This window comes from Amycolatopsis azurea DSM 43854 (genome assembly GCF_001995215.1).
Taxonomy (GTDB): domain Bacteria; phylum Actinomycetota; class Actinomycetes; order Mycobacteriales; family Pseudonocardiaceae; genus Amycolatopsis; species Amycolatopsis azurea.
Genome location: NZ_MUXN01000016.1, coordinates 190171 through 247415 on the forward strand (window position 1 = coordinate 190171; position 57245 = coordinate 247415).

The 57245-nt window shown below is 69.5% G+C and carries 54 protein-coding genes (1 of these 54 running past the window's edge); 36 read left to right on the forward strand and 18 right to left on the reverse strand.

Annotated features, from left to right (window positions below):
• The 4 genes from B0293_RS43955 to B0293_RS22005 all read right to left on the reverse strand — a co-directional run.
• The coding region (locus tag B0293_RS43955) for a hypothetical protein (RefSeq protein ID WP_211284418.1) at nt 1-270 on the reverse strand (270 nt) is incomplete at its 3' end.
• A 56-nt stretch (nt 271-326) separates the two neighbouring features.
• Nucleotides 327-752: an Asp23/Gls24 family envelope stress response protein gene (locus B0293_RS21995; RefSeq protein WP_005157094.1), complete on the reverse strand. Its 426-nt coding sequence runs from the start codon at nt 750-752 to the stop codon at nt 327-329.
• Nucleotides 752-1309, reverse strand: a complete 558-nt coding sequence (locus B0293_RS22000; protein ID WP_005157096.1) for an RNA polymerase sigma factor — start codon at nt 1307-1309, stop codon at nt 752-754. Before B0293_RS22000 ends, B0293_RS21995 begins: the two co-directional genes overlap by 1 nt.
• Entirely contained in the window at nt 1306-2061 is a 756-nt protein-coding gene (locus tag B0293_RS22005; RefSeq protein WP_005157099.1) for a pyrimidine reductase family protein, read from the reverse strand. The genes B0293_RS22000 and B0293_RS22005 overlap by 4 nt, the downstream gene beginning before the upstream one ends.
• A gap of 98 nt (nt 2062-2159) precedes the next feature.
• Here B0293_RS22005 and zapE point away from each other — a divergent pair, with 98 nt between their 5' ends.
• Nucleotides 2160-3194 carry a cell division protein ZapE gene (gene zapE, locus B0293_RS22010; protein ID WP_005157102.1) on the forward strand — a complete coding sequence of 345 codons (1035 nt, stop codon included), beginning with the start codon at nt 2160-2162 and terminating at the stop codon, nt 3192-3194.
• Here the strand turns inward: zapE and B0293_RS22015 are convergent.
• Nucleotides 3148-3756, reverse strand: coding sequence for a phosphatase PAP2 family protein (locus B0293_RS22015; RefSeq protein WP_005157105.1), 609 nt, complete (start codon nt 3754-3756; stop codon nt 3148-3150). The genes zapE and B0293_RS22015 overlap by 47 nt on opposite strands.
• 64 nt (nt 3757-3820) lie before the next feature.
• On the opposite strand from B0293_RS22015, the gene B0293_RS22020 reads away from it, so the two are divergent.
• The gene (locus B0293_RS22020; RefSeq protein WP_005157108.1) at nt 3821-4696 is read left to right on the forward strand and encodes an FAD-dependent oxidoreductase; all 876 of its coding nucleotides are present in this window, start codon (nt 3821-3823) and stop codon (nt 4694-4696) included.
• Between the two features lie 325 nt (nt 4697-5021).
• Here the strand turns inward: B0293_RS22020 and B0293_RS22025 are convergent, their stop codons facing one another.
• Nucleotides 5022-6386, reverse strand: coding sequence for a DUF2252 domain-containing protein (locus tag B0293_RS22025; RefSeq protein WP_039917844.1), 1365 nt, complete (start codon nt 6384-6386; stop codon nt 5022-5024).
• Between the two features lie 31 nt (nt 6387-6417).
• Nucleotides 6418-7620: an ornithine--oxo-acid transaminase gene (gene rocD / locus B0293_RS22030; protein ID WP_005157111.1), complete on the reverse strand. Its 1203-nt coding sequence runs from the start codon at nt 7618-7620 to the stop codon at nt 6418-6420.
• 156 nt (nt 7621-7776) lie between these two features.
• Here rocD and B0293_RS22035 point away from each other — a divergent pair, with 156 nt between their 5' ends.
• The 3 genes from B0293_RS22035 to B0293_RS22045 are packed head-to-tail and all read left to right on the forward strand — an operon-like array spanning nt 7777 to nt 11726.
• Complete coding sequence (locus B0293_RS22035) at nt 7777-8631, forward strand: PPK2 family polyphosphate kinase (RefSeq protein WP_005157112.1); 855 nt, start codon at nt 7777-7779, stop codon at nt 8629-8631.
• A 33-nt stretch (nt 8632-8664) separates the two neighbouring features.
• Nucleotides 8665-10779, forward strand: a complete 2115-nt coding sequence (locus B0293_RS22040) for a S9 family peptidase (protein WP_005157113.1) — start codon at nt 8665-8667, stop codon at nt 10777-10779.
• Nucleotides 10776-11726, forward strand: coding sequence for an LLM class F420-dependent oxidoreductase (locus tag B0293_RS22045; protein WP_005157115.1), 951 nt, complete (start codon nt 10776-10778; stop codon nt 11724-11726). Before B0293_RS22040 ends, B0293_RS22045 begins: the two co-directional genes overlap by 4 nt.
• A gap of 110 nt (nt 11727-11836) precedes the next feature.
• On the opposite strand, the gene B0293_RS22050 is transcribed toward B0293_RS22045, so the two are convergent.
• Nucleotides 11837-12913 carry an NAD(P)/FAD-dependent oxidoreductase gene (locus tag B0293_RS22050; protein ID WP_005157120.1) on the reverse strand — a complete coding sequence of 359 codons (1077 nt, stop codon included), beginning with the start codon at nt 12911-12913 and terminating at the stop codon, nt 11837-11839.
• A gap of 86 nt (nt 12914-12999) precedes the next feature.
• Here B0293_RS22050 and B0293_RS22055 point away from each other — a divergent pair, with 86 nt between their 5' ends.
• Nucleotides 13000-13425 carry a MarR family winged helix-turn-helix transcriptional regulator gene (locus B0293_RS22055; RefSeq protein ID WP_005157124.1) on the forward strand — a complete coding sequence of 142 codons (426 nt, stop codon included), beginning with the start codon at nt 13000-13002 and terminating at the stop codon, nt 13423-13425.
• A gap of 1 nt (nt 13426) precedes the next feature.
• Here the strand turns inward: B0293_RS22055 and crcB (B0293_RS22060) are convergent, their stop codons facing one another.
• Together crcB (B0293_RS22060) and crcB (B0293_RS22065) are read right to left on the reverse strand one after the other, a co-directional pair.
• Nucleotides 13427-13801 (reverse strand): fluoride efflux transporter CrcB, encoded by a 375-nt coding sequence (crcB, locus tag B0293_RS22060; protein WP_005157127.1) that lies wholly within the window; start codon nt 13799-13801, stop codon nt 13427-13429.
• A complete protein-coding gene (crcB, locus tag B0293_RS22065; RefSeq protein WP_005157131.1) occupies nt 13798-14208 on the reverse strand; it encodes a fluoride efflux transporter CrcB in 411 nt (136 codons plus the stop codon). The genes crcB (B0293_RS22060) and crcB (B0293_RS22065) overlap by 4 nt, the downstream gene beginning before the upstream one ends.
• A 171-nt stretch (nt 14209-14379) precedes the next feature.
• Here crcB (B0293_RS22065) and B0293_RS44690 point away from each other — a divergent pair, with 171 nt between their 5' ends.
• The 11 genes from B0293_RS44690 (at nt 14380) to B0293_RS22115 (ending at nt 27401) form a co-directional block, all read left to right on the forward strand.
• The gene (locus B0293_RS44690; RefSeq protein ID WP_005157133.1) at nt 14380-14511 is read left to right on the forward strand and encodes a hypothetical protein; all 132 of its coding nucleotides are present in this window, start codon (nt 14380-14382) and stop codon (nt 14509-14511) included.
• Nucleotides 14512-15693 (forward strand): cupin domain-containing protein, encoded by a 1182-nt coding sequence (locus tag B0293_RS22070; RefSeq protein ID WP_005157135.1) that lies wholly within the window; start codon nt 14512-14514, stop codon nt 15691-15693.
• 85 nt (nt 15694-15778) lie between these two features.
• On the forward strand, nt 15779-16741 hold the full coding sequence (locus tag B0293_RS22075) for a sucrase ferredoxin (protein WP_005157137.1): 963 nt from the start codon (nt 15779-15781) through the stop codon (nt 16739-16741).
• 89 nt (nt 16742-16830) lie between these two features.
• Nucleotides 16831-18735: an intein-containing Rv2578c family radical SAM protein gene (locus tag B0293_RS22080; RefSeq protein WP_005157139.1), complete on the forward strand. Its 1905-nt coding sequence runs from the start codon at nt 16831-16833 to the stop codon at nt 18733-18735.
• A gap of 357 nt (nt 18736-19092) precedes the next feature.
• A complete protein-coding gene (gene merB / locus B0293_RS22085) occupies nt 19093-19671 on the forward strand; it encodes an organomercurial lyase (protein ID WP_005157141.1) in 579 nt (192 codons plus the stop codon).
• A 117-nt stretch (nt 19672-19788) separates the two neighbouring features.
• The gene (aspS, locus tag B0293_RS22090; protein WP_005157148.1) at nt 19789-21561 is read left to right on the forward strand and encodes an aspartate--tRNA ligase; all 1773 of its coding nucleotides are present in this window, start codon (nt 19789-19791) and stop codon (nt 21559-21561) included.
• Nucleotides 21561-22502, forward strand: coding sequence for a DUF389 domain-containing protein (locus tag B0293_RS22095; RefSeq protein WP_039917848.1), 942 nt, complete (start codon nt 21561-21563; stop codon nt 22500-22502). The genes aspS and B0293_RS22095 overlap by 1 nt, the downstream gene beginning before the upstream one ends.
• 78 nt (nt 22503-22580) lie before the next feature.
• The gene (locus B0293_RS22100) at nt 22581-23768 is read left to right on the forward strand and encodes a hypothetical protein (RefSeq protein WP_039917852.1); all 1188 of its coding nucleotides are present in this window, start codon (nt 22581-22583) and stop codon (nt 23766-23768) included.
• 75 nt (nt 23769-23843) lie between these two features.
• On the forward strand, nt 23844-24692 hold the full coding sequence (locus tag B0293_RS22105) for an SGNH/GDSL hydrolase family protein (protein WP_039917854.1): 849 nt from the start codon (nt 23844-23846) through the stop codon (nt 24690-24692).
• Nucleotides 24693-24735: 43 nt separating this feature from the next.
• The gene (locus tag B0293_RS22110; RefSeq protein ID WP_039917857.1) at nt 24736-26145 is read left to right on the forward strand and encodes a replication-associated recombination protein A; all 1410 of its coding nucleotides are present in this window, start codon (nt 24736-24738) and stop codon (nt 26143-26145) included.
• Nucleotides 26146-26336: 191 nt separating this feature from the next.
• Nucleotides 26337-27401, forward strand: coding sequence for an ALF repeat-containing protein (locus tag B0293_RS22115; protein WP_005157161.1), 1065 nt, complete (start codon nt 26337-26339; stop codon nt 27399-27401).
• Between the two features lie 301 nt (nt 27402-27702).
• On the opposite strand, the gene B0293_RS22120 is transcribed toward B0293_RS22115, so the two are convergent.
• Nucleotides 27703-28956 carry an HNH endonuclease signature motif containing protein gene (locus B0293_RS22120; protein WP_077241361.1) on the reverse strand — a complete coding sequence of 418 codons (1254 nt, stop codon included), beginning with the start codon at nt 28954-28956 and terminating at the stop codon, nt 27703-27705.
• Between the two features lie 262 nt (nt 28957-29218).
• Here B0293_RS22120 and B0293_RS22125 point away from each other — a divergent pair, with 262 nt between their 5' ends.
• From B0293_RS22125 to B0293_RS22175, 11 genes are all read left to right on the forward strand, one after another.
• Nucleotides 29219-30802, forward strand: coding sequence for a purple acid phosphatase family protein (locus B0293_RS22125; RefSeq protein ID WP_005157166.1), 1584 nt, complete (start codon nt 29219-29221; stop codon nt 30800-30802).
• Nucleotides 30803-30870: 68 nt separating this feature from the next.
• The gene (locus B0293_RS22130; RefSeq protein ID WP_052014439.1) at nt 30871-31908 is read left to right on the forward strand and encodes a BMP family ABC transporter substrate-binding protein; all 1038 of its coding nucleotides are present in this window, start codon (nt 30871-30873) and stop codon (nt 31906-31908) included.
• Entirely contained in the window at nt 31889-33406 is a 1518-nt protein-coding gene (locus B0293_RS22135) for an ABC transporter ATP-binding protein (RefSeq protein WP_005157171.1), read from the forward strand. The genes B0293_RS22130 and B0293_RS22135 overlap by 20 nt, the downstream gene beginning before the upstream one ends.
• Complete coding sequence (locus tag B0293_RS22140) at nt 33403-34407, forward strand: ABC transporter permease (protein ID WP_005157174.1); 1005 nt, start codon at nt 33403-33405, stop codon at nt 34405-34407. The genes B0293_RS22135 and B0293_RS22140 overlap by 4 nt, the downstream gene beginning before the upstream one ends.
• A complete protein-coding gene (locus B0293_RS22145) occupies nt 34404-35261 on the forward strand; it encodes an ABC transporter permease (RefSeq protein ID WP_005157176.1) in 858 nt (285 codons plus the stop codon). The genes B0293_RS22140 and B0293_RS22145 overlap by 4 nt, the downstream gene beginning before the upstream one ends.
• Nucleotides 35258-35986 carry a nucleoside phosphorylase gene (locus tag B0293_RS22150; protein WP_005157178.1) on the forward strand — a complete coding sequence of 243 codons (729 nt, stop codon included), beginning with the start codon at nt 35258-35260 and terminating at the stop codon, nt 35984-35986. The genes B0293_RS22145 and B0293_RS22150 overlap by 4 nt, the downstream gene beginning before the upstream one ends.
• Nucleotides 35983-37113 carry an acyl-CoA dehydrogenase family protein gene (locus B0293_RS22155; RefSeq protein ID WP_005157180.1) on the forward strand — a complete coding sequence of 377 codons (1131 nt, stop codon included), beginning with the start codon at nt 35983-35985 and terminating at the stop codon, nt 37111-37113. The genes B0293_RS22150 and B0293_RS22155 overlap by 4 nt, the downstream gene beginning before the upstream one ends.
• Nucleotides 37113-38123, forward strand: a complete 1011-nt coding sequence (locus B0293_RS22160) for a s-methyl-5-thioribose-1-phosphate isomerase (RefSeq protein ID WP_005157182.1) — start codon at nt 37113-37115, stop codon at nt 38121-38123. Before B0293_RS22155 ends, B0293_RS22160 begins: the two co-directional genes overlap by 1 nt.
• The gene (mtnC, locus tag B0293_RS22165; RefSeq protein ID WP_005157184.1) at nt 38120-38836 is read left to right on the forward strand and encodes an acireductone synthase; all 717 of its coding nucleotides are present in this window, start codon (nt 38120-38122) and stop codon (nt 38834-38836) included. The genes B0293_RS22160 and mtnC overlap by 4 nt, the downstream gene beginning before the upstream one ends.
• Nucleotides 38833-39465: a methylthioribulose 1-phosphate dehydratase gene (gene mtnB, locus B0293_RS22170; protein ID WP_005157185.1), complete on the forward strand. Its 633-nt coding sequence runs from the start codon at nt 38833-38835 to the stop codon at nt 39463-39465. Before mtnC ends, mtnB begins: the two co-directional genes overlap by 4 nt.
• Nucleotides 39462-40040: a 1,2-dihydroxy-3-keto-5-methylthiopentene dioxygenase gene (locus B0293_RS22175; protein WP_005157187.1), complete on the forward strand. Its 579-nt coding sequence runs from the start codon at nt 39462-39464 to the stop codon at nt 40038-40040. Before mtnB ends, B0293_RS22175 begins: the two co-directional genes overlap by 4 nt.
• 106 nt (nt 40041-40146) lie before the next feature.
• Here B0293_RS22175 and B0293_RS22180 read toward each other — a convergent pair whose 3' ends face one another.
• From B0293_RS22180 to B0293_RS22195, 4 genes are all read right to left on the reverse strand, one after another.
• Complete coding sequence (locus B0293_RS22180; RefSeq protein ID WP_005157189.1) at nt 40147-42540, reverse strand: chitinase C-terminal domain-containing protein; 2394 nt, start codon at nt 42538-42540, stop codon at nt 40147-40149.
• A 125-nt stretch (nt 42541-42665) separates the two neighbouring features.
• Nucleotides 42666-43742, reverse strand: coding sequence for a hypothetical protein (locus B0293_RS22185; protein ID WP_245191940.1), 1077 nt, complete (start codon nt 43740-43742; stop codon nt 42666-42668).
• A 10-nt stretch (nt 43743-43752) separates the two neighbouring features.
• Entirely contained in the window at nt 43753-43971 is a 219-nt protein-coding gene (locus tag B0293_RS22190; RefSeq protein ID WP_280620264.1) for a VOC family protein, read from the reverse strand.
• 235 nt (nt 43972-44206) lie between these two features.
• Nucleotides 44207-46285 carry a phosphocholine-specific phospholipase C gene (locus B0293_RS22195; protein ID WP_005157206.1) on the reverse strand — a complete coding sequence of 693 codons (2079 nt, stop codon included), beginning with the start codon at nt 46283-46285 and terminating at the stop codon, nt 44207-44209.
• Nucleotides 46286-46477: 192 nt separating this feature from the next.
• Between B0293_RS22195 and B0293_RS22200 the strand changes: the two genes are divergently transcribed.
• The 7 genes from B0293_RS22200 to B0293_RS22230 all read left to right on the forward strand — a co-directional run bounded on the left by B0293_RS22200 (nt 46478) and on the right by B0293_RS22230 (nt 54478).
• The gene (locus tag B0293_RS22200; RefSeq protein ID WP_005157207.1) at nt 46478-46876 is read left to right on the forward strand and encodes a DUF948 domain-containing protein; all 399 of its coding nucleotides are present in this window, start codon (nt 46478-46480) and stop codon (nt 46874-46876) included.
• Nucleotides 46873-47184, forward strand: a complete 312-nt coding sequence (locus tag B0293_RS22205; RefSeq protein WP_005157208.1) for a hypothetical protein — start codon at nt 46873-46875, stop codon at nt 47182-47184. The genes B0293_RS22200 and B0293_RS22205 overlap by 4 nt, the downstream gene beginning before the upstream one ends.
• Nucleotides 47185-47284: 100 nt before the next feature.
• Nucleotides 47285-49948 carry an alanine--tRNA ligase gene (gene alaS / locus B0293_RS22210; protein WP_005157209.1) on the forward strand — a complete coding sequence of 888 codons (2664 nt, stop codon included), beginning with the start codon at nt 47285-47287 and terminating at the stop codon, nt 49946-49948.
• On the forward strand, nt 49941-50444 hold the full coding sequence (gene ruvX, locus B0293_RS22215; RefSeq protein ID WP_039917890.1) for a Holliday junction resolvase RuvX: 504 nt from the start codon (nt 49941-49943) through the stop codon (nt 50442-50444). The genes alaS and ruvX overlap by 8 nt, the downstream gene beginning before the upstream one ends.
• Before the next feature lie 302 nt (nt 50445-50746).
• Complete coding sequence (gene mltG, locus B0293_RS43960; protein ID WP_005157211.1) at nt 50747-52291, forward strand: endolytic transglycosylase MltG; 1545 nt, start codon at nt 50747-50749, stop codon at nt 52289-52291.
• A gap of 13 nt (nt 52292-52304) precedes the next feature.
• Nucleotides 52305-53135, forward strand: a complete 831-nt coding sequence (locus tag B0293_RS22225; RefSeq protein ID WP_039917904.1) for a shikimate dehydrogenase — start codon at nt 52305-52307, stop codon at nt 53133-53135.
• 74 nt (nt 53136-53209) lie between these two features.
• Nucleotides 53210-54478, forward strand: coding sequence for a GrpB family protein (locus B0293_RS22230; RefSeq protein WP_005157213.1), 1269 nt, complete (start codon nt 53210-53212; stop codon nt 54476-54478).
• Between the two features lie 245 nt (nt 54479-54723).
• Here B0293_RS22230 and B0293_RS22235 read toward each other — a convergent pair whose 3' ends face one another.
• Together B0293_RS22235 and B0293_RS22240 are read right to left on the reverse strand one after the other, a co-directional pair.
• On the reverse strand, nt 54724-55404 hold the full coding sequence (locus tag B0293_RS22235) for a TetR/AcrR family transcriptional regulator (RefSeq protein WP_005157214.1): 681 nt from the start codon (nt 55402-55404) through the stop codon (nt 54724-54726).
• A 17-nt stretch (nt 55405-55421) separates the two neighbouring features.
• Nucleotides 55422-55844, reverse strand: a complete 423-nt coding sequence (locus B0293_RS22240; RefSeq protein ID WP_005157215.1) for a hypothetical protein — start codon at nt 55842-55844, stop codon at nt 55422-55424.
• A gap of 139 nt (nt 55845-55983) precedes the next feature.
• On the opposite strand from B0293_RS22240, the gene B0293_RS22245 reads away from it, so the two are divergent.
• Nucleotides 55984-57183, forward strand: a complete 1200-nt coding sequence (locus B0293_RS22245) for an endonuclease/exonuclease/phosphatase family protein (protein WP_005157217.1) — start codon at nt 55984-55986, stop codon at nt 57181-57183.
• Nucleotides 57184-57186: 3 nt separating this feature from the next.
• On the opposite strand, the gene B0293_RS22250 is transcribed toward B0293_RS22245, so the two are convergent.
• Nucleotides 57187-57245, reverse strand: the end of a protein-coding gene (locus B0293_RS22250) for a maleylpyruvate isomerase family mycothiol-dependent enzyme (protein WP_005157219.1). 571 nt of this gene lie beyond the right edge of the window; only the last 59 of its 630 coding nucleotides appear in the window; the start codon falls outside the window, past its right edge; it ends in the stop codon at nt 57187-57189.

Genomic DNA, 57245 nt, shown 5'->3' on the forward strand with positions numbered 1-57245 from the left:
GAAGGAGGCCTTCATGTACTTCGGCAAGGTGTGAAGGTCGAGTTCTCTCGGCTGAGCCGCGTGAAGGGGGCCTTCACGCGGCTCAGCTGTGACTGCTGTGGCTACTGGTGCGTCTGGGACAAGCGCGACGATCACGGGATCCGTGAAGGCCCCCTTCACGGACTCTGGGTCCCTCAAGGGGGCCTTCACGGACCACCGAAGCGCCCCAGGAGCCTCAAGAACCCCACTGACCTCATACGTCACAGCGGGGCGCATGAAGGCCTCCTTCACTACCTTCAGGGTAGGCAAGGAGGCCTTCACGGAACGGCGGGGCGACCCGGCCAGGGTCAGTCGGGGTGCACGTCGACGACGTGGACGTTGATCGCGGGCGGGGCCGATCCGAGCTGTCCGGTCAGCGCCGCGCTCACCCGGTGCCGCAGCAGTTCCGCGACCGCCGCTTCCACGCCGAACCGGACCGTCACCAGCACCTGGAGCACGTCGTCCTCGAGCGCGACGGCCGAGACGTGGACGCCGCCGAGGTCGCGGCCCATCTCGGCGGCGAGCTTCCTGGTCATCAGCACCAGCGCCCGTTCCGACACCTGGGTCTTCCCGCCCGCCGAGGGCAGGTCGAGCGGAGGGGTGGTGTGCTTGCCGCGGACGCCGCCGACCGACCGGAGCACCCGCTCGACGAGTCCTGGCGGCGTCGGCACCGGACGGCTCGCGGCGGCGCGCACCTGCTCCCACCGGGGGTCGTCGCGCGGATCCTCGCTCATCACCGTTCCCCGGGTCGGAAGTTGTCGCCGAGTTTCGCCAGCAGCGCCACCCTCGCGCGGTGCAGGCGAGCGCGCAGAGCGGGCACGCTCACTTCCAGCACCTCGGCCACCTCGTCGTAGGTCAACCCTTCGAATTCTCGCAGAATCAGCGGGATCCGCTGGCCGACGTCCAGTTCGGCGATCGCCCGCAGCACCGTGCCGACCTGTTCGGCGCTCACCACATACCCTTCCGGACCAGGTACGACACCCGCGTCGCCCTCGTCGAGCGGCACGGTCGGTTTCCGGCGCCGGACCTGCCTGAGCGCGCCGTTCGTCGTCACCCGGTACAGCCAGGTGGACACCGCGGACTCGAACCGGAACCCGGGCAGCGCGCGCCACGCGGACAGCCAGGCCTCCTGGACGACGTCCTCGGCCTCCGACGCGCTGCCGGTGATCCGCAGCGCCACGCGGTACATCCTGGCCGTGTGCCGTCGCACCAAGGTGTCGAAGGCACCGTCGTCCCCGGCTGCGGCCCGGGCCGCCAGTTCCTCGTCCGGAACCGGCGCGGGCTCTCTCACCCGCCCTCCCGGCGGCGGTAGCGCAGCATGGTGAAGCCGTCTTCGAAGAGCACGGACGCGAGGTCCATCCGCCGCGGTTCCGGGGTCGGACGGCCGTCGGCGATCCGGCGTTCGCCCGCGCCCGCCAGCAGCGGGGCGACGGTCAGGCACAGCTGGTCGACGAGGTCGGCCGCGATCAGGTCGGCGAACAGCGCCGGCCCGCCCTCGCAGTCGACGCGGCACAGCCCCCGCTCGGCCAGCAGCGCGAGCGCGCGGTGGAGGTCGACGTCGTCGGTCCCGGCGACGAGGACCTCGGCGCCCGCGCGTTCCAGCGCGGTGCGCGGCGCCTTTTCGGTGGTGATGACGATCGGCGGGACCTTGGTGTCGGTGAACAACGGGCCCGCCGGGTCGAGTTCACCGGAACGGGTCACCACCGCGATCGGCGGGACTTCCGACAGCCCGAGCGAGACCCGGCGGGCGGCGCGTGCGGGAGTGATCCGCGCGCCGCGGTAGCCCTCGGCGCGGGCGGTGCCGGCGCCGACCAGGATCACGTCGGCAAGCAGCCGTCCCATCAGGAAGATCCGCTTGTCGGCGGGGTGCGAAAGGCCCTCGGACAGCTGGTCGACGGCCACCGCGCCATCGGCGGAGCTGACGAAGTTGACCTGGACCCAGGGACGGCTCATGGCGGTCATGTCTTCGGGATACCCGTAAAGCCGTTCAAGGTCGGCATCGGAGACGGGATCCGCCGGTGTCGTTGGCCACAAAAGCTGCACACGTCCATCCCAGCACGGGCCCGACGGCACCGCTGAGCGGGGGATACGCCCGGTCAGGGAGAGTGAACGGCCCACCCCGGAGCCGTTACTCTCGGCGAATGCCCGCCCGCCTGATCGATCGCCGTCCGGAGCTGTCCGCCGACGAGCTGATCACCGCGCTCGTCCCGCCGCCCCGGTTCGACGCGGTCCGGTTCTCCACCTACGTGCCCAATCCGGACGAGCCGAGCCAGGCCGAGGCGGTCGTGGCCTGCGGCGCGTTCGCGCGGCGCGTGGCGGAAGCCGCGAACCGGAAGCCGAAGTCGAAGCTGCGCGCGCTGTTCGGCGGCGGGGACGAGGCGCCGTCCGGACCGAGGGGGCTCTACCTCGACGGTGGCTTCGGCGTCGGCAAGACACACCTGCTCGCCTCGACGTGGCACGAGACGCCGTCGCCCAAGGCGTACGGCACGTTCGTGGAGCTGACCCATCTCGTCGGCGCGCTGGGGTTCGCGGAGGCGGTGCGACGGCTGTCCGAACACCGGTTCCTGGCGATCGACGAGTTCGAACTCGACGACCCCGGCGACACCATGCTCGTCACCCGGCTGCTCCAGGAGCTGATCTCGGCCGGAGTGTTCGTGGCGGCGACCTCCAACACGCTGCCGGACAAACTCGGCGAGGGCCGGTTCGCCGCCGCGGACTTCCTGCGGGAGATCCAGTCGCTGTCGGCCAAGTTCGGCGTCTGCCGGGTCGACGGCCCGGACTACCGGCACCGAGGCCTGCCGGACGCGCCGCCGCCCGCGAGCCCGGAGCAACTGGAGGCCTCCGCCGCCGCGCATCCCGAGTCCACTGTGGACGATTTCGACGCCTTGTGCGAACACCTCGGCGGGCTGCACCCTTCGCGTTACGGCAGGCTTCTCGACGGGGTGACCCGGGTGCACCTGCGCGACATCCATCCGGTTCCCGACCAGAACGTCGGACTGCGGATGGTCGCCTTCGCCGACCGGCTCTACGACCGCGCGATCCCGCTGGTGGTCTCCGGTGAGCCGGTGCCGCTGCTGTTCACCGAGGAGATGGTGAACGGCGGCTACCGCAAGAAGTACCTGCGCGCCGTCAGCCGCCTGACGGCGCTGGCTCGCGACGCCGTGCAGCCCAGCTGAGCAGGACCCAGGTCGCGCACACGGTCGCGACCGCGAACAGCGTGCCGCCCACGACGTCGGTCAGGTAGTGGTAGCCGAGGCCGATCATGCCGATCGTGACCCCGGCGAGCACCACCGCGCCCACGACCGAGATGACGGCGGTCGCGATCCCGGGGCGGGCCAGCAGGACGAGCACGGTCAGCACCGCGACCAGCGCGACGGTGTGCCCGCTGGGATAGGCGAGGTAGGTGTTCTTCCAGCGGTCGAACAGCGGTTTGAGCACCCAGCTGTTCGCGAAGATCGCGACGAGCGGGCCCACGACGGTCAGCTGTGCTTCGAGCCGCCGTCGTCCGGCCAGACAGAGGCCCACGGCGACGGCGGCGACGGGAATGAGGACGTAGGCCTCGGTCGGCAGCACGAGCAGCTGGAGCAGGTCCGCGTTACCGCCGAAGGCGCGCCCCACCCACTTGACGGCGAGCTCGTCGGGGCCGGAAAGGCCCTCACCCGACACCAGTACCCCGAGCACGACCATGATCACCGCGCAAGTCACCGCGATGAGCCCGTATGGCGCCTTTCCGCTCATCCGGCGAGATTACGTGACGGGCGATCAGTCACCATGCAGGGACGGCACGCGGAAGGGGCGTTCGATGCGGATCACGGTGGTCGGCGGCGGGATCATCGGGCTGAGCTGCGCGCACCGGCTGGCGGGCGCCGGGCACGACGTCACGGTGATCACCGCCGACCGGCCGGGCGAGACGACGTCGGCGGTGGCGGGCGGCGTGCTCTTCCCGCCGCTGTCGGTGCACTCCGACCAGGTGGATCGCTGGACCGCGACGAGCGTGGACGAGTACCGCTCGCTCGGCGCGCCCGGGGTCAGCCTGCGCCGGGGGACGTTCTTCATCCCCCGCGAGGCGCCCATGCCGTCCTGGGCGTACTCGATGCCCGACCTCGACGACGGACCCGGACGGCTCACCTTCACGACCGCGCTGATCGACACACCGGTGTACCTCGCGTGGCTCGCCGGCCAGGTCGCCGGGCTGGGCGTGCGCACCGAGTACCGCACCGTCTCGCGGCTGGACGACCTCGACGCGGACCTCGTGGTGAACGCGGCAGGGCTCGGCGCCGGACGGCTGGCGGGCGACGTCACCGTGGTGCCGGTCGGCGGTCAGGTCGTCCACCTCGCCGATCCGGGACTGACCGAATGGATCGTCGACGGGGCCACCCCGGTGCTGCGCCACGTGATCCCGCACGGACGGCACGTCGTCTGCGGCGGCACGCAGGAGCCGGGCCGCGACTCCGTCGAACCGGATCCCGGGGTGACCGCGGACATCGTGCGGCGCTGCCGGGAACTCGTGCCCGCGCTGGCCGACGCGCCGGTGCTGGGCGCGAAGGTCGGCTTGCGGCCGTTCCGCCCGCAGGTGCGGCTGGAGCGGGACGGCGACGTCGTGCACTGCTACGGGCACGGGGGAGCGGGGATCACGCTGGCCTGGGGATGCGCGGACGACGTCCTGGCCCTGGTGTGATGCCCTCCCGCGCAAGTAGGTGACTAAATGCGTGGGACGTGAGGGCTAATGAAGGTGGCTTTCACGTCCTTGTTCCCAATGTCGCATTTGAGACACTGAGCGTCTCAAATGCGACATTGGGAACCTCCGCCGCCCGGACTTACCCCGGCCCAGTGCGCTCCGGTGCCTCCAGGCTGGAGGTGCTGTGCCGAAGGTCAGGGCAGGATGTCCCGAGCGCCACGTTCGAGACGGTGTGTGTCCCGGGCGTGGCGCTCGGGACACACACGCCGACCCGACGCGGGGAATGCCGTTCACCCCGCCCGGCACGACACGTTTGCCTCACCCCTCACACGAGGGCGGCGAAGGCCTCGTGGTCCGCTTCGGTCTGGTCCGCGTACCGCACCGCGTACGCCCCGATGGCCTCGTCGAGGTCTTCGTCGTCCTCGAAGTACCCCGCCAGCATCCGCGGATGCAGCGACCGCGCGTGCGCCCGCGCCAGCAGCGCGCCCGCCAGGCGGCCGTAGTCGTCGAGGTGGTCCTTCTTCAGCTCCGCCGGATCGATGTCGCCCTTGAGGTTCCGGAACTGCCGCACGATGTACGGCACGCCGTCGATGGTCGTCCAGCCGAGCAGGATGTCGGTCTCGGCCTGCACGAGCCGCGCGCCTTCGACGATCCGGCGGCCTTCGTGCTCCGGCGAAGCCAGCCCGAGATACGGCGCCAGCGCGGACGGATTGGCCTGTTTCACTTGCAGGACAAGGTCCTCACCGCTGTTTCCGTGCAGCAGCGCGACGTAGCTGCGCAACCCGACACTGCCGGTGCCGACCACCCGGAAGGCCACATCGGACACCCGGTAGCGCGAGATCAGCGTCCGCCGAGACTCGCGCAGCGTGTCCACATAGGACACCAGGCCGGTGACGACCGCTTCCGCCGTCGCGTCGTCGACGTGGGTGAGCACCGGCGGGTCCTCGACGAACCGGTGCCGTTCGAGGCCGGTGTCGTGGTCGTCGATCCGCCGGGTCCACTTCGCGGTGACCTTGGCGCTGGTGTTCTTCCGCGCCTTCTCGGCCGCTTCCTCGAAGTCGTCGATGAGGTCGTGCGCGCGGACCTTGCTCAGCACCGACGCGTCCGGCAGCGCGTTCCACGACCGCAGGAACGGCAGTTCCGCCAGGCCCCGGATGGTGCGCCGGTACGACTTCACCGCGTCCTCGGCGGCCTCGCGGCAGCCTGACTCGCCGATACCGCCTTCGCGTCCGGCCAGCACGAGACTCGCCGCGAGCCGTTTGAGATCCCACTCCCACGGGCCCGGCACGGATTCGTCGAAATCGTTGATGTCCATGACGATCTGGCCTTCGGGCGTGCCGTACAGCCCGAAGTTCGCGGCGTGCGCGTCCCCGCACAGCTGCGCCGTCAGCCCGGACACCGGCGAGCCCGCCAGATCGGCGGCCATCAGCCCGGCCGCCCCGCGGTAGAAGGTGAACGGCGACGCGAGCATGCGCTCGCGCCGCAGTTCCACCAGTTCCGGCAGGCGGCCTTCGTTGGTCCGCGCGAAGAACTCCGCCACGCTCGGACGGCCGTCGCCCGCCGCCGCGTGATCGTGCGCCGACGACGGTGCCTTGTCCCGCAGCGCCTTGCCCTTCGCGAACCAGTCCTCCGGCGTCACCGTCTCGGTGCCGACCAGCGGCCGCTCCACCCACTCCCGCGCGTCTCCCATGGACAGCCAACGTACCGGCCGCCCGAAAGGTTCACCGCGTCTTGACGACCTCCGTGATCGCGTCGATACCCCGGTCGAGTTCCTCGCGGGTGATCACCAGCGGCGGCGCGATCCGCAGCGTGTGGTCGTGCGTCTCCTTGCACAGCACGCCGCGTTCGGCCAGCGCGGTGGACGCCTCCCGCCCGGTCGGCCCGCCGGGCGCGATGTCGATGCCCGCCCAGAGCCCGCGTCCGCGTACCTCGGCCAGCCCGTTCCCGACCAGTTCGCCGAGCCGGGAGTGCAGGTGGGCGCCCAGTTCCCGCGAGCGCTCCTGGAATTCGCCGGTCTTGAGCAGCCCGACCACGGCCCGCCCGATCGCGCAGGCGACCGGGTTCCCGCCGAAGGTGGAACCGTGCTCGCCGGGCTGGAGCACCCCGAGCACGTCCTTGCCGCCGACCACGGCCGAGACCGGCATGATCCCGCCGCCGAGCGCCTTGCCCAGGGTGTAGACGTCGGCGCGCACGCCTTCGTGGTCGAGCGCGAGGACGGTGCCGGTGCGCGCGAGGCCGGACTGGATCTCGTCGGCGATCAGCAGGACGTTGTGCTCGTCGCACAGCCGCCGCGCCTCGGCGAAGTAGCCGGCGGGCGGCACGATCACGCCCGCCTCGCCCTGCACCGGCTCCAGCAGGATCGCGGCCGTGCGCTCGGTGATGGCGTCGCGCAGCGCTTCGGCGTCGCCGTACTTGACGGTGACGAAGCCCGGCGTGAACGGCCCGAAGTCGGCGCGCGCGGTCTCGTCGGTGGAGAAGGACACGATGGTGGTCGTGCGGCCGTGGAAGTTCGAGCCCGCGACGACGATCTCGGCCGTCCCGTCGGGGACGCCCTTGACCCGGTACGCCCACTTGCGGGCGATCTTCACCGCGGACTCGACGGCCTCCGCGCCGGAGTTCATCGGCAGGGTCATCTCGGTACCGGTCAGCTCGGCGAGCTCCCGGCAGAACAGCCCGAGCTGGTCGTGGTGGAACGCGCGCGAGGTGAGCGTCACCCGGCCGAACTGCTCGACCGCGGCGGCGATCAGCCCGGGGTGGCGGTGCCCGAAGTTCAGCGCGGAGTAGCCGGAGAGGAAGTCGAGGTAGGTCTTGCCCTCCACATCGGTGACCGAAGCGCCTTCGGCGGTGGCGATCACCACGGGCAGGGGGTGGTAGTTGTGCGTGCTCCACTGCTCGTCGAGCGCGATGAAGTCGGCGGTCGTCATGCGTTCAGGTTAGATGCCGCGGTGGTGGACTTCATCCGGGAAACGTTGCTTTGACCCGTTGTTCGTTGCGTATCGACTCGTTCGAGCGAAGAAAACATGCAGAGGCGTACTTGATCACCGGAGGCGCGGGACCCGGCCCGCGGTTATCGTCGCCGGATGGCGAAAAAGGACACCGTCTCCGTCCGGGACACGCTGAGGATCGGCAAGGGGACCGAGCGACACGACCCGGGCACGTTCCCGATCGGACCCAAGAAGAAGCCCAAGGCGCTCGAAGAACTCGCCGAGGCCGGGGCCAAGCTCGCGAAGCTGCAAGAGGCGCTCTACGCGGAGGGCGTCGGCGGCGGGAAACGCAGCCTGCTGCTGGTGCTGCAAGGGATGGACACCTCCGGCAAGGGCGGCACGGTGGGACACGTCCTCGGCCTGGTCAACCCGATGGGCGTGCGGTACGCGGGGTTCAAGAAGCCGACGTCCGCCGAGGCCCGCCACCACTACCTGTGGCGGATCCGCAAGCAGCTTCCCGCGCCCGGGCAGGTCGGCGTCTTCGACCGTTCGCACTACGAGGACATCCTGGTCCCGCGCGTGCAGAAGCTGGTGCCCGCCGCGGAATGGCGCAAGCGCTACGCCGAGATCAACGCGTTCGAGAAGGAACTCACCGAGGCCGGCACGACGATCGTGAAGGTCTTCCTCGACATCTCGCCGGAGGAGCAGCTGAAACGGCTCAAGGCGAGGCTGGAGACCCCGGCGAAGTGGTGGAAGTACAACCCCGCCGACCTCGACGCGCGTGCTCAGTGGAACGACTACCAGAAGGCCTACGCCGACATCTTCGCCAAGACCTCGACGGAGACGGCGCCCTGGTACTCCGTCCCGGCCGACCACAAGTGGTACCGCAACTACCTGGTCGCGCGGCTGCTGATCGAGACGATCGAGGCGATGGACCCGAAGTTCCCGCCCGCCGACTTCGACCCCGAGACAGAGCTCAAGAAGCTGGAAGCACTTGGCGTATCCCCCTGATCGTCTGGCTGTGTTTTCTGAAAGAGTGCGGAGGTGACCGACACCAGCTTCGAAGATCTCCCGTTCCTCCGTCGACAGGCCCGTACTCAGCGCTTCACCCTCGGCGCGCCGAAAGAGTTCAAGGTCGCCCCGGACGGCTCCCGCGTCCTGTTCCTGCGGTCCGAGTCCGGCACCGACGCGCGGCACAGCCTGTGGTCGTTCGACGTCGCGTCGGGCGAGGAGACGAAGCTGGTCGACGCGGCCCAGCTGCTGCCGGGTGAAGAGGACCTGCCGCCCGAGGAGCGGGCCCGCCGCGAGCGCAGCCGGGAGACCGGCGGCGGCGTGGTCGGCTACGCGGTCGACGACGCGTTCACCGTCGCCGCGTTCTCGCTCTCGGGCAAGCTCCACACCCTCGACCTGGCCACCGGTGAGGTGTCCGTGCTGGTCGAGGGCTCGGTCGTCGACCCGCGGCCCAGCCCGGACGGCGCCCACGTCGCCTATGTCCGCGACCGGCGGCTGCGGGTGATCGACCGGGCCACCGGCGCGGACCGGCTGCTCGTCGAGGAAGACGGCGAGGACATCGCCTGGGGGCTCGCGGAGTTCATCGCGGCCGAGGAGATGGGCCGCACGCGGGGCTACTGGTGGGCCCCGGACGGGAAGAGCCTGCTGGTCGAGCGGTCCGATCGGGCGGACGTGCCGCGCTGGACGATCGCCGATCCGGCCAACCCGCAGTCGGCGGCCAATGTCGTCGCGTATCCCGCCGCGGGGACGACGAACGCGGACGTGACGCTGGCGATCCTCGGCCTCGACGGTTCGCGCGTCGACGTCACCAAGACCGGCTGGGAGTACCTGGCCGCGGTGCACTGGTCGGCGGCGGGCAAGCCGCTGCTGTCCGTGCAGTCGCGGGACCAGCGCACGCTGGAGATCCAGGCGGTCGACCCGGCGGACGGTTCCGTCGAGGTGCTGCACACCGAGACCGACGAGCACTGGGTCGAGCTCGCCGCGGGTGTCCCGGCGTGGACCGCCGACGGCCGTCTGGTGCGCGAGAGCGCCGCCGACGGCGACCACCGACTGGTCGTCGACGGGGTCGCGGTCACCCCGCCGGGTCTGCAGGTGCGGTCGATCCTGCACGTCGGCGCCGAGGTGCTGTTCAGCGCGTCCGAAGCCGACCCGACGCAGATCCACGTCTTCCGTACCGAAGGCGGCGAACTCCGTCGTCTGTCCACTGAGGACGGTGTGCACGTCGGCTCCGGGAACGCCTCGCTGGCCGTGCTTTCGTCGTGGAGCCTGGACCGCAGCGGCCCGGCGGTGAGTGTCGTCTCCGGCGACGAGACGGTGGCGCGTATCGCCTCCCACACCGTCGACCCCGACGTCGTCCCGAACCTGATCTGGCTGACGCTGGGGGAGCGGGGCCTGCGTGCCGCGCTGGTGCTGCCGACCGGGTACGAGGAGAGCGAGGGCAAGCTCCCGGTGCTGCTCGACCCGTACGGCGGCCCGCACGCCCAGCGCGTCCTCCAGACCCGCAACGCGTTCCTGACCCCGCAATGGCTGGCGGACCAGGGTTTCGCGGTGCTGGTCGCCGACGGTCGCGGGACGCCGGGCCGGGGTTCGGCCTGGGAGAAGGAGATCGCGGGCAAGCTCGCCGACGTCACCCTCGCCGACCAGGTCGACGCCCTGCACGCGGCGGCCGCGCTGCGTCCGGAACTGGACCTGGAGCGGGTCGCGATCCGCGGCTGGTCCTACGGCGGTTACCTGTCCGCGCTGGCCGTGCTGCGCCGCCCGGACGTCTTCCACGCCGGTGTCGCGGGCGCCCCGGTGACCGACTGGTCCCTGTACGACACGCACTACACCGAGCGCTACCTCGGGCTTCCGCAGACGGACACGGCCTCGTACGAGCACAACTCGCTGATCGCCGGCGCCGGTGATCTCAGCCGGGCGCTGCTGATCGTCCACGGACTGGCCGACGACAACGTTTTTGTCGCCCACTCGTTGCGCCTGTCGTCGGCACTGCTGGCCAAGGGGCGTCCGCACGTGTTCCTGCCGCTGGCCGGCGCGACGCATATGACACCGCAGGCCGAAGAGGTCGCGGAGAACCTGATGCGCACGCAGGTGGACTGGATCGTGCGCGAGCTGTCCGGCGACGCGGTCAAGAGCGAGGAGAACGCATGAAACGGTGGGGCATCACCATTCCGCTGACCGGGGTGCCGCTCGCGGCGCACCGGGAGATGGTGCAGGAGCTGCCGGACCTCGGCTACACCGACGCGTGGTCGGCCGAGACCGCGGGCCACGACGCCTTCACGCCGTTGGTGCTCGCCTCGCAGTGGGCGCCGCAGCTGCGGCTGGGCACCGCGATCGTGCCGGTGTACACGCGCGGTCCCGGGCTGCTCGCGATGAGCGCGGCGACGGTCGCGGAGCTGGCGCCCGGCCGGTTCGTGCTCGGCATCGGCGCTTCGTCGCCGGTGATCGTGAAGAACTGGAACGCCGCCGAGTTCGAGGCGCCGTTCGCGCGGTCCCGGGACGCCCTGCGGTTCCTGCGGTCGGCGCTGGCGGGGGAGAAGGTCACCGAGGAGTACGAGTCCTTCTCGGTCAGCAAGTTCCGGCTGGAACGGCCCACCGATCCGCCGCCGTCGATCATGCTCGCCGCGCTGCGGCCGGGGATGCTGCGGCTGGCCGCGAAGGAGGCCGACGGCGCCATCACCAACTGGCTCGCCGCCTCCGACGTGCCCAAGGTCCGGGCCGAAATCGGCCCGGACGTCGAGCTGGCCGCGCGGATCTTCGTCTGCCCCACCGAGGACAAGGCCGCCGCGCGCGGGCTCGGCCGGATGCTCATCTCGAGCTACCTGACCGTGCCGGTGTACGCGGCGTTCCACGAGTGGCTGGGCCGTGGCGAGGCGCTCGCGCCGATGCACGAGGCCTGGGCCGCGGGTGACCGGCAGAAGGCGAACCAGGTCATCCCGGACGAGGTCGTCGACGACCTGATCGTCCACGGCAGCCTCGATTCCTGCCGTGAGCAGGTGCAGTCCTATGTGGACAACGGGCTGACGACGCCGATCATCGCGCTGCTGCCCACGGGTGAGGACCCGTTCGCGCACGTGCGGGGTCTGGCTCCGCGCTGACGCCTCGTGAGTGGTGGAGTCCGGGGGTGCCGCGAAAGCCACTTTCGCAACGTTGAAGGTTGCGAAAGTGGCTTTCGCAACACGCGGCCTGCCCCCGAGAGTCGCTGTCTCTACGCCGTCCCGAACATCTCCTCGTACCGGGACACCATCATGTGCGCCCCCTTGATCTCCGACGTCGTCGCGGCGTCCAGGATCCCGACCTCCTCCGCGTAGGTCGCGCCCCCGGAAGGCCCGAGCGGCAACGAGATCATCGGCCCGCCCGGGGTGTGGGTCCGCAGCTCGCCGCCCTCGATCAGGGCCCGGATGTTGGCGACGACGACCTCCGCGTGGTCACCGGCCACCTTCGCCAGTTTCCCCTCCGGCAGCGCGGTGATGTCGCCGAGCGCGAACACCCGCGGCTGCCCCGGAAGTCGCAGGTCGGCGTCCACCTCCACCTGGCCGTCCGGCCGCCGGGCGGCGGCGAGGGAGCCGTCGAGAAAAGCGGTGTGCGGCGCGCCGCCGTAGCACTGGAACCACAGGTCGGCGGTCACCTCGCCACCGCCGGTGAGCCCCGAGGTGAACGTCTTCGTTTGCCCCGGTTCCGAGACCGGCGCGTCGGTCAGCGATGTGCCGAGCAGGAGTTCGACGCCCAGTCCGGCCAGCTGACGGCGGATCTCCGCGCGGAACTCCGCCGGGAAGCCGGGCAGGATCTCCTCGGCCGGGTCGACGATCGTCACGGCCTTCTCCGGCCACACCGTCTTGATCTCGCCCGCCAGTTCGAGGCCCACCGGGCCGGCGCCGAGCAGCAGTACCTTCTCCGCGCCCGCGAGTTCTTCCCGGGTGGCACGGATCTTCGCCTTCGCCGAGGCGCTGTCCCGGAAATCGATCTTCGCCGGGAACGGGTACGCCGAACCGGTCGCCAGGACGACGTAATCCGGGGTGAGCCGCTCGCCCGACGCGAGCGTGACACCGCCCTGGTCCACGCTCACCGCGCGGTCGCGGAGCACCCGTCCGCGTTCGAGAAGCCCGGAGTACGGGTAGAAGAGCCGGTCCGTCCACTCCGGATCGACCAGTCCGCGCAACGCGGCGACGTGGTGGACGAAGTCCTCGCGCGGCTCGACGAGGACGACGTCCGCGATCGAGTCCAGTTCCTTGGCGACGGCGGTGCCGCCGTATCCCCCGCCGATGACGGCCACGGTCGTGCTCATGAGATCCCCTAGTTCGTAGTACGTAATGTTGGTACTGCGAACTACAGTAGTTCGTACTCCGAACCATCGTCAAGTAGACTGCGGACATGACCACGGCCGAAGACCTCGGATTCGCGACGGCGCTGGTGCGGCTCTCGCATCTGGTGCAGCGGGCTTTCATCGACGTCGGCCGGTCCCACGACCTCACGCCGCAGCAGGCGCAGCTGCTCTGCGTGCTGGCGCAGGGGGAGACCGGCGTCGGGATGACCGAGCTCGGCAAGATGCTGAACCTGGAGAAATCCAGCGTCACCGGACTGGTGGACCGGGTGCAGCGGCGCGCGCTCGTCGAGCGGGTCGCGGACTCCTGCGACCGCCGCGCGCTCAAGATCACGCTGACCGAAGAGGGCCTCCGGCTCGCGAACGCCGCTCACGAAGGCGTCGTCGACAAGCTGGAGGAGATGGCGGCCGGCCTCCCGGCCGAGCAGCGTGAGGCGATCGCGGCGGCCGCGTGGCGGATGGCGCCCGAAGACTGACTCAGTGCCAGACGGCGGCGGCGAGCAGGAGCCCGGCCGCCGCGGCGCCGATCCCGGCGACCATCGTGACGCCGACGTTCAGCACGGCGCGCGCCCGCGTCTTCTCGGTGAACAGGCGCAGCGTTTCGTAGCCGAAGGTCGAGAACGTCGTGAGCCCGCCGCAGAACCCGATCGCCAGCAGCGCGCGGACGCCGTCCGGCTGGCCGCCGTGCAGCGCCCAGCCGGTGAGGACCCCGAGGATCGCCGAGCCGACGATGTTGACCGTCAGGGTGCCCCACGGGAAGGCGGCGCCCCGCCACGCGCGCACCCGTAGATCGGTCAGGAACCGCAGGATCGCGCCGAGGCCGCCACCGAGCGCGACGAGAAGGACGGTCATTTCCGCACCGCCCGGGTGATCTCGTGCCCGGCGTAGACCGCTACCAACGCGGCGGCCACCGTGCCGGACGCGTACGCCAACCCGGTGAACGGACGCCCGTTCGTCACAAGATCGAGTGTGTCCGTCGCGTAGGTCGAGAACGTGGTGTAGCCACCCAGGATCCCGACTCCCAGGAACGGCCGCAGCAGCCGGTGCGGGTCGGCCGTCGCGCTCAGCAGCGCCATCAGGACACCGATCAGCAGACAGCCGGAAACGTTGGTGGCGAAGGTGGAAAGCGCGAATCGTCCCGGGGAATGGGGGAGTGCGACCGACAGTCCGTAGCGGGCGAGGCTGCCCAGCGCGCCACCCGCGCCGACGGCCGCGAGGACGTCCCATCGCGGGCGGGCGAAAGATGCCGCATCAGCCATGGATGGCAGCTTAGAACCGCTGTCCGGGTGAACCCGCGCCGCGGTGGCGAAGATCGCTCACAAGACCGTTTTTCCCTTCTGGACAGTGAATTTTCCCGAAACGTGTCGTAGGCTTGGCGGCGCTCCAGGCCGATTTTCGGTCCGTCCGCTCGTCTGAGAAAAGGTGGCAGGATGGCTCAGGAACAGTCAGGTACGCAGGCTCCCGACAGCGGTTTGCTGCTGGAGGTCGAGAAGATCCCGACCGCGGTCGACCGCGGGAAGGCCAACGGCGCGGCCGCCGACAACGACGGCAACGACGGCTGAGTGCCCGAAACGCCGACACTGGCTGACCTCGTGGCTCCGCTCGGGGTCAGCCAGTTCTTCCAAGACGTCCAGGGCGAGACCTACCGCCGTTTCGAAGGCCCCGCGGGCCGGTTCGCCGACCTGCTGCCGTGGCCGGCGCTGAACGCGATCCTCCGGCAGCACCGCCTGGAGTTCCCGCGGCTGCGCCTGGCGCTCGACGGCACCCCGGTGCCCATGGAGAGCTACACCGAGCTCGTCCCCACCCGCCGCAGTGGCACCGTCCCCCGCCTGCAGGCCGCTCCGTTCACCGAGCACCTTCGCGACGGCGCGACGATGGTGCTCGACGCCATCCAGGAACTCAGCGACCTGATCGGCGACCTCGCCAGGAGCCTCGAACACGACCTTCGCGAGAGCGTCCAGGTCAACCTGTACGCGGGCTGGGGCGTGACCCACGGCTTCGACGTGCACTGGGACGACCACGACGCGTTCATCATCCAGGTCGCCGGCCGCAAACGCTGGCGGATGCACGGCCCGACCAGGCCCGCTCCGCTGCATCGCGACGTCGAACAGCCCGAGCGGCCCGGTGAGCCGATCGACGATTTCATCCTCGAAGACGGCGATGTCCTCTATGTCCCGCGCGGGCACTGGCACGACGTCACCGCGGTGGGGGAGATGTCGCTGCACCTCACGCTCGGGTTCAGCCCGGCCACCGGGATCGACCTGGTGTCCTGGCTCGCGGACAAGCTGCGGTCGAGCACCGCGTTCCGCCAGGACCTCCCGAGGTTCGGGACGGAGGAGGAACGCGCGGCCCGTGCCGCCGCCCTGCGCGCGGAACTGGAATCCGCGCTGACCGGCGACGTCGTCGACCGGTTCCTCGCCGAGCGTGACTCGTCGGCCCCGGCTCATCCGCGGGTCGGGCTGCCCTGGGCGGCGACCCCGGGCCTGCTGCCGGACGGCGACGAGACCGAGGTCCGGTTCCTCGTCCCGAGGGCCGTGCTCGAAGAAGGCGACGGCAGGGTGACCCTGCTCGCGGACGGAAAACGGTTCGTTTTCGCGGGTGCCGCCTCGCCGCTGCTCAAGGCGCTGCTCGACGGCACGCCGCAGGCGGTCAAGCGACTCGCCGAGCTGTCCGAACTCGATCGGGGGACCGTTCGGGCCTTCCTCGGCGAGCTCACCACGCAGGGACTTCTCTCGATCGGCTGAAACTCACAGGAGACGAGAAGTGTGAAGGGAGCACGGACGGGGTAAGCTAAGGCATGCCTAAGGTCAAGTCCGGAGCGGTCAGCCGATGACCGCTCAGCTCTCGGACACCTCTGCGTCCGATGGTTCGGCGCAGCCCGCCGCGTTGCCGGGCTGCGCGACCGTCGCGCGCATGCTGGGCGCGAGCCCCGCCGGCACAGCGGCCGACATGCGCTGCTGGCTGCTCATCGAACAGCCGGGCCCCTGGCCCGCGGACGCGCTGGAAAACGTCCTCGACGAGGCTTTCCCCGCCGAGCGCCGCGAGCTGCTCGAGAACTTGAGACGGTCCCACGGGCTCCGTCCGCTGCTGATCCGGCGTCCCGGTAAGCACCGGCGAGACCCGGATCGCCCCCGTTCCGTGTACGTCGGCGGTGGCGAACCGGGCAACCGCTGGCTGGAACGCCTGGAGATCCGCGACCTGAGCGAACTGGCCGAACTGGACCTCGACCTGATCGTGGACGGCGTCGGCGGGCTCGGCGAGCGAGTCGACGGACCGCTGTTCCTGGTCTGCACGCACGGCACCAAGGACATGTGCTGCGCGGTGCTCGGCCGCCCGCTGGCCTCGGCGCTCAACACCAACCATCCGGGCCGCTCCTGGGAGGTCAGCCACGTCGGCGGCGACCGCTGGGCAGGCAACCTCCTCGTGGTCCCCGACGGCTTCCTCCACGGCCAGCTCAACCCGGCCGAGGCGGCGCTGGTCGCCAAGGCCGCCTTGCGCGGGCAGGTCGAACCTGAGCAGCTCCGCGGCCGCACGTCCGCCCGGACGGCGTGGGCGCAGTTCGCGGAGATCGCGATCCGCCGCCGGCTCGATCTGTCCGGTTTGGACGATGTGATCGCCGTCCAGGAGGAGCCGCTGCTCGAATCCGACGCCCGGGTGGTCACCGTGCGCGGCGGCGAGGACTTCTACTCGGTGACCGTGCGCCGTCGTTCGGCGACGCCGCGCGGGGAAAGCCGGTGCGCGGGACTGATCCAGCCCGCCGGGTACGTCACCGACGAGATCACGAAGCTCTAACTCGCATTTAGAGGACGAAACGCGCCGAAGATCACCCGCGTTCGAACACCTGTTTGACACCCGTCTAGAACATGTGTTCGACTGACTTCGTGCGATGGGATCGACAGCGGGCGGACGGCGGCGAGCCGGTGCTGCCCGGATTGGACGGGTTGCCGCGTTCGGTGCGCACGCCCGAGTTCGACGGCGTCACCTTTCACGAGGTGCACGCCAAATCCGTGCTGAACAAGGTGCCCGAGAGTTCGGGTGTCCCGTTCGGATGGACGGTGAACCCGTACCGCGGCTGCTCGCACGCGTGTACGTACTGCCTCGAAGGCGGCACGCCGGTCCTGATGGCCGACGGCCGGACGAAGGCGCTGGCGGACCTGGCGCCCGGCGACACGATCTACGGGACGCGCGGGCGCGGCGCGGGCAGGCGGCTGGTGCCGACGGAGGTGCTGGCGCACTGGTCGACGCTGAAACCGGCGTACCGCGTGACCCTCGACGACGGAACGTCCATCGTGGCCAGTGGCGACCACCGGTTCCTGACCGGCCGCGGCTGGAAACACGTCACCGGCACCCGGTTCGGCGCGGCGCAGCGGCCGCATCTGGTCGGGGGCGCCGAACTCGTCGGCGTCGGGAAACTCGCCCGCACCCCGGACGACACCCTCGGCTATCGCGCCGGATTCCTCTGCGGGATGCTGCGCTCCGGCGGGTTCTCGGCCGAGAAGGACGCCGCGGACCGCGCGCTCCGGTATCTGCCGGACTTCGGCGCGTCGGTCGGCTTCGTCCAGGTGCCGCCGTCGCCGGATTCCCATTGGCAGCGCGGATTCCTGGCGGGACTGTTCGACCTCGCCGGGAGCTACCGGCACGGCGCGCTGCGCGTCACCCATGACGAGCAGGACATCGTCTCGACTTTCTGCGCAGCGCTCGACAACTTCGGTTTCCGTTACGTCAAGACCGAAAACGCCAAGTTCCGTCCGTTGTGGACGGTTCAGCTGCTCGGTGGCCCGTCGGAGGAGCTGCGGTTCTTCCATCTCGCCGATCCCGCCGTCGCCTGGAAACGGTCGCTGGACGGGCTCGCGATCGGCCGCACCAGACGGAAGGTGTCGTCCATCGATGCGCTCGGCATCGAGCTGCCGCTGTTCGACATCACCACCGGAACCGGTGACTTCATCGCCGACGGCATGGTCACGCACAACTGTTTCGCGCGGAACACCCACACGTACCTGGATTTCGACGCCGGACGCGACTTCGACACGCAGGTGATCGTGAAGGTCAACGCGCCCGAAGTGCTGGCCGCGCAGCTGCGGCGGCCGAGCTGGACGCGCGAGCACGTCGCGATGGGCACGAATACCGATCCCTATCAGCGGGCCGAGGGCCGGTACAAGCTGATGCCGCGCATCATCACCGCGCTCGCGGATTCGGGCACGCCGCTGTCCATCCTGACCAAGGGGACCGTGCTGGCGCGGGACCTGCCGTTGCTGGAGTCGGTGTCGAAGGACGTGCCCGCCGGGCTGGCGATTTCGCTCGCGTTGCTGGACGAGGATCTGCAACGCCGTCTCGAACCCGGGACGCCGGGACCGCGGGCGAGGCTCGACCTGATCCGCAAGGCACGGGACGCCGGGCTCCCGTGTTCGGTGCTGGTCGCCCCGGTGCTGCCGTACCTGACCGATTCGGTGGACGCGCTCGACGCCCTGTTCGCGCGGCTGGCCGAGGCCGGTGCCACGCGGGTCACCGTCCTCCCGTTGCATTTGCGGCCGGGCGCCCGGGAATGGTTCGCGCGCTGGCTCGGCCGGGAGCATCCGGAACTGGTGCCGAAATACCGGGAGCTGTACTCGCGCGGTGCTTATCTCCCGAAGTCCTATCGGGAGCGGCTGGGCGCCCGCGTCGGCCCGTTGCTGCGCCGTCACGGCTTCGGTTCCCGTGCCGATGACGGGGAGCGAATGCAGGTGACGATGCCCGTGCAGCGGACGGGGGAGGTGGTACCCGCCGCGGAACAGCTCAAACTGCTGTGAGGAGTCGGTCCGGTGGGTCGTGAGTGGCAAGTGACGTTCTAACGCGACTTGCCACTCACGACCCCCTTGACCGACTACGGCGCGGCACCTTGGTCGCCCGCGCTACCGCAGTAACCGCTGGCGCACGGGGACGACCTCCAGGTCCGTGAAGGCCGACACGACATGAGGCCGCGCCACTTTTGCCTCTTCGGACCGAAAGATCGTCTTTTTTCGGGCACTTCGGAAAACGTCTTCCCGATTTGCGGCACGAATGTGAATCTTCTTACCCCACAACGGATTCGGCCGTTCGGCGCAGTCACTTGGCGGAAATCCTTTTCGTGCTTAACCTCTGAGAAGAGGAAGGCGAGGAGGTGCCTGTTGACCACCCGTACGGATCGCACCGCCGCTGTCCGCATCGCCTGGGCCGCGACCAAGCTGACCAGGGCGGGCAGACACCCCATCGCCATCGGCAGACTCGCCGCCACCGTCGGCATGGACCCGGCGGAGGCCCACCGGCTGATGGATCTCATGGGCTTCGTCATCCGCGACGGCCTGGTCGTGATGGACCGCGGTTCCCGGCCCGGCCCGGCCAAGGCGGGTTCCGACCGGTACCAGGTGGACCTGTTCCTGATGGCCTTCGCCACCGGCGAACCCGTGCACGCGGATTCGGTCTGCCCGGCGACAGGGGCCCGTGTCCGCGTCCACTTCACGCGCGCGCACGTCCTGAGCGTCGACCCGCCGCACGCCGTCGTCGCCGCGTCCCGGCTGTCCGGTATCGACCTCACCCTCGGCCAGGACTACGTCGAGGCGCTGGTCTGCACGCAGTTCTTCGCGTCGAAGGAGGCGGCCGCGGGCTGGCTGCTGGAGAACATCGACGGCCGGGTCCTGTCCGTGCCCGACTACCTGGTGCATACGCGGCGGATGGTCGCGGCGCTGGAGGCCTGGCCGACGATCTGAGAACACCTGGTCGCGAGGCATCCGGGGCGATTCGTTAGCCTTTGACGTCGGCGCAGAGCAGTCGAACCGCAGCGCCGTCGAATCGCAGAATCGTGATGCCGAAGGAGAGCACCCGCAGTGCTTCGCACCCACAAAGCCGGCACCTTGCGTGCCGAGCACGCCGGTCAGACGGTCACCCTCACCGGATGGGTTGCCCGGCGGCGCGATCACGGCGGCGTCATCTTCATCGATCTGCGCGACGCCAGCGGCGTGAGCCAGGTCGTCTTCCGCGAGGGCGAGATGGCCGAGCGCGCCCACCAGCTGCGCTCCGAGTACTGCGTCCGCATCGTCGGCGAGGTCTCGAAGCGGCCCGAAGGCAACGCCAACGCCGAGATCCCCACCGGTGAGATCGAGGTGCTGGTCACCGAGCTCGAGGTGCTGTCCGAGGCCGCCGTGCTGCCGTTCCCGATCGACGACCGGGTCGACGTCGGCGAGGAGACGCGCCTCAAGCACCGCTACCTCGACCTGCGCCGCAGCGGCCCCGCGGCCGCGATGCGCCTGCGCAGCGAGGTCAACCGCGCCGCCCGCGAGGTGCTGCACGCGCAGGAGTTCGTCGAGGTCGAGACCCCGACCATGACTCGCTCCACGCCCGAGGGCGCCCGCGACTTCGTGGTCCCGGCCCGGCTCAAGCCCGGTTCCTGGTACGCGCTCCCGCAGTCGCCGCAGCTGTTCAAGCAGCTGCTCATGGTCGGCGGGCTCGAGCGGTACTACCAGATCGCGCGCTGCTACCGGGACGAGGACTTCCGCGCCGACCGGCAGCCGGAGTTCACCCAGCTCGACATCGAGATGAGCTTCGTCGAGCAGGACGATGTCATCGCCCTCGGCGAGGACATCGTGACCGCGCTGTGGAAGCTCATCGGCGCCGAGATCCCCCGGCCGTTCCAGCGGATCACCTACGCCGAGGCGATGGAGAAGTACGGCTCGGACAAGCCGGACCTGCGCTTCGACCTCGAACTCACCGACATGACGGCGTTCTTCGCCGACACCCCGTTCCGCGTGTTCCAGGCGCCGTACGTCGGCGCCGTCGTGATGGCGGGCGGGGCCGACCAGCCGCGCCGCACCCTCGACGCGTGGCAGGACTTTGCCAAGCAGCGCGGGCACCGCGGGCTCGCGTACATCCTGGTCAACGAGGACGGCACGCTCGGCGGGCCGGTCGCGAAGAACCTGTCGGAGAAGGAGCGCGAGACGGTCGCGGAAGCCGTCGGCGCCAAGCCCGGCGACTGCGTCTTCTTCGCCGCAGGCAAGCCCGCCGACGCGCGTGCGCTGCTCGGCGCCACCCGCCTGGAGATCGGCGGCCGCCTCGGCCTGATCGACGAGAACGCCTGGTCGTTCGTGTGGGTCGTCGACTTCCCGATGTTCATCTCCGCCGACGAGTCCGACGACGTCGCGGTCGGCGGCGGCAAGTGGAAGGCCCTGCACCACGCCTTCACCTCGCCGACCCCCGAGTGGATCGGCAAACTCGCCGACGACCCCGGCAACGCGCTGGCCTACGCCTACGACATCGTCTGCAACGGCAACGAGATCGGCGGCGGCTCGATCCGTATCCACCAGCAGGAGCTGCAGAAGCAGGTCTTCGAGCTGATGGGTCTCGGCGAGGAAGAAGCGCAGGAGAAGTTCGGCTTCCTGCTCGACGCCTTCGCCTTCGGCCCGCCGCCGCACGGCGGCATCGCGTTCGGCTGGGACCGGATCGTCATGCTGCTGGCCAAGGCCGACTCGCTGCGTGACGTGATCGCGTTCCCGAAGACCGGCGGCGGGTTCGACCCGCTGACCGCGGCTCCGGCGCCGATCACGCCGGAACAGCGCAAGGAAGCGGGCATCGACGCCAAGCCCGCGCCGCCCGCCAAGAACTGATGCTCCATCTCAGGGCCGTGTGCCCGCCGGACCGGACCGGCGAAGCGATCCGGATCCTGCGGGAACACGCCGGGACCGCGCACCTCGTCGTGCATCACGGGGTGGCGGTCTCGCCCGAGGGTGACCTGATCGAGGCGGACATCGCCCGTGAGGCGGCCGACGAGATCATCGAGTCGCTGTGCGGGCTCGACCTCGACCACACCGGCGGGATCACCCTGGAGGCGCTGGACACCGCCGTGTCCGACGCCGCGGACAAGGCCGAGGAGGCCGCGCCGGGTGAGGCCGCGGACGCGGTGGTGTGGCAGGAACTCGTCGGCCGGTCCGGCGAGGAGTCCCGGCTCACCTGGACTTTTCAGGCATTCCTGACCATCGCGTGCCTGCTGGCGTCGGTCGGCGTCATCACGAACTCGTCGGTCACCATCGTCGGCGCCATGGTCGTGGGGCCGGAGTTCGGCCCGCTGGCGGCGATGGCGGTCGGACTGGTGCTGCGCCGCTGGGATCTCCTGCGGCAGGGCGGTGCCGCGCTGCTGGGCGGTTTCCCGATCGCGATGGTGATCACCCTCGGTGTGGTGCTGCTGGGCAACGCGACCGGGGTGCTCGAGGTCAGCAAGCTCGCGGACAACCACGAGGTCGATTTCGTTTACCAGGTGGGAATCGCGTCCCTCATCGTGGCACTGCTCGCCGGCGCGGCGGGAATGCTTTCCATGACGTCGGCCAAATCGGCCGCGCTCGTGGGCGTCTTCATCTCGGTGACGACGGTGCCGGCGGCCGGGTACGCGGTGGTCGCCGGGGTTGCCGGTCAGTGGGACCGGTGCCTGTATTCGACCGGTCAGCTGCTGGTCAATCTCATCGGAATCGTTGCAGCTGCGGCCATTGTGCTGACATTGCGCCGTCGTGGGCAACGATCGAGGGTGACGGAACGTCCGCTTTCACGCGGGTGAGTCCGGATCGCGCCAGTGCGCGCGTTTGCCCGGATCTCAGTGGTCATGGTTGCTCAGTCACGAGTAGGGTCGGTGGTAATGACAGTCGATACCTCCTCTGCCGACGATTCGACCGTCGGAGCTGGAGCCGAAACCCTCGCCGTCGCGGCCGCGGTCGCCGCCGGCGAGGCGGTCCTTTCACGCCGCTTCGGCAGCGCCATCACCCTCGTCGCCCCCGAAGACCTCGCCGGCAGTGGCCCGGCGACGGTCGTGCGGGCGCGGGTGGCGTCGTCGCCGTTCGCGCTGCCGCGCACCCTGGTCATCAAGCACTACCCCGATCCACCCGAGCCCGGCCGGTCCGACCCGTTCGCGCAGGAAGCGGTCAGCTACCAGCTGTTCACCGCGCTCGCGCCGGAGGACCGGATGTGCCCGGAGCTGCTGGCGCACGACGGCCGGGCCCGTGTCCTGGTGATCGAGGACCTCGGCGGCGTCCCGACACTGCACGACAAGCTCCACGCCCGTGACGCGCGCGGCGCCGAACGCGCGCTGCTGTCCTGGGCCCGGTCGCTGGGCAGGCTGCACGCGAGCACCGCGAGCCGCGAGCCCGATTTCAACGCGCTGCTGCGCCGCCTCGGCGGCCCGGTCAAGAACGAGGACGCGCCGCTGCCCGCGGTCTGCGCGCAACTTCCGGGTCTGCTGGAGGAACTGCTCGACGTCGAGACGCCGGATCCGGTGCAGCGGCGGGTCATGGAGGTCGCCGAGCGGGCGGGTTCGCCGTCCTACCGCGCGTTCAGCCCGGTCGACCTCAGCCCGGACAACAACCTCGTGACCAGCAGCGGAGTGCGGTTCCTGGACTTCGAACGCGGCCGGGTGCGCAGCACCCTGATGGACGCCGCGTACCTGCGGCTCCCGTTCGCGTCGAGCGCGGACGCGCTGGCGCTGCCGCCGGGGATGAGCGAGGCGATGATCGCGGCCTGGCGGGCCGAGGTCGTCTCGGTCTGGCCCGCGCTCGCGGACGAGGAGGCGCTGGCCGAGCATCTGATGGACGGCCAGCTGCTCCTGCTGTGGGTCATCACCTGGGAGATCCTCCCGGAGCTGGACCTGGACCGGCATGCCACGCCGATCAGCCGGGAGGCCGCCCTGGTCACCTGGTGGCGGGAACTGGCCAAGCATTCGCTGCGTGCCCGCCTGACGGACATCTCCGAACACGCCACCCGGGTCGCCGCGGCGCTCGGGGCCAGGCTGGGGCCGCACGCGGATCTCGCGTTCTACCCGGCGTTCCGGTAACCGCCGCACGGACTTTTCGCTCGACCGTCCTCGCCGCGTTACCCAGGGATCACCGCAGGTGAGTCTGCGTGGCCGATGGTGTCTACCGTGACCGTGATCAGTGTCGAAGTCACTCCGAGTCCCGAACCTCTCCTTCCTCCTGCACCGGCCGTACCCCGGTCCGCTCGCAGACTGGTCGTGCTCGGCGATTCCACGGCCGTGGGCCTGGGTGACCCGTTGCCGAACCGCGGCGGCTGGCGCGGGGTCGGCCCGCTCGTCGCCGAGGCCCTGGGCGTCGAGCCGGACGGCTACCTGAACCCGTCGTTCACCGGAGCGCGCATGGGGTGCGTGCTCACGAAGCAGCTTCCCGCGGCCGTGGCGCACCAGCCGGACGTCGCGCTGGTGGTGGCGGGCATGAACGACACGCTGCGTCCCGATTTCAGCGCCGAGAAGATCGCCGCGGACCTCACCGAGGTGATCCGGTCGCTGGCCGCCGTGGGCACCACCGTGGTGCCGGTGCGCTACCACGACCACGGCAAGGTGTTCCGCCTCCCGCAGTCGCTGCGGCGGGCGTTGAGCGAGCGGGTGGCCGAACTGAACGCCGCCATCGACGGCGTCGTCGAGCGCGAGGGCGTGCCGTGCCTCGACCTCGAACTGCTGCCGGGCGCCTACGACCTCACCGCGTGGAGCGTCGACCGGCTGCACCCGTCGGAACTCGGGCACCGGATGCTGGCGACCGGGTTCACCGAACGGCTCGCCGAGGCCGGGTTCGCGGTGCCGCGGCCGGTCAGCCTGACCTGCTCGGGAGGCGTCGAGCCGAGCACCGCCGGGCATCTCGGCTGGCTGGTGCTCAAGGGCGTCCCGTGGGTGTGGCGGCGAGGCCGCGAGTTCGTGCCGTACGCGGCCGTGATCATGTGGCACTCGTTCCGGGAGCGGCTGTGCTGACCTGTGGCCGGAACCGTCGGTGGCTACGGCTACCGTCGACACCGTGGGACAGGACGAACTCTTCACCGTGAACCCCGACCTCGGGCCGCCTCCGGAGCCGGCCGAGCCGAGGGATCCCAAGGGGGGTGGGCCCCTCGGAGAGGGGGGCGGGAAAAACACCGCCGTACCGGCGGGGTCGCCGCTGGCCGTGCGGATGCGGCCGCGGTCGCTCGGCGAGGTCGTCGGCCAGCAGCACCTGCTGCGCGAGGGCGCGCCGCTGCGTCGGCTCGTCGAAGGCGCGGCGCCCGCTTCCGTGCTGCTCTACGGCCCGCCGGGAACGGGCAAGACCACGCTGGCGAACCTGGTGTCGGCCGCGACCGGACGCCGGTTCGTGGCGATGTCGGCGCTGTCGGCCGGGGTGAAGGAAGTGCGCGGGGTCATCGAAGAGGCCCGGCGCCGCCGGAACTACAACGCCGAGAACACCGTCCTGTTCATCGACGAGGTCCACCGGTTCTCCAAGACCCAGCAGGACGCCCTGCTCGGCGCCGTCGAGGACCGGACGGTGCTGCTGGTGGCGGCCACCACGGAGAACCCGTCGTTCTCGGTCGTCTCGCCGCTGCTCTCGCGGTCGCTGGTGCTGCAACTGCGGCCGCTGACCGACACCGACATCGTCTCGCTGATCGAGCGCGCGATGACCGACGAACGCGGTCTCGCCGGCGAACTCACCCTGACCGAGGACGCGCGGGCACATCTGGTGCGGCTGGCCTCCGGTGACGCGCGGCGCGCGCTGACCGCGCTGGAAGCGGCCGCCGACGCCGCGAGCGCGACCGAGGCCAAGACGATCGATCTCACCATCGTCGAGTCCACAGTGGACAAGGCGGCGGTGCGGTACGACCGGGACGGCGATCAGCACTACGACGTCATCAGCGCGTTCATCAAGTCGATCCGCGGGTCCGATGTGGACGCCGCGCTGCACTACCTGGCGCGGATGATCGAAGCGGGGGAGGACCCGCGGTTCCTGGCGCGGCGCCTGGTCGTGCACGCGAGCGAGGACATCGGCATGGCCGATCCGACGGCGTTGCAGTCGGCCGTCGCGGCGGCGCACGCGGTGCAGTTCATCGGGATGCCGGAAGGCCGTCTCGCGCTGGCGCAGGCGACAGTGCACCTGGCGACGGCGCCGAAGTCGAACGCCGTCATCACCGGGATCGACGCCGCGCTGTCCGACGTCCGGTCCGGGCGGATCGGGACGGTGCCGCCGCATCTGCGCGACGGGCACTACGCGGGAGCGGAGAAGCTCGGCAACGCGAAGGGATACCGGTACCCGCACAACGTGCCGGAAGGCGTTCTGGCGCAACAGTATCCGCCGGACGAGCTGGTCGGCCGGGACTACTACGAACCGACGCAGCGCGGGGCGGAGCGGACCCTGCACGAGCGGGTGCCGAAACTGCGGCGAACCATCCGGGGTGAACGTTAGTTTCGCATTCGGAGCAATGCCGGGAAAATCGGTAACGCTCGTCGATCATGAGGCTATATCCTCGGTGGCTGGGGGATCGCCGGGTTGTCGTGCTGTATGGGATTCCCCGTGCTCGACCACGATGGCGAGCAGAACAAAAGTGACAACCTCTACCTATGACAAACTGGGGAAATTCCAGAGTTCGCAAGGTCATGTCCTCTTCCGTCGCGGTTCTCGCCGCGCTGACCGTGGCGACCGGGGTCGTCGCCCCGGGGACGGCGATCGCCGCTCCTGCCGGTTCCTCGTCTTCCGTGGCGCAGACGCCGGACGAGGTGCGCACCAACGCGGCCGCGGTCGTCGGGCTCACGATCACTCCGGAGTTGCTGCGGCTGAGCGAGAGCGACTTCGTCTACGCGATCTACCAGGCCGCGAAGCGCCAAGGCGAGATCGCGCTGGAGGTTCAGTACGCGGCGCTCGACGCCTACAACCGTGGGTGGACCTCGTCGTTCCTGCAGACCGGGATCTACGAGGCGCATCAGCGTGACCTGGACCGGGAGGCGCTGTACCAGGCCCGTCGCACGGAACGGCAGCCCGCCGCCGCGCTGCTCGGCTTCGAGCTGACCTCGATCCTGCTGGCCCAGGACGACAAGAACTTCGTCTTCGCGTTGTGGGAACGGGCCGCCAGGGGATCGTTCGTGAGGGCCGCCGCGGGCACGGTCTTCAGCGGAACACCGGCGGAGCACAAGGACTTCATCGTCCGAGGCATCTTCGTCGAGCACCAGCGCGACGTGGACGCGGCGAAGGAAGCGGCCGAGAAGGAAGCCGCTGAAAAGAAGCTTCGCGACGCGCGAGTGAAGGCCGCCGCCGTCGTCGGCATGGACCCGGCCTTGGCCGCGCAGCTGACGGACGAGTGGTTCGTGCAGCAGATCGTGACCGGTGGCCTGGTGTCCCAGGACTCGGAGGTGTGGTACCGGGCTTACCTGAGCCGGACGCCGGAGCAGTGGCGGGCGTTCATCGACACCGGCATCTTCGAGGCCGCCGCCAAGGACAAGGTGAACGCCATCAAGGTGCGTGCCGCCGCTGTCGTCGGGATCGAGGCCGGATACGCCAGGTATCTCGAGGAAGGCCCGTTGGTCCGCGAGATCTGGACGAGGGCGAGGGCCGGCAGCCAGGTCCAGGCCGCCGCCCGGCGTGCCCTGGACAGCGGATCCCCCGCCGAGTGGCGGATCTTCCTGGAAACGGGCATCTTCGCCGCCGCGGAGGCGGACAGGCGCTAAAGCCTTCGCGGACGGTGGTCGTGAGCCGGCCTTTCGGTCGTGATCGGTCCGGTGGCGACGCACTGTGTGGATTTTGGGACGTTGGATGACCCGAAATCCACACAGTCGTGCGTGATCGGTCCGGTCATGCGGGTGAAGCGTCGGTACAGGTGGTCGTGAGTGATAAGTGTCGTTAGAACGACCCGAAACACTCACGACCCACCCGACCGAGGCGGCAGGTGGGCTTCCGTGCGGTCCGTGGGCATGGTGAGGGGCCCGTCGCCGGTGTGGGTGGCGGGCTCCTCGGGTGGTGCAGGGGGTGTCAGGCGCGGTGGAGGGTGTTGCGCCGGGTTCGTTGTAGCGGGTCCAGGTATTGGGGTGGGATGAACTCGGGGAGCCCGTCGGCGGCCATGTGGGCTTGCCAGTCTCCGTGGTGGATCAGCCGGTGATGGAAACCGCACAGCAGCACCAGGTTCCGGAGATCGGTAAGTCCCCCGTCTGCCCAGTGATGAATATGGTGAGCGTGACAATTCTTGGGTCTTCGATGACACCCCGGGAACGCGCAGCCCTGGTCCCGGATGTTGAGCGCCCGTCGCTGGCCTGGGGTGACGAACCGTCGTAGTCGTCCGACGTCGAGGGGTTCTCCGGCGGCGTTCATCACGACCGGCAGCATCAGGCAGTCGCAGGCGGCCATGCGGGCCTCGCGCGCGGTCATGCTGCCGACAAAGTCCAGGCAGGCCTTCCCGATCCCGGTCTTGAGCTCGTCCAGGCCGATGGTCACGTGCACGAGGGTTCGGTAGCCGCTGGTGCCGGGTTGGTCCGGGCACGCGATAGCCAGATCGAGAAGTTCAGCCCACGCGTCGCCCTGGCGTTCGCATTTCATGCGCAGATCAGCCTGGCCGAATTCGTCCACCGGGCGGGGTTTCGCGTACGCCTCCAGAGCGGCCGCCGTCCGAGCCCCTAACTCGTCGTCGAGCAAACCCGTGAGTTTCCAGAACCCGTCCCGACGGCGCTCCAGGGTGACCTCGCGACGCGGCTCCTTCGGCTCAGGATCCTTCGGTTCGTTCCCGTCCGGGTCGAGCCAAGCGAGCAGGTTCGCCTCCGCCTCCGCCAACTGCCGGGGACCCGCCTCCCGAGCCAGGTTGCCGAGAATCTTCTCCGCACTCTCCCGATCCCCAACCGACGCGTCAGCAGGAATCCTCGCGAGAATCTCCAGGACCTGCTGGACCCGCTCAGCCCCAACCAGCCCCTCGGCGGCCACGGCACCTGTGGTGGGTGCGACAGCCGGAACCGCACTCCCATCCAAAGCGCGGGTCGGGTTCAATGCGATCGCCTGATTCACCACCGGCCGGGCCTCGCCGCGAGAAAGCCCCGCCACACCGGCAAACCACGTGATCGTGCTGCCATACCCGAACAAATCCTTGACGCCCCGGGACTCGATCTCCGCCAGGTATCGCCCCAACCCGGCGGACGCCACCCGCATCACCTGCAAGAACTGCTGCACACCATGCGCAAGCTCCAGCTTGCCAGCACGCCACAACTCCTGCGGGAGTTCGGGGAGGAAGGTCTCGGACACCTCTCCAGAATACCCGAACAAATCGAACACGTGTTCGTAATTTTAAGCAACGATGAATTCGCGTCGACAACACTGAAGAGTGAAACCGCCGCTAATTCTGCGAATCGCCACTTACGAGCCCACTCGCAACTCGCGAGACCCACTCGCGACCGCGACGGTAAAGACCACTTGGGCACTCCTTGAGTCCACCCTGGGCAACTGGACCACCCGCGTTCGTTTCACCGTCGCGAACCGAACATGTCCCTCGGCGAGGATCGCGCGCATGGAAATCCCCAGGGTCGGTGTTCCCGACGCGCTGGCCTCGCGCCTGACGATGGCCGAACAACACGAGTACCTGACCCGCCGCACGATGCTCAAGGGGGCCGGCGTCGCTCTCGCGGCGGGCCCGTTGCTGCTTCAGGGAACCGCGTACGCCGACGGCGACAAGGTCGTCCCGGCGGGGCGGCATCTCGCGTTCGGCCGGAATCCGCGGACGTCGATGCGGGTCGCGTGGCAGGTGCCGGCGCCGGTGCGGAAGCCGTTCCTGCGCATCGCCGACGGCCACGGCGGCTGGAGTCACCGGATCCCGGCCGAGGTCCGCGCGCTGCATTCCGAGGTCGCCGGGGTCATCGCGCCGTACGACCAGTACTACCTGCACGCCGAGGCCGATCACCTCTGGCCCGGCCGCACCTATCGGTACGCCGTCGGGCACGAGGGTTTCGACCCGGCTTCGGGCGACGGCGGTCCGGCCGCGATCTCGACGTTCACCACCGCGCCCGCCCGGGGCGTCCCGGCGGGCAAGTTCACCTTCACCGCGTTCGGCGACCAGGGGGTCTCGACGACGGCGCTCGCGCAGGACGGCGCCGTCGCGCGGCAGAACCCGCGCTTCCACCTGTTGGCGGGCGACATCGCCTACGCCGATCCGAGTGGCGCGGGCAAGCCGCCCGGCAGCAAGCCCGACGCGGATCACGACCTGTTCGACCCCAAGGTATGGGATGCCTACTACAACCAGATCGAGGGTGTCGCGGCGTCGGTGCCGTGGATGGTCACCACCGGCAACCACGACATGGAGGCCCTCTACTCGCCCGACGGCTACGGCGGCCAGCTCAAGCGCTGGGACTTCCCCGGCGGCGGCCCGCACGACTGCCCCAGTGTGTACTCCTTCATCTACGGCAACGTCGGGGTGATCTCGCTCGACGCCAACGACGTCTCCTACGAGATCCCCGCCAACCTCGGCTACTCGCGCGGCTCCCAGACGGCCTGGCTCAAGCGGCGCCTGCGCTATCTGCGGTCGCAACCGGACGTCGACTTCGTCGTGGTGTTCTTCCACCACTGTGCTTACTCGACGACCAACCAGCACGCGTCCGAGGGCGGCGTCCGCGAGCAGTGGGTCCCGCTGTTCGACGAGTTCCAGGTCGACCTCGTGATCAACGGGCACAACCACATCTACGAGCGCACCGACGCCCTGCGCGGCGGGAAGGTGACGCGCGAGGTCGAGATCGGCGACACCGTCGAGCCGGACCGCGACGGCACCGTGTACGCGACTTGCGGTGGCGGCGGGAAGAGCCTCTACAGCTTCCCGGTACCCGACACGTTCGCAGGGGAGTTCCAGTCCTACCACTGGGTCAAGGGTGGCGAGAAGGTGACCGAAACGGTGCCGTGGTCCCGTGTGCGCTACACCGGGTACTCGTTCCTCGCGATCGACGTCGAGCCCGCCTGGTTCGGCCGCCGGACCACGCTGACCGTGCGCACCCTGCGCAACGACGGCGCGGAGATCGACCGGTTCACCCTGCGACGCACGGCCGGTCTCCATCGGTCGCGGTACGCGGCGGCCTCCGTCCTCGGCGCGGATCCTGGCGACGTATAACGACCGACACGGGTCCGCATGGTGGGACTCGGTGCCATATCGTGGACCGGAGACATACAGTCCGGGACATGTCGCCGAGAACCCTCCTGCGGGCCGTCATGGCCGTTTCCGCCGTCACGCTCCTCGCCGCGTGCAACGCCTCGGCCAAGGATCCGGCCGCGCAGAACGCCACCGGGCCCGCGTTCGTCCTGATCACGCCGAGCCCGGTCGGGGTCAACGACTTCCTCAAGCTCGCCGTCCAGGGCATCGAGGACTCGGCCAAGAAGCACAACGGGACGCAGAAGGTGTTCCAGAGCACCGATCCGGCGTCGATCCAGCAGAACCTCGCGGCCGCGGTGCGCGAGAAGCCCGCCGTGATCGTCGCGGTCGGTTTCAACTTCGCCGACGCGATCGCGGCCGAGGCCGAGCGCAATCCCGGGCAGAAGTTCCTGTTCGTGGATTCCTGCACCACCAAACCGTTCCCGAACGTCACCTGCGCGGTGTTCCGTGAGCACGAAGGCAGTTACCTCGCCGGCGCCGAAGCCGGGCTGCTGAGCAAGTCCGGCAAGGTCGGCGCGGTCGTCGTGCTCGACGCGCCCCAGTTCCGCCGGTACTCGATCCCGTTCGGGAAGGGGGCGGAGAAGGCCAAGCCCGGCACCACGCTGGCCCCGCTGTTCATTGGCGGCGCGAACCCGTTCAACGACCCGGCCCGCGCGAAGGCGCTGGCCGCCACCCTCGCCGGTCAGGGCGTCGACCACGTCATGGGCGCGGCCTCGGCGGCGGGCAATCTCGGCGTGTTCGAAGCGGCGAAACAGGGCGGGTTCTTCGCGTTCGGCGTCGACGCCAACCAGTGCCCGGCCAGCCCGGGCCAGGTCGTGGACAACGTCATCAAGCGCACCAACGTGGTCATCGGCGACGGGGTCGACGCGATCCTCGGCGGCAAGACCGGCGAGACGAAGTCGTACGGTGTCAAGGAGAAGGGCATCTCCCTGACCGGACTGGAGCCGGACGCCTCGACGTCGCAGTGCGTCGTCGCGAGCCACCCCGACGTGCTGGCCAAGGTCGGCGAGTTGCGGGACCAGATCATCTCGGGCGCGATCGTCGTCGATGACCCCGCCGAATCCTGACGCCGTCTCACTCCGGGGGATCGTCAAGCGGTTCCCCGGAGTGCTCGCGAACGACCACGTGGACCTCGACGTCGGCAGAGGCGAGATCCATGCCCTGATGGGCGAGAACGGCGCGGGCAAGTCCACGCTCATGTCCGTGCTCTACGGTCTGCACCGGCCCGACGAGGGCACGATCTCCTTGCACGGCAAGGAAGTCTCCTTCGGCTCGCCCGCGCAGGCGATCGACGCCGGTGTCGGCATGGTGCAGCAGGGCTTCGCGCTCTTCGGCGAACTCACCGTCACCGAGAACGTCGTGTTCGGCAGCGAACCGACCCGCCGCGGCCTGCTGGACCGCAAGGCGGCGACCGCCCATGTCACCGAACTGATCGAGCGGCACGAACTGCGGCTGCGGCCCGGCGACCGGGTCCGTGACCTGCCGGTCGGGCTCCGGCAACGGGTCGAGATCCTCAAACTCCTGTACCGCGAGGCCGGGGTCCTGATCCTCGACGAACCCACCGCCGTGCTGACCCCGCCCGAAACCGAGCGGCTGTTCGGTGTGCTGCGCGCTCTCGCCGCCGAGGATCGCACGATCCTGTTGGTGTCGCACAAACTCCAAGAAGTCCTCGCCGTCAGCGACCACGTCACGGTGCTGCGCGACGGCCGCGTCAGCGCCCGCGGGCGCACGGCGGACCAGAACGCCGCCGGGCTCGCCGCGGCGATGACCGGCCGCGACGTCGACCTCGACCGCGTCCACCCGGCCGGGTCGCCCCGTGACGTCATCCTCGAAGCCCGTTCCCTGACCGTTCCCGGTACGGAAGGAAAACCTTTGCTGGACAAAGTCTCTCTCGCCGTGCACGCGGGGGAGATCGTCGGCGTCGCCGGGGTGGCGGGCAACGGACAGGCCGAACTCTCCGGCGCGCTCACCGGCCTCCTGAAGACCGGCGGCACGATCGTCCTCAAAGGACAGAATCTCGACGGGCTGTCGGTTCGGGCCAGAAGAGACGCCGGGCTCGCGCATGTCCCGGAAGACCGCGCCGAGGTCGGCTCGGCGCCCACGGCGAGCCTCCGGGACAACCTGGCCGTCGGCTTCCACCGCAAGCGACCCTTGGCACGCAAGGGATTCCTGCGCCGCAAGGCGATCGACGAGCACGCGTCGGCGATCATCGGGGACTACGACGTCCGCGGGGCAGGTCCCGCCGCCGCGATGGGCACGCTGTCCGGGGGAAACCAGCAGAAGGCGATCTTCGGCCGCGAACTCACCCACGACGCCCCGTTCCTGCTCGTCGAGCAGCCCACCCGCGGGGTCGACGTCGGCGCGATCGAGAACATCCACGCCCGGCTCGTCGCCCACCGCGACGCCGGGCACGCCGTCCTGCTGATCTCCGCCGAACTCAGCGAAGTCCTGGCGCTGTCGGACCGCGTGCTCGTGCTGTTCGAAGGCCGGATCGTCGCGGAGTTCACCAAGGACGAGGCCGATCCGCACACGGTCGGCCTGGCGATGGCCGGAGGTGCTGGATGACCCGCGTCCGCCTCGTCGTCGTCCCGGTCGTGGCGGCGCTCGTCCTCGGCGCGATCCTGTTGCTGGCCACCGGAACCGATCCGCTGGCCGCCTACGGGGCGATCGTCTCCGGCGCGTTCGGTCCCGATGGCATCGGCGACACCCTCGCCTACGCCGTCCCCGTCGCGGGGATGGCGACCGCGCTCGCGATCCCGCTCCGCGCGGGCATGGTGAACCTCGGCGGCGAGGGACAGCTGGTGCTCGGCGCGATCAGCGCGCTCGCGGTCGGCTTGTACGTGCCCGGCCCCGGGCCGGTCAAAGTGGTGCTCGCGCTGCTCGCGGGTGCTCTCGCCGGAGCCGGGTACGCCGCGCTGGCCGCGGTCTGCGAGAACCGTCTCGGCGTCCCGCTGCTGATCAGCACTCTGTTGCTGAGCTATCCGGCGATGTCGCTCGCCGGATACCTCGTGCGGTTCCCGCTGAAGGACGCCGGTTCCAGCCTGCCGCAGAGCCCGCAGCTGACCGAAGGCGCGCGGCTGCCCGAAATCGACGGCGTGACGACCGGGATCTTCCTGGTGGTGGCGGTGATCGCGGTCTACGCGGTGCTCGACGCCCGCACACCCGCCGGATTCGAGACCAAGGTGACCGGCTGGGCCCCGAAGTTCGCCGCCTATGCCGGGATCGACCGGCCGAAACTCACGCTGCGGCTGCTGGCCGCGTCGGGCGGGACGGCCGGGCTGGTCGGCGCGATCGCCGTCCTCGGCTTCCCGTACCGGTTCATCGACGGCGCGCTGATCACGCCGCAGTACACCTGGATCGGCCTGCTCGCGGCGCTGCTCGCCGGGGCCAGCCCGCTCGGGACGCTGCTCGCGGCGGTGTTCTTCGCGGCGCTGACCAGCGGCGGGTTCGCGATGGAACGCGCCACCCAGGTCCCGCGCGAGCTGACCGCGGTCCTGCAGGCGGTGCTGATCATCTTCCTCGCGGCCACATCGGGGGTCTTCAAACGGAAGGCGAGGCGGGCATGATCGACGCGAGCCTGTTCTCCTCGGCGCTCACCGCGCTGACGCCCATCCTGTTCGCCGCGCTCGCGGGCGCGCTGTGCCAGCGGGCCGGGGTCTTCAACATCTCCCTGGAAGGCTTGCTTCTGGTCGGCTGCTTCGGTGCCGTCGCCGGGAGCTGGTACACCGGCAGCGCCTGGATCGGCGTCGTCGCGGCGGTGATCGCGGCGACGGCGTACTCGCTGATCCTCGCGATCGGGTCGATCACCTTCGACGGCGACCCGATCGTCCTGGGCGTCGCGAGCAACCTGCTCGCGGTCGGGCTGACGAGCTTCCTCATCCGGACGGTCTTCGGCACCGAGGGTTCGTTCAGCGATCCCACCTTGCAGGGGCTGGGGCAGTTCGGCCCGATCCCGGGGCAGTCGCTGCTGGTCTACCTGTCCTGGCTGGCCGTGCCCGCGCTCGCGGTGCTGCTGTACCGGCATCCGTGGGGCCTGCGGCTGCGCGGCGTCGGCGAGCGCCCGGAAGCCGCGTCCAGCCTCGGCGTCAACGTGACCAAGTACCGCTACGGGGTGATCCTCGCCGGGGGAGCGCTGTGCGGTCTGGGTGGTGCGCAACTGGCGCTGGGCTCGGTGACCTTGTTCGCCGAGAACATGACCGCCGGCCGCGGCTGGATCGCCGTCGTCGCGGTCATGCTGGGCCGCGCGCATCCGCTCGGGGTGCTGCTCGCGGCGCTGCTGTTCGGCCTCGCCGAGGCGTTCGGCTTCCGGCTCCAGGGCATCGGCCTCCCGCAGCAGGCCACCGACGCCGCGCCCTATGTCGTCACGCTCGTGGCGTTGTTCCTGTCCAACCTGAAACGCGAGAAGGGACAGCCCGCGTGAGCGACGTCCTGCCCATCACCAAGATCCCCCGGCACGGACTGCCGCCGCGCGCCCTCGTCGTGGGCGACCCGGACCGCGCGACCGCGGTGGCCGAGTCGCTGGAGGACGCCGTCCTCGTCGGGCAGAACCGTGAGTACCGCAGCTTTACTGGCACCTGGAAGGGTGTCCCGGTCGTCGTGTCCTCGCACGGCGTCGGCGGCCCGGGCGCGCTGTGCCAGTTCGGCGAGCTGGCCGAGGCGGGCGTCCGCACCTTCCTCCGGCTCGGCACCGCCGGTTCGCTGGCCGACGGCATCACCGACGGCGATCTCGTCATCGCCGAGGCTGCGGTCCGCGACGACGGTGTCACCCAGCAGCTCATCCACCCCGAGTACCCGGCGTTCGCCACGCCGGAGGCCGTCGTGGCGCTGAGCCGCGCGGCTCCCGAGGCGCACCGGGGCGTGGTGTGGACGCGGGCCGCGTTCAGCCCGCTGGTGCTCACCCTCCCGATGGCCGACTACCTGGCCGCGCGGGTGATCGCCATTGAGATGGAACTCTCCACCCTGCTCGTGTTCGCGGCATTGCGCGGCCTGCGGGCCGGTGGTGTGCTCGTGATCGACGGCGACGCGCGGCCCGAGCATCCCGACCCGTCGGCCTACGACCCGCATCGCGACGTCGTGGCCGCCGGGGTGGCGAGGGCGACCCGCGTGGCGCTCGACGCGCTGATCCAGCTGGAAGGGGCGGAATGACCGAAGCGTGGCGCAAGGCGGCGCTCGAACTGGCAGGCACCCTGGCGGCGGACGCGGCCGAGCGGGACCTCGCCGGACGGCTTCCCGTGCACGAGGTCGGCCTGCTGCGCGAGTCCGGGCTGCTGCCCCTGCTCGACACCGCCGGCTGGGCGGCCGCGAACCAGGCCACCCGCATCGTCTCCGCCGCGGACGCGTCGGTCGGTCATCTGCTCGGCTACCACTACCTGCAGCTGTGGCGCACCGGCCTGTTCGGGCCGCGCGCGGCGAGCGAACCGGGCTGGTTCTGGGCGGGCGTGAGCAATCCGCTCGACGCCGCCCTGCTGCTCACCCCGGCCGACGACGGGTTCACCGTCGAAGGCACCAAGACCTTCGCCACCGGAGCGGCCGTCGCCGATCGCCTGGTGGTCAGCGCGACGAGGACCGACAACGACGAGAAGCTGACCTTCGTCGTCGACGCCCGGGCCGACGGGATCACCTTCCCCGGGGAATGGGACAACATCGGCCAGCGGCTCACCGCGAGCGGCGCGGTGCGGTTCGAGTCCGTCCGGATCGCGCGTGACGACGTTCTCGGTGTCCAGCCGGAGGACCAGTCGGATCCGAAGGTGCCGAGGATTTCCCTGGCGGCGATCGGATTCCAGCTGATGCTGGCGCAGGTGTACGTCGGCCTCGCGGTCGGCGCGCTCGACGCCGCGGCGGTCTACACGCGGGAAACGGCGCGGGCCTGGACTCTGTCCGATGTGGACAAAGCGACCCAGGATCCGTACATCCTGGCCGGTTACGGCGAACTGGTCGCGACCGCGCGGGCGGCCGGATTCGCCGTCGACGCGGCGGTTTCCGCCCTCGGTGAGGCCGACGAGCGCGGTTTCGACCTGACCCCGGCCGAGCGCGCAGAGGCGGCGATCGCCATCTCGTCGGCGAAGATCGTCGCGAGCCGGGTGGCCGTCGAGACCACGAGCAAGGTCTTCGAGTTCACCGGCGCGCGGGCCACGGCCACCAAGTACGGCTTCGATCGCTTCTGGCGCAACGCCCGCACACTGACCCTGCATGACCCTGTGACGTACAAGGCCCGCGAGGTCGGCGACCACTTCCTCAACGCGATCCCGCCGTGCCTTTCGGGGTACAGCTGATGACGCTGCCGATCCTCGCCGAAAGTGTCCGCCTCGACGGCGAAGGCGTGCACATCCTCGACCGCCGGGTCTTCCCGTTCGAGCGGAAGTGGGTGCTGTGCCGGACTTCGGAGGAGGTCGCGGTGGCCATCGAGGACATGGTCACGCAGTCGTCCGGACCCTATTTCGCCGCGCTGGGCGCGATGGTGCTCGCCGCCCGTGAGGCGTCCGGCCTCGCGGACCCTCGGGCGTACTTGCGACGGGTGGGGGAGCGGATCGTCGAGACCCGCAAGACCAACAACCATTTGCGCAAGGCCGTCGCCGTCGTACTGTCCGAAGTGGACAAGTCGACCGGCGATCTCGTCGAAGCCGCTTCGAGGGGAGCGCAAGCAGGTGACGAATTGTATCGGTCACGCAGCCGCGCGCTCGGTGAACACGCTGCCGCGCTGGTGCCGGACAAGGCGACCGTGCTGACGCATTGCTGGGCCGACCTGTACCTCGTCGAGTTCGTGCTGGCCGCGCGACGACAGGGCAAGGAGTTCTCCTTCTTCTGCACGGAAACCCGGCCGTACCTGCAAGGCGCGCGGCTGACCGCCGAGACCCTCGTCGAGATGGGCGCGGACACCCGGCTGATCACCGACGGGATGGGCGCCGCGGTGCTGTCCTCGGGCGAGGTCGGCGCGCTGGTGACCGCGGCCGACCGGGTCGCGATGGACGGCCACGTCGTCAACAAGATCGGCACACTGGGGCTCGCGGTGGCGGCGGACGCGTTCGGCGTGCCGTTCTACGCGATGGTCCAAGCGCCCGACCAGGCCACGCCGACCGGCGCCGACGTGCCGATCGAATACCGCGACGGCGACGAGGTGCTGAGCGCGCTCGGCCACCGCGTCGCCGGCGAACGCGTCCGCGGCCACTATCCGGCCTTCGACGTGACACCACCGCGTTTCGTGACCGCGGTGGTGACCGACCGCGGGGCTTACGAGCCCGGACGGCTCCGCGAGTACTACGCAGAAGGGGAAGCGAACCAGTGACCGCAACGCTGACCGCCCGATGGGTGGTCCTCGACATCGAGGGCACGCTGACCGCCACCAGCTACGTGCACGTGACCCTCTACGACTACGCGCGCCCGCGGCTCGGCCCGTGGATCGACGAGCACCCGGACGACCCGGAGGTCGCCGACGCCGTCGCGCGGATCAAGGAACTCGGCGGGCTCCCGGCGGAAGCGTCCACAGTGGACGTCGTGCGGGTGCTGCACGGCTGGATGGACGCGGATCAGAAGATCGCGCCGCTGAAGACGTTGCAGGGCCTCATCTGGCAACGCGGGTACGCCGACGGCGACCTCACGACGGAGTTCTTCGGCGACGTCGCCCCGGCACTGCGGGCGTGGCACGAATCGGGCCTGCGGCTCGCGGTGTTCTCCTCCGGCTCGGTCGCCGGGCAGGTCGCGTCGTTCTCGCGGACCACCGACGGCGACGTCACCGGCCTGTTCGAGCAGCACTTCGACACCGTCAACGCCGGGCCGAAACGCGAGGCGCCGTCGTATCGCGCGATCGCCTCCGCGCTGGAGGCCGAGCCGGGCGACATCGTGTTCTTCTCCGACGTCCCGGCCGAACTCGACGGGGCCGCCGCCGACGGCTGGCAGACCGTCGGCCTCGCGCGCGACGGCGAGCCGTTCGGCGACGCGGATTTCGGGACGCACCGGACGATCCGGACGTTCGACGAGGTGAAGGTCGTCCCTCGATGAGTGTCCTGGAACTCGCCGGCCGCGCGCTCGCCGAAGAATCCGCCCGTTTCGCCGGGTTGGGTTGGATGCGGGGTACTTCGGGCAACCTGTCGGTGGTACTCGGCCGCGATCCGCTACGGGTCGCCGTCACCGTCAGCGGCCGGGACAAAGGCGAGCTGACCAGCGACGACGTCGTGGTGGTCGGGGAGGACGGGCTGGCCGTCGCCGACCAGCCGCATCCGGACAAGGTGCCCTCGGCCGAGGCCGGGCTGCACGCCCGGATCGCGGCGGTGTCGGGCGCCGGTGCGGTGATCCACGTGCACGCGCTCGCGCCGGTGGTGGCCGCCGAGCACTGGCCCGACGGCGTCGAACTGCGGGACCTGGAGATGCTCAAGGGTTTCGGCCGCGCCGCGCACGACGACCTGGTGACGATCCCGGTGATCGCCAACGGCCAGGACATGCGCGTCCTCGGTGACGCGTTCGAGGCGGGGTTCCGGGCGGACACGCCGGCGGTGATCGTCGCGCGGCACGGGATCTACGTCTGGGGCGATGACCTGCGCCACGCGCGTCATCGGCTGGAATGTTTGGAGTGGTTGCTCCGGTTCCGGGTAGAGACAAGACTTGTCGTCGAGAAAAGGGGAGTGCGATGACCTTGCTGACCGTGTGGCCGGACGACCGGCCCGACGAGATCGCGCTCAGGACCGAGGACCCGGCCGTGATCACCGGTGAACTGGGGCGGCTCGGCGTCCGGTTCGACCGGTGGGATCTCGTCGGTGACCTGCCGCGCGAAGTGACGCCGGAGCAGGTGCTGGCCGCTTACGAGGAGCAGATCGGCAAGGTCTCGGCGGCCGAGGGCTACACCTTCGTGGACGCCGTCCGCATGACGCCGTCCGACGAGCCCGGCTGGGCGGCCGAAGCCGCCGAAGCGCGGCAGAAGTTCCTCGCCGAGCACACCCACGACGATGACGAAGACCGCTTCTTCGCGCGCGGGTCCGGCGTTTTCTACCTGCACGTCGGCGGGAAGGTGTACGCGGTGCTGTGCGAGGCCGGAGACCTGCTGAGCGTGCCCGCGAACACCACGCACTGGTTCGACATGGGGACGCGGCCGGATTACGTGTCGGTCCGGTTCTTCCACGACGACGGCGGCTGGGTCGGGAACTTCACCGGCGCGACGCTGGCCGGGGACTTCCCGGGGTTCGACGAATTGACCGCCGGACGCTACTGAAGCTCGTGGGCTGAAGGGGACTTTCCCCGCATGTGACGAGGTGAAGGGAGCTTTCCCCGCATGAGATGCGGGGAAAGCTCCCTTCAGTGTGCGCTGCCGGGGTCTGTCAGGCCGCTGTCCAGAGGGCAGGCACGTTCGGCGGCTCCCAGCCCGGCAGGGACCGATGGCCCTGTCGGCACACGTACGCCGCGCCGTTGTACGTCACCCGGGCGCCGGTCGCGTAGTCCACGTTCGGCTTCCACGCGTCGGACGGCACCGAGGTGGTCGTCGTCGGAGTGGTGGTGGTCGGCCGGGTCGTGGTCGTCGGACTGGACGTCGTGGTGGTGGGTGTCGTGGTCGTGGTCCCCGTCGTCGGTGTGGTGGTGGTCGTCGGCGGAGCGCCGCCGCCACGCGGGTTGTCCGACGCGATCGCGTAGGTCGTCCCGCCGAAGGTGAACGTGAAGTTCGACGGCGACGCGATCGGCATGTAGTAGTTCAGCCGGATCTCGACCGTCGCACCCGGGGCGATGGTCTGCCAGCTCGGCACGGTCACCGCGACGTGCTGGAAGTCTCCCTTCATCCCGCCGACGTTGGGCCCGCTGTGCCCCTTGCTCGTGACCGACAGACCGAAGCCGGACTGGTCGGACATGCTGCCGGGCGCGCTCGTGCCGTAGTCGAACTCGATCTTCGTCCCACCGGGGATGGTGGTGGTCGAATTGTTGGTGATGCGCATCCGCGGGGTGATCGGGTAGTTCGCGTCGCCCAGTGCGAACCCGGTCAGGTTGACGTTCGCGTTCAGCACCGACGACGGCGCCGGGCGCGACGACTTGGAGGCGCCGTACGGGGCGGCACCGCGCAGTCCGTCGTTGATCTTCGTGATCAGCGTGTCGCCCATGAAGTACTGGCCCTTGGCGCTGTCGAAGGCGTAGTCGCCCGCCAGCTCCCAGATCATGACGCCGCCGATGCCCTTGTCGGCCACGTACTTGGCCTTCGTGGCGAGAGACTCTTCGTCCTCAGTGGACAGGAACACCTTCTTGTCGTTGTTCCACAGCCACGGCGTCACCATCGTGTTGTCGTAGAACCGGTTGTAAGTACCGGAGAGCCGGTCCTTCGGGTTGTTCTTCGGGTCCAGCCCGTACTTCTCCAGATAGTCCGGGGTGATCTCGTTCTCGAGGTTCTTCGCGTGCCACATGGGGTTCGCGCCCGCCGGTACCTCGGCGCCCGTCAGGCTCATGTCGTGCCAGAGGTTGTCGATGCCGATCGCGCCGTTACCGCATGGCACGGTCGAACCGACCTGGGAACCGGTGCCGGGTGGACACTGTTTCTGGTCCGGCAGTGGAGCGTTGCCCCACAGCCCGTTCGTCCCGCCGGACACTCCTTGCCAGCCGCGGGTGTAGAACCCGACGCCGATGTTGATCCGGCCGGCCTGCATGGCGCCGCGGAAGTAGTGATAGGCCCAGTCGGTGTTGAGATAGCCCTGCCCGTCGTACTGCGGTGTCGTGTACACCTGCCAGTGCGCGAGTTCCGCGTCCTTGCCGTTGTCGTAGAGCGCCGCGTTCGGCCCGGCGAACTGGTTCCACGCGCCGTGCAGGTCGTAGCTCATCATGTTGGCGTAGTCGAGATACTGTGTGACGCCGTAGACCTCCTGGCCGCGCAGCAGCCAGCCGGACGCGGGGACGGCCGCGGTCAGCAGGTAGTGCTTGCCGTCGGCGGCACCCGCCTGGTCGATCTTCTGGCGCAGCGTGCGCATCAGGTTCTCGTAGCCCGCCCACAGCGTGCCGCGGTTGCTCTGCGCGATCCAGTAGTCGTCCGGGTTGCCGGCGTAGTTCGCCGACGTCGCGTACTCGTAGTCGATGTCCGCGCCGTTGAAACCGTAGTCGCGGAGGAACTTCACGACGGAATCCGCGAAGGTGTCAATGCTCGCTTGGCTTTGCGTCATCTTGTAGAACCCGCCCGACGCGTTGCGCGTGCCGTCCGGGTTCAGGAAGCCGCCGGTCTCCGCCCAGCCGCCGATCGAAACCAGCGTCTTCACGTTCGGGTACTGCTTCTTGTACTTGTTCAGCAGATTGAAATGTCCCTTGTAGGGCAACGACGGATCCATCTCGGCGCCGGGCACGCCCGGCCATTCCATGCCGATGGACTCGTTGTTCGGGCCCGGGGCGCCGACCGACACCTTGTTCTGCGCGTCGACATGGGCGAACGCGTAGTTGAGGTGGGTGACCTTGGTCCACGGGATGTTGCTCGCGAGATACGCGGGCGCGCCGTTCTTACCGGTTCGCCAGCTGGTGAAGTAGCCGATCACGCGGCGGGAATGCCCTTCTCCCAGGCTTTCCCGGCCGTTCGTGTCGTAGACGGTGCAGTAGGGGGTGTCGACGCCGGGTGTCCGGTACAGCCCGTCGGGACGGCAGTCCTCGTGGCCTGCCGCGCTCGACGTGGAGGGGCTGATGACGACGATCATGAGTCCGGCCAGCGCGATGAGCGACGCCAGCAGGGGGAGTAGTTTTCTGGTTCTCCTTGGCACGCCGAACCTCCGACAGTGGAAGATGGCCCTCGGTCAATGCAGCTTGAGCCGCCGACCTGACGCGCGTCAATAGGTGTAGACCAATTTCCATCCTGTGCCGTACGGCGGAGCGTACCTGTGGTTCGTCAGGTCTGGTCTTCGTCGAGGAGCGAAGGTCGTTCGGGCGCGGGCGTGTAAGTGAGGCCTCGCAACAGGGTCCGCGGGTGGCCATACTCCCGGCCACATCTGGTGAGTGTTATGACCCCGCGCCCTTCCACGCGGGTGTGCGGGCCGATCTTGCCAGGGTGCACCGAAATCGCTTCGGCGATCGTGTCGGCGTTGCAATGGTCCGGAAGACCGAGCTCCGCCTTGAGACGTCGGTAGCGCCGGACCCATTCCCGTTGCCAGTCAAAGGGATTCTCGGTGTGCTCGATGTCATCGGCCCAGCCCTCGGGCAGCGGGGTGTCCTCGTGGGGGAGCAGGTAGCCGGTTTCGGCCGCGAGTTCGCCGACCGACTCCTCGGGAGCGGAGACGTCGTAGAACCGGACCAGTTCGCCTTTTTCGGCGACGCACCACGAAGTCGTCGAGTCGCCGTAGCTGCGCCAGTACTGGTGCGCCGCGCCGAACCGGCGGCTGAGTTCGGCGCACCTCTCCCGCGCTACCTCGCGATGGGCTTTCTCGTTCGCGAGCATGGCCAGGTACTGCTCACGCGGCTCGATGCCCCAGGTGCTTTCGTCGGTGACACTCGCCGGGTGCTGATCGTCCGACGGCCGTCCGAAAACGAGCGTCCAGCCGTCGAGCGCGGGGCTGACGTAGACCCGTGCGCAGCGTTGATGTCCGGAGTCGTAGTGCTGCCGCCAGATCTCGGTGCCCAGCGCCATGGTCACCGGCTCCGGATCGGACAGGCCGAACGCGTCGAGCACCGCCGTCTGGTCCGCTGTCGGGATGGCGTACCAGAGTTCGCAACAGTCCATCGGGACGGGCATGTCGTCGGCGAGCTTGCCCCGGATCAGACGGCGGACGAGCGCGAGGTCGTACTCGCCGAGCGCTTCCGGCCCGCCCAGCCCGAACAGCAGAGTGCGTGCGGCGTTGCGCAGCGCTTGATTCCCGGTTCGCCGGATTTCGCGCAGTTCGGGGAAATCATCCGGTCCGGCGTCTCGCAGATCCCAATTACTGACGCGGTCCCCTGCGAGGAGGGCCTCGGCCACGGCTCTCATGTCCATACCGCGGAGGCTAGCCAAGCACCACGACAGAAAACTCGTTGCCGTCGGGATCCGCCATGCCGACCCGGCCGTTTTCCTCGGGTCCCCTTCGGGTCGCGCCGAGCGAGACGAGCCGGTCGACTTCCGTGAGAGGACCGTTCAGGACGAACCGGAGCCGGTTCGGTCCGGTCTTCGGGGTGAACGGCGGGCCGCCCCAAGTGATCTTCGGGCCGCCGTGCGGCGACCGGATCGCGGTCTCCTGGTTCGAATACGCAGAATTCGGCTGCTGGTTTACGTGCGCCGCGGGTGCGAGCGCGAGGTGTCGCTCAGAGTGAGGGGTGTGTGGAGATGGGGACGTTCAACGTCCCCATCTCCACACACCCCGTCGCGACTGGGCCGGTCACGCGTGACTGTGTGGATTTCTGTGCGTCCAACGCACCAAAATCCACACAGTCAGTGCCATGGGGCCTTCATGTACCAGGGCGTCAGCAGGAGACGCCGGACCGTCCGTTCTCGACCCGCGCGGTCAGCGTCCGCAGGAACGACGGATCCCCGTCCGCCGTCACGCGAACGTCGTACCAGCCACCCGAAACCGGCCAGTCCACGGTGACCGAACCTCCGGCCCTGACCCGCACCACGCGCGTGAACCGCGAAGACGACAGCCGCAGCGTCAGCGCCGAAGTGCCCGAGTTGGACAGCTTGAACTCGACGCCCGAGCGCCACGTCAGGAACCGCGTCCGGACATCGACGCCCGCGGCGGCACCGCGACGGTTCCCGCGCAGCTCCCACCAGGACCGGTTCGGCCCCTGGACGACGACGCGGTACTCGTCACCGGGCAGGCGAACGACTTCCGGCGCCTCGCCGCGGACGTCGCGGTGCGCGGGCTCGGGGAACTCGCCCTTGTACGGGTACAGCGCGAAATGCGCCGAAGACGAGCCGCTGTTGGCCAGCGAGAGCGCCAGATTCCCGGACTTGTCGACCGCGCCGGACACCGAGACCTGGTACGGCAGCGGACGCGACGGCCGGTTGCCGGGCTCGCCCACCGGCAGGCTCTGCTCCGCCGGGGCGGACGGCCGCCAGCGGCTGATCGGCGCGGGCACCGGACCGGGCCGGTTCACCCGCGGCTGGCGTCCGGCGCGCGAGAAGTCGAAGGCGCCGGTGAGGTCGCCCGCGACGGTCCGCCGCCACTTGCTGATGTTCGGCTCGCCGATCCCGGTCCAGCGCTCCAGGAACCGCAGCACCGAGGTGTGGTCGTACACGGTGGAGTCGACGTTGCCGCCGATCGACCACGGCGAGACGACCGTCATCGGCACACGCGGGCCGAAACCGAGCGGCTGGCCGTTGAAGTGGTCCGCGTCGTTCGCCGCGTTGCCGGGCGGCATCGGCGGCGGCACGTGGTCGAAGTAGCCGTCGTTCTCGTCGAAGTTGATCAGCAGCACCGTCTTCGACCACGTCTCACGGTCGGACGCGAGCGCGTCGAGCACGCGGTAGATCAGGTTCGCGCTGCCGACCGGGGTGGACGCGCCGGGGTGCTCGGAGTCCTTCGCGGACGGCACCAGCCAGCTCACCGCGGGCAGCCGCCGCGCCTGGATGTCCGCCTTCAGCCGGGTCACCAGCGTCTCCGGCTCGCTGCGGTACATGGCCTTCTTGAACAGGTTCCGCTCGGCGGGCGTCAGCTTCGCGACCCCGGCGTCGAACTGCGCGAGCAGCTTCGTGCGCTCCTCGGGGGTCTTCTTGAGCAGCTCGTCGTAGAACTCCTCGGTGGTGCGGAACTTCTGCTCGACCGAGGCGAGGATCTTCGTACCGACCTTCTTGAACGGCACGAAGTACTCGACCGCGTTGTCGGTGAAGTTGTCCCACTCCTGGTAGATCTGCCACGGCACCCCGGCCGCTTCGAGCCGCTCCGGGTACGTCGTCCAGTCGTAGCCCGCGTGGTCGTAGGAGTACGCCGCGTTCGAGACCGCGCGGTTCGTCGTGCTGCCCGGTTCGAACCCGGTGGTCCCGGTCCAGAGGAAGTTCCGGTTCGGGTTGGTCGAGCCGAAGATCGAGCAGTGGTAGGCGTCGCAGATGGTGAAGGTGTCCGCGAGTTCGTACTGCAGCGCGATGTCGCGGCGCTCGTAGTACGTCATGGTGGCGGGGGTCTTCGCCGCGATCCAGCCGTTGTTCCAGCCGCGCGCCCACGCCTTGCCGCTGCCGTTCCAGCTGTGGTCGAGGTCGCCGAGGTACTGGATGTCGTCCGCGTTCCGCCCCGCCAGCTCGGCCGCCTTGCGCACCGAGAACGGCAGCACCGTGCCGCCGGCGGGGTTCGGCTGCTCGAACACCGATCTCCCGGACGGCAGTTCGAGCGGATGGGTGTCGGAGAAGCCCCGGACGCCGCGCAGATTGCCGTAGTAGTGGTCGAACGACCGGTTCTCCTGCATCAGCACGATCACGTGCTCGATGGCGTCGAGTCCGCCGCGGCGCATGGGTTCGGCCATGGCCGCGTGCACGGACGGCGGGAGAAGGGTGGTGGCGGCCGCGGCGCCGGTGGCGCCCAGCAACGTACGGCGTGACAGTTCAGGCATGCGGGCGACCTAATCCCAGCAATGTGAACGGCACAAGAACCGAACAGGTCGTCTTGACGGCTAACGTCGTTCGCGACGCTCCCCGCCCCGCTTCACTGCGCTGAGTGACGGTCCGGCGGGGTGACACCGCTGAACGGCTGGCGGGGCGGTAACCTCACGGGCACCAAGACCGCAGACCCTTGAGGAGGGCCCGTGTCGGCAGGGCAGATCGCCGCGCTGATCGCCGCAGGAGCATTCGTCGTACTCGTCGTGCTGCTGGCGATCGTGCTGTTCAAGCTCGGCCGGACCCTGGACGAGGCCACGATCGCCATCCGCAAGGCGCACGAGAACACCGACCCGCTGCTGATCGGCGCGAACGAGACGATCACGCACGTCAACACGCAGCTGGAGCGGGTCGACGGCATCACCGCCAACGCGCAGGCCGTGTCCGGCAACGTGTCCGCGCTGTCGTCGGTGTTCACCGCGACGCTCGGTGGTCCGCTCGTGAAGACGGCCGCGCTGTCCTACGGCCTCAGCAAGGCGATCAAGGCCCGCCGTAAGAAGGCGGAAGCGAAGGCCGCGCGCCCGGCGAAGAAGCGGGGCCGCAAATGAAGCGCCTGTTCTGGCTCGGTGTCGGCGTCGTCGCCGGCGTCGCCCTGTCACGCAAAGCGACGGAAACCGCTCGCCAGGCCACTCCGGCGGGGTTAGCCTCGAACCTGGGCGACGCCGTGCGGGAACTCGCGGGCGCCGTCGGTTCGTTCGGCGCGGAGGTCCGCGCCGGGATGAACGAACGGGAACAGGAGCTGCACGACATGGTGTCCGAACGCACCGGTTTGAGCACGGCCTCGGAAGGCCCCGCGGGCAGGCACGCGGCCCAGCCGCGTCGCCCGGTCCGGCGAGCTCGCCGGGCGGAGGGCTGATCGGGTCGCGTCCGCGACCAGAAAGAGCCCGGCCCTCCGCCGTTCCGGCCTGTCCGCATTCCCCGCGCTTTCACGCGAGCCCGCATACAAGGACGATCCTGTGGAAACACACGAAATCACCCAGCGTTTTCTGAGCCATTTCGAGAACAAGGGACACACGCGCGTGCCCAGCGCGCCGCTGATCCTCGACGACCCGAACCTGCTGTTCGTCAACGCCGGCATGGTCCAGTTCAAGCCGTACTTCCTCGGCGAGGCCCCGCCGCCGTACCCGCGCGCGACCAGCGTCCAGAAGTGCGTCCGCACGCCGGACATCGACGAGGTCGGCAAGACCACCCGGCACAACACGTTCTTCCAGATGGCCGGGAACTTCTCCTTCGGCGACTACTTCAAGGAAGGCGCCATCGAGGCGGCCTGGGAGCTGATCACCAAGCCCCAGGGCGAGGGCGGCTACGGCCTCGACCCGGCGCGCATCTGGGCGACCGTCTACGAGGACGACTCCGAGGCCGCGGGCCTGTGGAAGAAGCTCACCGGCCTGCCCGGCGAGCGCATCCAGTCCCGTGACGGCAAGGACAACTACTGGGACATGGGCGTACCCGGTCCCGGTGGCCCGTGCTCGGAGATCTACTACGACCGCGGCCCCGACTACGGCCGCGAGGGTGGCCCGGTCGCCGACGAGGACCGCTACATCGAGATCTGGAACCTCGTCTTCATGCAGGACGTGCGGGGCGACAAGAGCCCGAAGCACGGCCACAAGCCGATCGGTGAGCTGCCGAAGAAGAACATCGACACCGGCATGGGTGTCGAGCGCGTCGCGACGATCCTGCAGGGCGTCGAGAACGTCTACGAGACCGACCTCGTCCGCCCGGTGATCGGCCGCGCGGAGGAGTTCTCCGGTCGCCGCTACGGCTCCGACCACACCGACGACGTCCGCTTCCGCGTCATCGCCGACCACGCCCGCACCGGTGTGCTGCTCATCGGCGACGGCGTCACCCCGGGCAACGACGGCCGCGGTTACGTGCTGCGCCGTCTGCTGCGCCGCATCATCCGCTCCGCGCGCCTGCTGGGTGTGCACGAGCCGGTGCTGCCCGCCTTCGCCGCGGTCGTCCGCGACACGATGGGCCCGACGTACCCCGAGCTGGTCGCCGGTTTCGACCGCATCGAGGACGTCGTCCGCGTCGAGGAGGAGGCCTTCCTCTCCACGCTCACCAGCGGTTCGCGCATCTTCGACCTCGCGGCCGAGGAGACCAAGCGCGAGGGCGGCTCGCTGCTGGCCGGGGACAAGGCGTTCCAGCTGCACGACACCTACGGCTTCCCGATCGACCTGACCCTCGAGATGGCGTCCGAGCAGGGCCTGACCGTCGACGAAGAGGGCTTCCGCACGCTCATGAACGAGCAGCGGCAGCGCGCGAAGGCCGACGCGGCGTCCCGCAAGACCGGGCACGGCGACCTGTCCGAGTACCGCAAGGTGCTGGAGCAGAGCGGCGAGACCGAGTTCCTCGGCTACACCGACCTCCAGGCCGAAGCGAAGGTCGTCGCGCTGCTGGAAGACGGCGTCCCGGTACGCAGCGTCGGCGCGGGCAAGAAGGCGGAGCTGGTCCTGGACCGCACGCCGTTCTACGCCGAGAGCGGTGGCCAGGTCGCCGACACCGGCGTGCTGCTCGGCGACGGCGTCGAGCTCAAGGTCCACGACGTGCAGAAGATCGTGCCGGGCCTGTTCGTGCACCGCGTCGAGGTCGTCGACGGCGAGGTCGGCGTCGGCAGCACGCTGACCGGTTCGGTCGACCAGCACCGCCGTCTGTCCATCGAGCGGTCGCACTCCGCGACGCACCTGGTCCACGCGGCCGTGCGCGGCGCGTACGGCAAGCGCGCGGCGCAGGCCGGTTCGCTGAACTCGCCGGGCCGGATGCGATTCGACTTCACCACCTCCGGCGGGGTCTCCGCCGACGTGCTGACCGAGGTCGAGGAGGAGGTCAACGACTACCTCCAGACCAACGTCGAGGTGAACACCTTCGTCACCACGAAGGACAAGGCCCTCGAACTGGGCGCGGTCGCGCTCTTCGGCGAGAAGTACGGCAACGACGTCCGCGTCGTCGACATGGGCGAGTACTCCCGCGAACTCTGCGGTGGCACCCACGTCGGCCGCATCGGCCAGCTCGGCCTGGTGAAACTGGTGGGCGACTCGTCCATCGGTTCCGGCGTGCACCGCGTCGAGGCGCTGGTCGGCACGGACGCGCTCAAGTACGTCCGCAAGGAGCAGCTGCTCGTCTCGCAGCTCGCGAACACCTTCAAGGTGCCGTCGGAGCAGCTGCCGTCGCGGATCGACGACGTGCTCACCCGGCTCAAGAACGCCGAGAAGGAGATCGAGCAGCTGCGCACCCAGCAGGTGCTCGGGTCGGCGGGCTCGCTCGCCGACAAGGCCGAGGACATCGGCGGGATCGCGGTCGTCGCGGAGAAGCTCGGCGAGGGCGTCGACTCGAACGGTCTGCGCGCGCTTGCGCAGGACATCCGCGGCAGGCTCGGAAACCGTCCCGGCATCGTCGCGCTGTTCGCCCCGCAGGGCGAGAAGGTCGCCTTCGTCGTCGCCACCACCAAGGCGGCGCAGGAGAAGGGCATCGCGGCGGGCAAGCTCGTCCCGTCCTTCGCCGAGGCGATCGGTGGCCGCGGCGGCGGCAAGCCGGACATGGCCCAGGGCGGCGGCACGAACCCGGCCGGGGCCGAGCAGGCCATCGCCTCACTGCGCGCGGCGGTCGCCGAAGTTGGCTGACGACGCCCTTCAGCGGCGCCCGGATCGGCCCGGAGAGTCCGATCCGGGGCGCGGCAGGCGGCTCGGGGTGGATGTCGGATCCGTCCGGGTCGGGATCGCGCTGAGCGATCCCGACCCCATCCTCGCGAGCCCGCTCGTTACCCTCACTCGCGACGTGACTGGCGACAAGGACGTCGACCAGCTCGTCGAGCTCGTCACGGAACACGACGTGGTCGAAGTCGTCGTCGGGCTGCCGCGGACGCTCAAGGACCGTCACGGTCCGGCGGCCGAAGCGGCGCTCGACTACGCCGAAAAGGTCGCCGCGAGGATCGCTCCGGTGCCGGTGCGGCTGGCCGACGAGCGGTTGACCACGGTGACGGCATCCAGGATGCTGTCGCAGCGTGGGGTGAAGGGACGTAAGCAACGTGCCGTCGTCGATCAGGCGGCCGCGGTCGAGATCCTGCAGGCGTGGATCGACGCGGTAGCGGCACATCGCGCACGGAAGGGCGACACATGACCGAGCCCCACGGCCGGCCCGAACGCCGTCAGGGCGGTAGACGAAGGTTGCGGGAGCCTGAAGAGGCCAGTCCGCCACCGGCCCCGCCCCGTCGCAGGCCCGAACCCCAGCCGACGGGCCGACGGCACATCCGGGAGGAACCCCCCGAGGCCCCGCCCGCGCCGCGTGTACGGCGTTCGGCGGAAGAACCGCCGCCTCGCGCTCGCCGGTCCCCGGATGAGCCGCCGCCTCCGCGTGCGCGCCGGGCGGCCGCCGACGATCCGCCGCCTCGTGCGCAGCGTCCGGCCCCGCACCGGCGGGCCATGGAACCCGCGGCCCCGCCACCACAGCAGCCACCACCGCCTCCCGCACCTCAGCGGCGGTCCCCCCAGCCGGGTGACCGGGGTCTTGGCGTACCCGCGTACGCGCAGGACGAGCCGCCTCGTCCCGGCCGCCGCAGGCGCCGCGAGGAGGATGACGGCCCGCTCCCGGACGAGCGGCCGACCGACATCATCCCCGCGATCCAGGAAGCGCCGCTGGCCCGGCGTCCCGGCGCCGCTCCTCCGCCGCCTCAGGGCAGCGAAGAGGAATACAACGAGATCTTCGGCGAAGACGCGTACGACGACTATGACGAGTACGACGACTACGAGGATTACGAAGACGAGCGGGATTTCGACGACGAAGACCGCGCCGAGCCCGAGCGCATCGAGGACGAACGGCCGGAACGCCAAGGGCCTCCGCCCAAGAAGCGCAAGAAGAAGCGCGCGCTGGGCTGGATCGCCGCGCTGACCGTGCTCGTCCTGCTCGCCGGCGGCGCTTACTACGGCTTCACCGAGATCTTCGGCTACGACGACTACGAAGGCACCGGCGAGAGCGACGTCCTCGTCCAGGTGGAGAAGGGCGACTCGACGTCGGCGATCGGCAACCGGCTCCAGGCGGCCGGGGTGGTCGCCAGCGGCAAGGCGTTCGTGAAGGCGGGCGAGGACAACACCGCCGTCTCGCGGCTCCAGCAGGGCTACTACGTCATGAAGACGAAGATGTCCGGCGCCAGCGCGGTCGAGAAGATGATCGCGCCCGCGACGAAGGTCGGCCAGGTCGAGATCCGGCCGTACACCCAGTTCCACGACATCACCCAGCCCGACGGCAAAAAGACGCCCGGGGTGTACACGTTGCTGTCCAAGGCTTCCTGCGCCGACCTGAACGGCACGAGCACCTGTATCCCGGTCGAGGAACTGAAAAAGACGATCGAGACCGCGGATGTGGCGAAACTGGGCGTGCCGTCGTGGGCGGTCGAGGCCGCCACCAACGCCGAGCACAAGGACCGGCGGCTCGAAGGGCTCATCGCCCCGGGCATCTTCAACGTCAAGCCCGGATGGACGGCCGAAGAACTGCTCACCGACGTCGTGACGACCTCGGCGAAGCGCATCCTCGACGCCGGGCTCAGCGACCAGTCGAAGGGCGAGGGCAAGACGCCGTACGAGACGCTCGTCATCGCCTCGATCATCGAACGCGAGGCGGTGAAGGCCGACTTCGGGAAGATCTCGCGGGTCGTCTACAACCGGCTCGACAAGAAGATGCGGCTCGAGATGGACTCGACGGTCAACTACGTCCTCGACCGGCCGACCCTGCTGACCAAACCCGAGGAACGGGAAAAAGCGGGCGTCTACAACACCTACAAGTCGGTCGGCCTGACCCCGACGCCGATCGCGGTCCCGAGCGCGGAGGCGATCCAGGCCGCGCTGAAGCCGGCGGCGGGGGAGTGGCTGTTCTTCGTCAAATGCGAGAAGAACGGACTCTCCTGCTTCACGGTGACGAACGACGAGCACAACAAGGCCAAGCTGGACGCACAGAGGCGCGGTGTCTACTAAACGCAAGGCCGCGATCCTCGGGAAACCGGTCGAACACTCCCTGTCACCCGTGCTGCACGGCGCCGCTTTTCGCGCCCTGGGGCTGGACGGCTGGACCTATGAGCGGGTCGAGATGGACAGTCCCGGGCTGCCCGCGTTCGTAGACGCTCTCGGTCCGGAGTGGACCGGCTTCTCGGTGACCATGCCCGGGAAACGGGCCGCATTGGAGTACGCCGACGAGGTGACGCCGCGCGCGGCCGCCGTCGGCGCGGCGAACACGCTGGTGCGCCGGGAAGCCGGCTGGCTGGCCGACTGCACCGACGTCGACGGCGTCACCGAGGCCTTGCGGATCGCGGGGGAGTACACGCCCGGTGCGGACGACGGGGCCGTCGTCCTCGGTGCGGGCGGGACGGCCGCGGCGGCGGTCGTCGGGCTGGCCGCGCTCGGCGTGCGGACGGTCCGGCTCGTCGTGCGGGATCCCGCGCGGGCGACGGAAACGGTCGAGGCGGCTCAGCGGGCCGGGCTCGACGTCGAGGTCCTGCGCTGGGCCGACACCGACTTCGGGAAGGTCGCCGCGGACTCGGCGGTGCTGGTGAACACCGTGCCCCCGGACGCCGTCCGGCCACATCTGACGGAGCTGGCCGGGATCGGCTGCGTCCTCGACGTCATCTACCACCCCTGGCCGACCGCGCTCGCCGAGGCCGTCGCCGACCGGGGCGGGCGGCTGGCGACGGGGTTGGACATGTTGCTGCATCAGGCTTTCGGACAATCCGAATACTTCACCGGACAGCCGGCGCCGCAGGCCGAAATGCGGGACGCGCTGCGCGAGGCGACCGGCGGGATCCTTCCTCTGCCGATTCTTTGAGCGAAACCCCTGACAAGATCTCCCGGATTCGATAATCTGGTCGACTGCCTGCAGTTGGAACACTAGGGGGATCCATGTCCAAACCCGATCGAGACGACTACACCGAAGAGGACATCCACGACTCGTGGGTCGGTCAGGCTCCGGTGCTGAATTCCACCGTCACCCTGGCCGAATACGATCCGGAGTGGCCCCGGCTGTTCGAACGGGAAGCCAAGCGCATCAGGGGAATCCTGGGAGAACGCGCGCTGGTCCTGGAGCACGTCGGCTCCACATCGGTCCCGGGACTCTGCGCGAAACCGATCATCGACATCATGCTGATCGTCGCGGATTCGAACGACGAGGACACGTATCTGCCGCGGTTGGCGGCCGAGGGCTACACGCTCGTCATCCGCGAGCCGGAATGGGAGAAGCACCGCTGCTTCAAAGGTCCGGACACGAACATCAACCTGCACGTCTATTCGCCGGACAACGGCCAGGCCGAGCGTTATCGCCTCTTTCGCGAACGGTTGATCGCGCACGAGGACGAGCTGAAGCTGTACGAGGCCAAGAAACGCGAACTGGCGTCGCGCACCTGGAAGTACATCCAGCAGTACGCCGACGCCAAGACCGAGGTGATCGACGAGATCATCGAACGGGCGCGCGCCGCCCAGTACGACGGGTTCGCCCGGCTCTACGCGGCGCACGCCGAGACCAGCAGCACCAACGCCCACTACGACCGCCCCGCCATCGTCGAACTGGCCGGGGACGTGGCGGGCAAGCGGGTGCTGGACGTCGGCTGCGCGGCGGGACACCTGAGCGCGCTGCTCGCCGAGAGGGGCGCGGACGTCCTGGGCGTCGACGCCAGCGAGGGCATGGTCGCCGTCGCCAAGGACAAGTTCGGGGACGTCGCGAAGTTCGAGACGGCCGATGTCAGCAGGCCGCTGACGTTCCTCGAAGACGCGTCGATCGACGTCATCACGGCGTCGCTGGTACTGCATTACCTGAAGGAGTGGGCGCCGGCGCTGGCGGAGTTCCGGCGGGTGCTGAAGCCGGGCGGGCTGCTGGTGTTCTCGGTGCACCATCCCGGTGAGGACTGGCGCTGGTTCGGCAAGGAGAACTACTTCCAGCTGGAACTGCTCGACGACGAGTTCCCGCTGGGGGAGTACCGGCAGAAGGTCCAGTTCTACCGGCGGCCGCTGAGCTGGACGTTCGGCGCGGTGCGGGACGGCGGGTTCGCCGTCGACAGGCTGGTGGAGCCGATGCCGGAGGAGACGATCGCCGACTCCGACCCGCGCTGGTACGCGAAACTGCGGACTCAGCCGCAGTTCCTGTACTTCAAGACCGTCCGCGAGTCCCGCGTTTAGTCCTCTGAACGCGCTTAATCGCGGCTCATCCGGTCCTCCGTGATGTCCCCAATGCCTCATTCGAGACGCTCAGCGTCCCGAATGAGGCATTGGGGACGCTGACCCCTTGGCCGGTGGGTTTCGGGGCACGGCGTGCGTTGGTTGCGAAAGCCACTTTCGCAACGCTGAAGGTTGCGAAAGTGGCTTTCGCAACATGATCGCCGGGGTATCCGGAGGGCCACGACCCCCGCAGCCCATTCAGAGGACTAATCGCGGTCCGGGGCGGCGTCGTCCCGTTTCGAGAGATCCCGGATCAGCGAGACGATCTCCCGGCTGACCGGCCGCAGCACCCGCAGCCGCGAAAGCCCCACCAGCCGCGCGATCAGCGGCACCGTCCGTTCCACCAGCACGCGGCTGCGTTTCTGGCCGCGAGAGCGATCGTGGACCCAGAACAGCACGACCCCCATCTGGTACAGCCACAGCAGATCGGGCAGTTCGTCGCGCAGGTCCGGGTCGAGTTTGGCGTCGGAATCGGCGATGACGTCGCGCATCAGGCCGACGGAAGCCTCCCGCGCGGGCGTCGATTCCTCGCTGAACGGGCTCAGCGGCGATTCCGGGTCGGCGGCGTTGACGAAGAGCTGGGTGCCGAAGCGGTGGTACGGCTCGGCGACGTCGAGCCAGGTGAGCAGGACCGTCTTGAGCCGCTCGCTGAAGTCCCGCTCACCTTCGATCGCCTGGCGCGCCATCGTCAGGTGCCCTTTGGCGATCTCATCGTAGAAACCCTGGATCAGCTGGTCTTTCGAGGCGAAGTAGTAGTAGGCGTTCCCGACCGACACGCCGGCCTCGCCCGCGATGGCCCGCATGGTCGTGCGGTCGTAGCCGTTCTCCGCGAACAGCCGCAACGCGGTCGCCACGATCAGCGACCTGGTTTCCTCACTCTTCGCCACCACTGCACGTTATCCGGTCAAGGTGCCGGGTGCGGAGCGGGCGCCGGGTAGCCGGGGTAGGGCTGCGGAGCCGGTGCGGGCCGCGGGGTGACGTGGTTGAGGTGCTTGCGCCGGATGCCGTTGAACACCAGCACGTTCCCGACGTGCATCACGCCGAGCACGAGCGCCACGGTGCCGACCTTGACCGACACCATCTCGAAGACGTCGCGCGCGTCGAGGACGGTGTCGTTGCTGGTCAGGAACAGGGTCACGAAACCCAGGCTGACCAGGTAGAACCCGACGACGAGCAGCTGGTTGACCGAATGCGCCAGCGCCTGCTTGTCCTGGAAGACGTCCTCCAGGAACGTCTTGCCGTGCCTGCTCAGGGTGCGGGCGACCAGGACGGTGAGGGGGACGGTGATGGCCAGATAGAGCGCGTAGGCCACGACTACGGGTTGCATGGGGACCTCCTTTTTGAACGTGTTCAAGAGGAACCGTAGCGCAGATTTTGAACGCGTTCAAGAGATGCTGTTCACCTGAAGCTCACCCCTGCGGCCACGGTCGGTGCGTAAGGTCGCAACGACTCTGGGAGGTAAGACCGTGAAACGCTTCGCCGCCGTGCTCACATCGGGCGCCCTGCTGGCCGGGACGCTGCTGGCCGCCACCCCGGCGGAAGCCACCGTCGGGCAGAACGTCCGCTTCGCGACGTTCAATGCTTCGCTCAACCGCGGCGCCGCCGGTCAGCTGGTGACCGACCTGTCGCAGCCGGGCAACGCGCAGGCGAACGAGGTCGCCGAGGTGATCCAGCGCAACCGGCCCGACGTACTGCTGATCAACGAGTTCGACTACGTGCCGGACAACCGCGCCGCGGACCTGTTCCGCGAGAACTATCTGAAGCGCGGCCAGAACGGCGCGGCGCCGATCGACTACCCGTACGCCTTCACCGCGCCGTCCAACACCGGCGTCGCCACCGGCTTCGACCTCGACCGCGACGGCAAGGTCGGCGGCGGCAACGACGCGCACGGTTTCGGCCTCTTCGAGGGCCAGTACGGCATGCTCGTGCTGTCCAAGTACCCGATCGACACCCAGAGCGTGCGGACCTTCCAGAAGTTCCTCTGGAAGGACATGCCGGGCGCGCTGCTGCCGGACGACCCGGCCACGCCGGCGCCGAACGACTGGTACTCGCCGCAGGCGCTCGACGTGCTGCGCTTGTCGTCGAAGTCCCACTGGGACGTCCCGGTCCGCGTCGGCCGCTCGACCGTGCACTTCCTGGCCGCGCACCCGACCCCGCCCACCTTCGACGGTCCCGAAGACCGCAACGGCACCCGCAACAACGACGAGATCCGCTTCTGGGCGGACTACGTGACCCCGGGCAAGGGCCGCTACATCTACGACGACCGAGGCCGCCGCGGCGGGCTGGGCGCGCACGAGAAGTTCGTCATCGCCGGCGACCACAACTCCGACCCGCTCGACGGCGACAGCGTCCCCGGCGCGATCTCACGCCTGCTGAACGCACCGCGCGTCATCGAGACCCGCCCGGGCAGCGAAGGCGGCGTACGGGCGGCTCAGGACCAGGCCGGTGCCAACATCGGCCAGAAGGGCGACCCCTACTTCGACACCGGAGACTTCAACGACAACGCGCCGGGGAACCTGCGGATCGACTACGTCCTGCCGTCCAAGGGCCTGTTCCCCTGGCGCGCCGAGGTGTTCTGGCCGCTGCCCGATTCGCCGCTGGCCCGGCTCAACGACGCCTCGGACCATCACCTGGTGCGGGTCGACGTGTTCGTCCCGCGCTGGTGACCCTCAGCGGGCGCCGAGCAGCGCGGCGCCCGGGCCGCTGAGCGCGGCCAGGCCGGCGCTCC

Coding starts and splice junctions, on each gene's coding strand:
- B0293_RS21995 (WP_005157094.1), bottom strand. CDS start 752: ATGAGCGAGGATCCGCGCGACGACCCCCGGTGGGAGCAGGTGCGCGCC.
- zapE (WP_005157102.1), top strand. CDS start 2,160: ATGCCCGCCCGCCTGATCGATCGCCGTCCGGAGCTGTCCGCCGACGAG.
- B0293_RS22015 (WP_005157105.1), bottom strand. CDS start 3,756: ATGAGCGGAAAGGCGCCATACGGGCTCATCGCGGTGACTTGCGCGGTG.
- B0293_RS22020 (WP_005157108.1), top strand. CDS start 3,821: ATGCGGATCACGGTGGTCGGCGGCGGGATCATCGGGCTGAGCTGCGCG.
- B0293_RS22025 (WP_039917844.1), bottom strand. CDS start 6,386: ATGGGAGACGCGCGGGAGTGGGTGGAGCGGCCGCTGGTCGGCACCGAG.
- rocD (WP_005157111.1), bottom strand. CDS start 7,620: ATGACGACCGCCGACTTCATCGCGCTCGACGAGCAGTGGAGCACGCAC.
- B0293_RS22035 (WP_005157112.1), top strand. CDS start 7,777: ATGGCGAAAAAGGACACCGTCTCCGTCCGGGACACGCTGAGGATCGGC.
- B0293_RS22045 (WP_005157115.1), top strand. CDS start 10,776: ATGAAACGGTGGGGCATCACCATTCCGCTGACCGGGGTGCCGCTCGCG.
- B0293_RS22050 (WP_005157120.1), bottom strand. CDS start 12,913: ATGAGCACGACCGTGGCCGTCATCGGCGGGGGATACGGCGGCACCGCC.
- B0293_RS22055 (WP_005157124.1), top strand. CDS start 13,000: ATGACCACGGCCGAAGACCTCGGATTCGCGACGGCGCTGGTGCGGCTC.
- crcB (WP_005157127.1), bottom strand. CDS start 13,801: ATGACCGTCCTTCTCGTCGCGCTCGGTGGCGGCCTCGGCGCGATCCTG.
- crcB (WP_005157131.1), bottom strand. CDS start 14,208: ATGGCTGATGCGGCATCTTTCGCCCGCCCGCGATGGGACGTCCTCGCG.
- B0293_RS44690 (WP_005157133.1), top strand. CDS start 14,380: ATGGCTCAGGAACAGTCAGGTACGCAGGCTCCCGACAGCGGTTTGCTG.
- B0293_RS22075 (WP_005157137.1), top strand. CDS start 15,779: ATGACCGCTCAGCTCTCGGACACCTCTGCGTCCGATGGTTCGGCGCAG.
- B0293_RS22095 (WP_039917848.1), top strand. CDS start 21,561: ATGCTCCATCTCAGGGCCGTGTGCCCGCCGGACCGGACCGGCGAAGCG.
- B0293_RS22100 (WP_039917852.1), top strand. CDS start 22,581: ATGACAGTCGATACCTCCTCTGCCGACGATTCGACCGTCGGAGCTGGA.
- B0293_RS22105 (WP_039917854.1), top strand. CDS start 23,844: ATGGTGTCTACCGTGACCGTGATCAGTGTCGAAGTCACTCCGAGTCCC.
- B0293_RS22115 (WP_005157161.1), top strand. CDS start 26,337: ATGTCCTCTTCCGTCGCGGTTCTCGCCGCGCTGACCGTGGCGACCGGG.
- B0293_RS22125 (WP_005157166.1), top strand. CDS start 29,219: ATGGAAATCCCCAGGGTCGGTGTTCCCGACGCGCTGGCCTCGCGCCTG.
- B0293_RS22130 (WP_052014439.1), top strand. CDS start 30,871: ATGTCGCCGAGAACCCTCCTGCGGGCCGTCATGGCCGTTTCCGCCGTC.
- B0293_RS22135 (WP_005157171.1), top strand. CDS start 31,889: ATGACCCCGCCGAATCCTGACGCCGTCTCACTCCGGGGGATCGTCAAG.
- B0293_RS22140 (WP_005157174.1), top strand. CDS start 33,403: ATGACCCGCGTCCGCCTCGTCGTCGTCCCGGTCGTGGCGGCGCTCGTC.
- B0293_RS22145 (WP_005157176.1), top strand. CDS start 34,404: ATGATCGACGCGAGCCTGTTCTCCTCGGCGCTCACCGCGCTGACGCCC.
- B0293_RS22155 (WP_005157180.1), top strand. CDS start 35,983: ATGACCGAAGCGTGGCGCAAGGCGGCGCTCGAACTGGCAGGCACCCTG.
- B0293_RS22160 (WP_005157182.1), top strand. CDS start 37,113: ATGACGCTGCCGATCCTCGCCGAAAGTGTCCGCCTCGACGGCGAAGGC.
- mtnB (WP_005157185.1), top strand. CDS start 38,833: ATGAGTGTCCTGGAACTCGCCGGCCGCGCGCTCGCCGAAGAATCCGCC.
- B0293_RS22175 (WP_005157187.1), top strand. CDS start 39,462: ATGACCTTGCTGACCGTGTGGCCGGACGACCGGCCCGACGAGATCGCG.
- B0293_RS22185 (WP_245191940.1), bottom strand. CDS start 43,742: ATGGACATGAGAGCCGTGGCCGAGGCCCTCCTCGCAGGGGACCGCGTC.
- B0293_RS22195 (WP_005157206.1), bottom strand. CDS start 46,285: ATGCCTGAACTGTCACGCCGTACGTTGCTGGGCGCCACCGGCGCCGCG.
- B0293_RS22205 (WP_005157208.1), top strand. CDS start 46,873: ATGAAGCGCCTGTTCTGGCTCGGTGTCGGCGTCGTCGCCGGCGTCGCC.
- mltG (WP_005157211.1), top strand. CDS start 50,747: ATGGAACCCGCGGCCCCGCCACCACAGCAGCCACCACCGCCTCCCGCA.
- B0293_RS22230 (WP_005157213.1), top strand. CDS start 53,210: ATGTCCAAACCCGATCGAGACGACTACACCGAAGAGGACATCCACGAC.
- B0293_RS22240 (WP_005157215.1), bottom strand. CDS start 55,844: ATGCAACCCGTAGTCGTGGCCTACGCGCTCTATCTGGCCATCACCGTC.